This window comes from Staphylococcus schweitzeri (genome assembly GCF_002902405.1).
GTDB classification, from domain to species: Bacteria; Bacillota; Bacilli; order Staphylococcales; family Staphylococcaceae; genus Staphylococcus; species Staphylococcus schweitzeri.
Map to the genome: position 1 here is coordinate 34,632 of NZ_PPQS01000044.1, position 57,671 is coordinate 92,302.

The window sequence follows — 57,671 nt, forward strand, 5'->3', positions numbered from 1 at the left end:
CATAGTTTTTAATTTAATAGGTCTCGTAGTGTAGCGGTTAACACGCCTGCCTGTCACGCAGGAGATCGCGGGTTCGATTCCCGTCGAGACCGCCATTATTATTACCATTACGGTTCAGTAGCTCAGTTGGTAGAGCAATGGATTGAAGCTCCATGTGTCGGCAGTTCGACTCTGTCCTGAACCATTCTTAATTCATGGCGGTTGTGGTGAAGTGGTTAACACATCGGATTGTGGTTCCGACATTCGAGGGTTCGATCCCCTTCAGCCGCCCCATAATCGTTTACATTAGCGGGTGTAGTTTAATGGCAAAACCTCAGCCTTCCAAGCTGATGTTGTGGGTTCGATTCCCATCACCCGCTCCATTATTTTCTATTATTATTCCACAGTAGCTCAGTGGTAGAGCTATCGGCTGTTAACCGATCGGTCGTAGGTTCGAGTCCTACCTGTGGAGCCATGGCTCCTTGGTCAAGCGGTTAAGACACCGCCCTTTCACGGCGGTAACACGGGTTCGAGTCCCGTAGGAGTCATACAAACAGAAGTGAAATATCGCTTCTGTTTTTTTATTACATATTTATTATTGAGGAGAGTTGTCCGAGTTGGCCGAAGGAGCACGCCTGGAAAGTGTGTAGGCGCCACAAGCGTCTCGAGGGTTCGAATCCCTCACTCTCCGTTATAGCGCTTAAAATGGTTTTATCCATTTTAAGCGCTATTTTTAAAACTTGCGTCTATTTCACTGAGTTGGTTAGTATAAAATATGTTTGTTCAATTGTAAATAAGGTTGTTTGGTTTTAAAATCGAAATCAAACCAAATTTTGGTTAGAGTATATTTAAAGGGTAAGATTAGAATTTATTTTTAGTTTATATTGAAATGTTTCTATAGGAAAAAACTTTTAGTGAAGGAGGGATATTATCAAAGAGAGCAAAGTAATTTTTAGCATATTATTAGTATTTTTGAATTTAATTGCAATATTCAGTGTAAACAATGCATATGCAAATGAAGAAGTACCTAAAATTGAGAATTTACGCAAGAAATCTAGTGTTGACCCTATTGCTTTACATAACATTGATAAAGACTATATAAATAATCGCTTTACAATAGAGAAGTCAATTGTATCAACGACAGAAAAATTCTTAGACTTTGATTTATTATTTAAAAGCATTAATTGGTTAGATGGAAAATCTGCTGAATTTAAAGATTTAAAAGTGGAATTTAGCTCATCAGCGATTTCCAAAGAGTTTTTTGGAAAGACGGTAGATATTTATGGTGTGTATTATAAAGCGCATTGTTATGGTGATCATCAAGTGGAAACTGCCTGTACTTATGGTGGGGTAACACCTCATGAAAATAATAAATTAAGCGAGTCTAAAAATATAGGTGTAGCTGTATATAAGGATAATGTAAATGTTAATACATTTATCGTTACTACAGATAAAAAGAAAGTTACTGCACAAGAACTTGATATTAAAGTAAGAACAAAATTAAATAATAATTATAAATTATATGACAGAATGACTAGCGATGTGCAAAAGGGCTATATCAAATTCCATTCGCACTCAGAGCATAAAGAATCATTTTATTATGATTTATTTTATATTAAAGGTAATTTACCAGATCAATATCTGCAAATTTACAATGATAATAAAACAATAGATTCATCAGACTATCATATTGATGTTTATTTATTTACATAACAATCAAAAAGTTGATTCTTATCAATTTACAATTCCATAAATAACTACAGATATTAACATATTTTTACAAAGTAGCTTAGTAAATGACGAAGAACGATTAGTGATTCAAATCTAACTTTATTACTATAAAAAGCTTTCTATTTTAGTATAGATAACAAAAGTGGATTAACAAGGAATAATATATAAGCAGGACAGAGTCATGTTTATTTATAAAAAGATATGAATTTATTTTTTAGTTAAAGGGCAATAAAGATGGAGAAGTTTAAAGATAGGAGAAAAAAATGAAAAGATTAACTATCATTGTTATTTTTTTGTTTTGCTATTCGCAAAATCATATAGCAACCGCTGATGTCGGAGTTTTGAATCTCAGGAACTATTATGGTAGCTATCCAATTGAAAACCATCAAAATATTAATTCTGAAAATGATCATCTTTCACATCAATTAGTTTTTTCTATGGGTAACTCGACAGTAACAGCTGAATTTATGAATGTTGAGGATGTAAAAAAATTCAAAAATCGTCCCGTAGATGTATACGGACTAAGTTATAGTGGTTATTGTCCAAATCAAAGTTATATGTACGGTGGAGTTACATTAGCAGGTGATTATTTAGAGAAATCCAGACGTATTCCTATTAATCTTTGGGTTAATGGCGAACATCAAACTATATCTATTGACAAAGTATCAACTAATAAAAAGTTAGTAACAGCTCAAGAAATTGATACTAAATTAAGAAGATATCTACAAGAAGAATATAATATATATGGCTTTAATGATACAAATAAAGGAAGAAATTATGGTACTAAGTCAAAATTTAGTTCTGGATTTAATACAGGAAAAATATCATTTCATTTGAATGATGGTTCATCATTTTCTTATGACTTATTTGATACTGGAACAGGACAAGCTGAAAGTTTTCTGAAAATATATAATGACAACAAAACTGTCGAAACTGAAAAATTCCATTTAGATGTAGAAATATCTTATAAGGACGAAAGTTGAAGTATTTCAATCATAACTTAGTAAAGGAAATGCCATGAAAAAAATTAAATATAGTTTTATATTAGTTTTTATATTATTTTTTAACATTAAAGACCTTTCGTATGCTCAAGGTGATATTGGTGTAGGTAACTTAAGAAATTTCTATACAAAACGTGATTATATAGATTTAAAAGGAGTCATAGATAAAAACCTACCTATTGCAAATCAACTCGAATTTTCAACCGGTACCAATGATTTGATCTCAGAATCTAATAATTGGGACGAAATAAGTAAATTTAAAGGAAAGAAACTGGATATTTTTGGCATTGATTATAATGGTCCTTGTAAATCTAAATACATGTACGGAGGGGCCACTTTATCAGGACAATACTTAAATTCTGTTAGAAAAATCCCTATAAATCTATGGGTTAATGGCAAGCATAAAACAATTTCTACTGACAAAATAGCAACTAATAAAAAACTAGTAACAGCACAAGAAATTGATGTTAAATTAAGGAGATACCTTCAAGAAGAATACAATATATATGGTCATAATAACACTGGTAAAGGGAATGAATATGGTCATAAATCTAAATTTTATTCAGGTTTTAATAAGGGGAGAGTTTTATTTCATTTAAATGATGAAAAATCATTTTCATATGATTTGTTTTATACAGGAGATGGACTGCCTGTAAGTTTTTTGAAAATTTATGAAGATAATAAAATAATAGAATCTGAAAAATTTCATCTTGATGTCGAAATATCATATGAAGATAGTAACTAATGATAATTATTTTTTAACACTAAAATGCGAAATTATATGAAATTAATATATGAATTAACTATTTAAATTTTAATGCCTCTAAGGGTAATGTGTACGTTTAATATTCCCTGAAATACATCAGATTTATAAAAATTTAAAATATGGAGTTGTTGGAATGAAATTATTTGCTTTTATTTTCATATGTGTTAAGTCTTGCAGCTTACTATTTATGTTAAATGGAAATCCTAGACCAGAACAATTGAATAAAGCAAGTGAATTCACTGGTTTAATGGATAATATTAGGTATTTGTATGACGATAAATACGTATCAGAAATAAACATTAAAGCCCAAGAAAAGTTTTTACAACATGATTTATTATTTAAAATAAATGGCTCTAAAATTGGTGGTTCTAAAATTTTAAAAACAGAATTTAGTAATAAAAGCCTTTCGGATAAATACAAAAATAAAAACGTAGATTTGTTTGGGACAAACTATTATTATCAATGCTATTTTTCAGCGGATAATATGGAATTAAATGATGGTAGATTAATTGAAAAAACGTGTATGTATGGTGGTGTGACAGAACATGATGGAAATCAAATAGATAAAAATAATTTAACTGATAACTCGCATAATATCTTAATTAAAGTTTATGAAAACGAGAGAAATTCATTATCTTTTGACATACCTACTAATAAGAAAAACATAACAGCCCAAGAAGTAGATTATAAAGTTAGAAACTATTTACTTAAGCATAAAAATTTATATGAATTTAGAAGTTCGCCTTATGAGACTGGTTATATAAAGTTTACCGAAGGAAATGGTAATACTTTTTGGTATGATATGATGCCTGAACCTGGTAAAAATTTTTATCCGACTAAATATTTACTATTCTATAATGATAATAAAACAGTTGAGAGTAAATCTATTAATGTAGAAGTTCATTTAACAAAAAGTAATTAAGGGAGAGAATACTATAAAAAATATTAAAAATTTTATGAGATTGTTCTGCATAGCTGCAATTATAATAACTTTATTATGTCTTATAAATAATAATTATGTTAATGCTGATGTAGACAAAAAAGATTTAAAGAAAAAGTCTGATATAGAAAGTAGCAAATTGTTTAGTATTTCTAACTTTTATACTGATATCACGTGGCAATTAGACGTTTCAAATAAAGTTAGTACAGATCAACTACTGAATAACACTATAATATTAAAGAATATTGATATATCCGTACTTAAAACTTCTAGTTTGAAAGTTGAGTTTAACTCATCAGATTTAGCAAATCAATTTAAAGGAAATAATATAGATATTTATGGACTGTATTATGGAAACAAATGTGTAGGCTTAACTGAAGAAAAAACATCATGCTTATACGGAGGAGTTACGATACATGATGGAAATCAATTAGATGAAGAGAAAGTTATAGGCGTTAATGTATTTAAAGATGGTGTCCAACAAGAAGGTTTTGTTATAAAAACCAAAAAGGCTAAAGTAACAGTACAAGAATTAGATACTAAAGTTCGATTTAAATTAGAAAATTTATATAAAATATACAATAAAGATACCGGTAACATACAAAAAGGATACATTTTCTTTCATTCTCATAATCATCAAGATCAATCATTTTATTATGATTTATATAACATAAAAGGTTCAGTAGGAGCAGAGTTTTTTCAATTTTATAGTGATAATAGAACAGTTAGCTCATCTAATTATCATATCGATGTATTTTTATATAAAGATTAAGTGATTGATGATTATCAACTGAATCATGAAATTAAACTATTATATGATGGGACAACGATTTGAATTGTAGAAAAATTTGAAATTTATATATTATCTTGAATACGGATTTAAAATTATTTGTTGTAATTAGGAATAATGATAAATAGAATGTTAATTTATTCTGCTAGTGAATTTTTAGTTTTAAAACTAATGCTATTGACACACTACAACCTGAACTATCTATAAGCGTGAATTTATAATAAGTTTCATTGTCAAATAGACTGAATAAGTTAGAGGAGGTTTTATGAAGAAATTATCTACTGTAATTATTATTTTGATTCTAGATATAGTTTTTCATAATATAAATTATGCGAATGTCCAACCTGATCCTAAAATAGACGAACTAAATAAAGTAAGTGATTATAAAAGTAATAAGGGAACTATGGGAAATGTAATGAATCTTTATATGTCTCCACCTGTTGAAGGAAGAGGAGTTATCAATTCTAGACAGTTTTTATCTCATGATTTAATTTTTCCAATTGAGTATAAGAGTTATAATGAGGTTAAAACGGAATTAGAAAATACAGAATTAGCTAACAATTATAAAGGTAAAAAAGTAGACATTTTTGGTGTTCCATATTTTTATACATGTATAATACCTAAATCTGAACCGGATATAAACCAAAATTTTGGAGGTTGTTGTATGTATGGTGGTCTTACATTTAATAGTTCAGAAAATGAAAGAGATAAATTAATTACTGTACAGGTAACAATCGACAATAGACAATCACTTGGATTTACAATAACTACAAATAAGAATATGGTTACTATTCAAGAACTAGATTATAAAGCAAGACACTGGCTCACTAAAGAAAAAAAGCTATACGAGTTTGATGGTTCTGCATTTGAATCTGGATATATAAAATTTACTGAAAAGGACAATACAAGTTTTTGGTTTGACTTATTTCCTAAAAAAGAACTAGTACCTTTTGTTCCATATAAGTTTTTAAATATTTACGGAGATAATAAAGTAGTTGATTCTAAGAGTATTAAAATGGAAGTATTTCTTAATACTCACTGATAAGTATATTTGATATCACTATACAATCATAAAGTGCGTTTTTCGAACTTTTGTTCTAAGTGTTTTATAGATTCATGTAAGTAGTTAGTTTATTGCCGGTTGAATCATTTAATTTTTCTCAATTATTTATTCTAAATATGTTTTATATTACTTTGATAAAAATCTATTTGAATTGACTGTCAATAGCGGTTTGAAAATGACGTTTTTTAGCGGTTTAATATTGTCGTGCTTTTAAATTTATTTTTACTTTTATAATCTTTTAGTCGACATGATTCTCCAGTGGAAATGATAATTTAATAACGTACATTTTTGATTGTTTAAGAATGTACAATTTTTAATACTTTAGGGATAAATCTATCGAGTTAACCCGTATTCTCCGTTAATTTAACGGAATCACAATGAAATGTTAGTATTCTTAAAAGAGCAAGTGTCAAATACGTGTCAAGAAATTAATTCTTTGACTCGTTGACCTTGCTTTTTTGTTCTAAAATAAAACGTGCAAATAAAAAAGTTTTTTGCTTTTTCATTTGCACGATATGGTTTGAAAATTAAAGAATATGAATAGGGGGGACTACTGTTAACTTATGAGGTTAAAGTTTCAACGATTTTTGATTTATTAGACCATTTTAATATCTCAAGGTTCTCATGTTCTGCTATAGTTTGCGCTCTATCATTTACTATTATTAACATTATTGGTTCTAATTTGTTTCTGGATGGTCTTTTTGGTTTAATATCTCGGTAAATATAAGCTTCATTAGTTATTTTGTTAAAATCTAAGTTGAATTTAAGGTTCTACAAAAAGTGGAAATCAAGGATAATTACTATGAAATTCTATAGGTGTCAAACTTAATATTAAAATCCGCCAATTAATGATGTCGTATCACTAATAATAAAAGCTTTGATTACTTTATTGAGTACTATAAATTTTGCTTCAGTTGCTTCGCATTTAGTTAAAACGTTTCTTTTTAAAACGTTTACCTTTATCATATCTGTGATAAACTTATCATCACTGAAATTTGTCAAAAAATAAGGATAGGAGGACTACCCTGTAGAACTAATGCTCATTGTTTATAATTTCAGAAACTCTATCGTTGTATTCTTTTTGTGATAGACCATGATAGTCTTTTTGCATTGAAAGCTCTTCAATTTGTTTTTGAGCCTGTTCAGACATACCCTCAGTAGAAAAATCAGTGGGAGGCATACTATTTAAATCAACTTTTTGTTTTTCGTTTTGCTGAACTTGGGCGTTTTGCTGAGGAATGCTATTTTGTAATGTTTGTTGTTGCGGTTGTTGAACCGCTTGCTCTTGTGACTGGGGTTGTTCAGCTATTTGATTGTCTGGTTGTTGTGTTGCAACTTCTTTTTTCTTTTCTTTTTTCGATTTATTTTCCTTTTCCTTATCAATTTTCTTTTCTTTAGATTTAACCTCTTTTTTAGATTCTTCCTTATTCTCATCATTTCCGCATGCGATTAACACTAACGTACTAGCTAATAATAAACTTAATAATCTTTTCATTTTCATTTCTCCTGTATTTGTTTTATATTAAAGCACCATATATACGCGATTAATCATAGATATGATAGCTATAAATAGCTTTACCTATCACTTCGAATTCATCAATAGAATCTTAATCGTAAGTATTAATTTTTACAATTCACTTGAATAACCTATGTGTCATTTTGTTTCAGAGCGTTTTACACATTCAACTGTATATTTGCCAGCTTTATCCAGTACGAGTATATGATTATATTAAATCTATAATCACTAGACTTAATATAATCATAAATTACAATGTGAGAGCTGTTAGCAAGAATTTTATTCATATTTTTCTGGTTCTAGACTCATCTCTCTTAATGCTTGGTCTCTACTTTCTTGTGCTCTTTAATCTTCTTCAGATATATCGAAATCTTTATACTCTCTGTGTCTGCTTCTCTCTCTAAATATCTCTCTTTAATAGAGTTGTTTGTATCTGAGGGTAAATGAACATTATAAATCCCAGTAACTATATTCCTATTTTATTTAACTGATTAATTGTTTTTACTTCCATTTAATCATAAGTGAATATATATTTTAAAAATTAAACGAGTTCTAAAATCATAGTTTTATCCATATAATTTCAGCCGATATATTCAATTAATTATAAAATAAACTAAAGAATAGTACAATACATAATTTTATGTATCAAATAGTTAAGATTATTAGTATAAAGTTATCGCTCATTCTCCAATAATTTAATGGAAATAGCATGAAATGTTAATATCCATATAAGAGCAAGTGTCTAATACGCATTAAGAAAAAGATTCATACTTTAATTTTTAATTCTTTCTTATTAAAAAATAAGTGAGATGCTTACACAATCAAAAGTGTACATTCAAATTAATGTTGATTTACAAATTAATAACAAATAATTATTATAAACTTTATTGTGTAATAATATGTAATATGACAATTGAAGTGGCCCTAACTTCAACTTTTAAATAGGAGGTATTTTCTATGGAAAAAGTTCTTGATTTAGACGTGCAAGTTAAAGGAAATAATAATACTAATGATTCAGCGGGTGATGAAAGAGTTACTAGCCATTTTTTATGTAGCTATGGTTGCGGCAATACGGGAAGTTTTAATAGCTTCTGTTGTTAAGATAACAGCAAATAGAGCCTGAAAGGGCTCTATTTTTATCTATTTAAATATATTAGTGGCTAAAAAATGAGCCCTATTTAATAAATACATATCATTTTATTATTAGCTCTTTTGATTACCGGTTGAGTTTTTCAATAAATTCTCACTTTGGTGATTAACAGTTCTTTCTATTAAAAAAGTTAGTATTATAAAATTAGCTTCTGCACTATACATATAACTAATAATAAGTTTTGATTATCATATTGAAACAATTAGAGCATGTCATTTAAAAAGACAATCAAGTCATTGAAATTACATGTTTTTATCCTCATCTTTAAAATAACTTCACTTATTCATCGTTAAATTTTGTATAAATAAAATTGAATTAATATCTATTAATTAATCTCAGTCAATTGACACCATATTTTTAATTAGAATCACTCTTCAGAATGTCCAAGTATTTATATAAATACTTAGATTCATCCATTAAAATATTCCTAAATAAACTCTAGTTTATATAATTTAGATGCAAAATTATTATTGAAAATAAACAATAATAAAAATACGCAAAAATCTATTATTCAAAATAGTATTGCTAAATCAATAAGTGTTTACAAAAAATTCACAAAATATAATTATATAAATTATTGATTTATTGTGTCAAAAAGGATAATATGACAATTGAAGTGGGCCTTAACTTCAACTTTTAATAGGAGGTTTTATCTATGGAAAAAGTTCTTGATTTAGACGTGCAAGTTAAAGCAAATAACAACACTAATGATTCAGCAGGGGACGAACGTATTACTAGTGTCATTGGATGTACTCCTGGTTGTGGTAAGACAGGTAGTTTTAATAGCTTCTGCTGTTAAGATTACAGCAAATAGAGCCTGAAAGGGCTCTATTTGTCTATTCAAATATGTGAGGTGCTACAAATGAACACAATATATGAACCATCAAATATTTGTATGATTAGAACGCCTTTATTATCAGTTGAGTTTTTCAATACATTTTTAAATACTGAACAAGTAAAATATAGCGACTTAAATTTAAATGCTCAGATTAAAGAATCTATACTAACAACTACGTTTAACTTATATCGTACTTTACAAGATATAAATTTTGACGGTGATAACAAGAAGGTTAGAGATGCAAAAGAAAGTTTATTAAAATATTTAATTAGAATGTCAACTCGTCCAACGCCATTTGGATTATTAAGTGGCATTAGTATAGGACGCTTTGTAAGTGAACCAACCCATCTTAAAGTTGGAAATAGAATCCAAAAATATGTGAAAGTCGATGGTGAGTGGTTATATAAACTGATTAGTTATATTGAGAGTAATGATGAATATTATCAAAATTTGAAAGTTATATGGAATAGTAAAGCACATATTATCAATGAGCGAATATATTTAAATGAACAAAGTGCAATTTATTTGAATAACAATAAAGATACCTCTTTTTCAATTAAAAATAGTGAGTTGCTCATGTTCATCAAAACTATTGTGACACAAAATAACATTACTTTCTCAAATTTAGCTGAAAAGATAAATCGGGAATTTGAAATTAATGATATTTCTAAAGTACAAGTATACATTCATAATCTTGTCTCTAAGGAAATTATATATTCAACAATCAGACCACCGTTAACAAATAGCGATAATTTAAATTATATTTTAAATAAACTTTCTTTACATAATGATGATTTTGTAGAAAAAATTAGAGAAATCCAGAATTTGATATTAGCCTATGAAAAAACAGAAATTGGATTTGGAGAGGAAATATATAAAGACATCATTCAGCATATGAAGGCGCTGTTCAAATGTAAAAACTATCTTCAAATTGATACCAAAATAGATATGATTAACAATCATTTACATCAAGATATAGCAACAAAAATATCTGAAGCAACGTACTTATTGTGGCTTTTATCGAGAAATAATATCGGATTAACAGATTTGAAAAATCTTCACAACCGTTTTATTGAAAAATATGGATTTGAACAACTCGTTAATGTTAAAGATTTAATTTCGGATATAACAGGTTTCGGGACAACAATTTTTCAAGAAGAAGAAACCGACGGAAATAATATTGTAATGCTAAAACAAAAATTCTTACATGCCTTGAGAAACAATGATGAAATTGTCATCAACGATAAAGATGTAGAGTCATTGATTAACGATAACACTATCAATAATTATCATGCACCAATGAGCGCTGATGTATACGCTGAACTATACATTGGTGATTACTACTACAATAAGTATAATGAGCTCGTTGTTATTAGTCCTCTAACAGCGTCTTTTAATGCTGGCGCTACATTTGGACGTTTTCATCATTTAATTGATACTAAAAATTTAGAAAAATTAGAACATGAAAAAAGACATTATTATCAAAAGATGATGCGTGATGATAATGTAGAAATGATTTCTGTAAATAATTTACCGAAATACCCGCGAAATCATAATGTATTAACTAATCATGAATCATATGAATATTCATTGAATTTAGGAAGTAGTTATAGTGATTCGAAGTATGAGCTTCACTTAGATGACATTTACGTTGGTGCTACCTTTAATAAATTATATTTATACTCATGCCAACTAAATAAAAGATTACTATTTGAATCAAACAATATGTATAACTATTTTAAAGAGAATAATTTATATCGATTGTTAAGAGGAATTTCAATGGAATCAGTGAAATACATTGAACCTATGAATGATGTGAGTATTGATTCATTCAGTTATTCACCGCGAATCAGATATAAAAATGTAATTCTTAAACCAGCATATTGGAAAATTAATGAAATGGTGTTACCTATACCAAAAAATGATGAATGGGATCAACAGTTTTTAAAGTATAAACAACAATTTAATATACCCACTATGGTTAATTTAGTATATGGAGATAACAAACTTCTACTAAACTTATCATTAGTTAATCACAGATATTTATTGATGAAAGAATATAAGAAGCATAAACGTGTGCGTTTAGTAGAAACATTTTTACCACAATCAAACAATGACCATGTGTATGAAATTGTTACACCTGTTTATAAAAAAACTGCATATTGTGGACCTGAAATTGAAATTCCAAAATATAAAAATACAGATATTGAATATGATAAAGAATGGTTTGCATTACATATATATATTGATAAACCTTCGCAAAATACATTTATCATCGATAATTTGTATCCATTTGTAAAACATCATAAAGACAAGGGAGATATAGATCAATATTTTTTAATGCGCTATATCAAACAAGGTGACATTATAAAGTTGAGGTTATACAGAAATGACGAAAATTATAATGAAATATATAGTATCATGAAAAATTGGTTATCATATGTTCGTCAAACGACAGAAGTTTCAGATTATGAATTTGTATCATACGAGCCAGAATATTTTAGATATGGTGGAAAGAACACGATTAATGAAATAGAATCTTTTTTTGAATATGACACGAATTTAGCTGTCAATATTATTGAAAATGATTTTAAGTTTGAGAGACCATTTATTGTTGCTATTTCAATAATGTATTTATTTGAAATGTTGTCGATTTCGAATGAAGAGCGTATGGAAATTGTAAATAACTATGTACCTACTTCATTTAAAAGTAAAGAAATTAGGCCTTTAAAAAATGAACTCGTAACTATATGTAATCCTGCTAATAATTTCGAAAACATCGCTAAATACGATAGTGAAATTTATCGGATTTTAAAAGATGACGGACAAATTTTGAGTAAGTTAAATGAAGGACTTAAAAAACCGTTAACTACGAAAAGGTCAAGGATAATTGGTAGTTTAATTCATATGCGTTGCAATCGAATATTTGGCATTGATAAGGACCAAGAAACCTTTGTTTTATCTATTGTAAAAGAAATTGATAAAACTCAAAAGTATTGGTGTGGTGATAAAAATGACTGATTTGAATCTAATTTTGAAGAAAAAGTTTCAAGATATTTCAGAAGTAGATGATTTTATTTCAAAAGCCTCCACTGAAACTGATTACTTTGAACCAGTAACGTTATCGCATGGTATTCCAGGTTTAATATTATTTTTAGATGCTTATCAAAAATCTTTCAACATAAATACTGAACATATTGTGCACAAGTATGTCATGAAATTAGCGCCATATTTACAAAATCATCAATATAATAATTCTTTATTTGGTGGGCTTTCAGGTATTGCATTTTCAATGGATATAGCATCACAAAATGGCAGGAATTATCAAAATATTTTAAATAATATTGATGATGTCATTGTGAATGAAATAGAAAATAAATTGGATCAAATATTACAAGAACCATTAAATCCATTAAATTATGACACTATCAGCGGATTAGCTGGGATAGGGCGATATTTATTAAATCGGATAGATGTAAGTGGTACAAATGTTAAAACATTAAAAAGAATATTAACATATTTTAAAGACATTCAATATTCTCAAAATAGCTGGGTAGTTCCACAAGAAAGTCAATTTTTAGAGTCTGATAAAAATTATTTTACACAAGGTAATATCAATCTTGGACTTGCACATGGAGTGCTAGGACCAATGTCGTTATTTGCATTATGTGTGATTAAAGGAATTACTATTGAAAATCATCAGCATATATTAAAAGACATGTACAAATTTATTATGGACAAAAAATTTTGTAGCAATTATAGATGGTTACAGCGATATGATTTAATTTCAGAACGTAATCATTTCAATTTTATTCGGAATGGTTGGTGTTATGGCAATACGGGAGTAATGACAACGATGTTTTTAATTGGGCAAGCACTACAAGATGAAGAAATTATTCAAATGTCTAAAAAAGTGATGTTACAAGTGATAAATGATAAGGAGGAAAATTTAATAAGTCCTACTATTTGTCATGGATTATCTTCACAAATATTAATGTTAACAATTATGAATTTGCATTTTGAGTTAGACGAAGTTTCTGATTATATTACTGAATTAACCAATAAACTGATCTCTCATTATAAGGAAGATCATCTGGTGAATTTTATAGACATTAACGAGAATAAGCAAGGCGAAATTAAAAGTGGGAAAGTTGGTCTTTTAGAAGGAGAAATAGGGGTCTATCTATTATTGATAACACTTCAAAATATAAACATTCTCAATGAAAAAAATTGGACCAATGCGTTTTTAATTAGCTGAATGGAGGCGTATATCATGGGAGAAAATGTATTAATTTGTTTGTGTGGCTCAGTAAATAGCATCAACATTAGCCACTATATTATTGAATTGAAATCAAAATTTGATGAAGTAAATGTAATTGCGTCAACGAATGGCAGAAAGTTTATTAATGGTGAGATTTTAAAACAATTTTGTGATAATTATTATGATGAAATTAAAAACCCATTTTTAAATCATGTGGATATAGTAAATAAACATGACAAAATCTTAATTATTCCTGCAACTTCAAATACGATTAACAAAATTGCAAATGGCATATGTGACAATTTATTACTAACCATTTGTCATACAGCATTTGACAAACTATTTATCTTCCCAAATATGAATTTACGCATGTGGGAAAACCCAATTACTCAAAATAATATTCGATTATTAAAAGATTATGGTGTATCAATATACCCAGCAAATATTTCAGAAAGTTATGAATTAGCGTCTAAAACATTTAAAAAGAATGTTGTCGCACCAGAACCATATAAAGTTCTGGAATTCATTTGAGATAAGAAGATGAAGATTATAAAGCGGGTTATTTCTAGTTTAATAATATTGAGTCTTTTAATATCTATTACAATGAGTACTGCATCAGCATCAGTAGAACAGTATTACAGTGTTGAATATAAGAATACGGCAACATTTAACAAGTTAGTTAAAGAGAAGTCCCTGAATGTTGTATATAATATACCGGAATTACATGTGGCACAGATTAAAATGACAAAAACGAATGCCAATTCATTGGCAAACTATAAAAATGAAGTTCAATATATTAATGCTACATGTTCAACTTGTATTACTAGTGAGAAAACAATAGACAGAGCCTCAAATGAGTCATTATTTTCAAGGCAATGGGATATGAATAAAATAACAAATAATGGTGCATCGTATGATGATTTGCCCAAAAATGCTAAGACTAAAATAGCAATCATAGATACAGGTGTGATGCAAAACCATGATGATTTGAAAAGTAATTTCTCGACTGATTCTAAAAATTTAGTACCTTTAAACGGTTTCAGAGGTACTGAACCAGAAGAGACTGGTGATGCGCACGATATCAGTGATAGGAAAGGACATGGCACGATGGTGTCGGGTCAAACGAGTGCTAATGGTAGATTAATAGGTGTCGCACCAAATAATAAATTTACAATGTACCGTGTTTTTGGTAGTAAAAAGACAGAATTACTATGGATATCAAAAGCGATTGTTCAAGCGGCAAATGATGGAAATCAAGTCATTAATATTAGTGTTGGTAGTTATACTATTTTAGACAAAAATGAACATCAAACTTTTAGGAAAGATGAAAAAGTAGAATACGATGCGTTACAGAAAGCAATCAATTACGCCAAGAAGAAAAAATCTATCGTTGTTGCTGCAGCTGGTAATGATGGAATTGATGTAAATGACAAACAGAAACTAAATTTACAGCGTAAATATCAAGGGAATGGTGAAGTGAAAGATGTTCCTGCATCTATGGAGAATGTTATTACAGTAGGATCAACAGATCAAAATAGTAATCTTTCTGAGTTTTCCAATTTTGGTATGAATTATACTGATATTGTTGCGCCTGGGGGTTCATTTGCTTATTTAAATCAATTTGGTGTGGATAAATGGATGAATGAAGGGTATATGCATAAGGAGAACATTTTAACTACTGCCAATAACGGAAGATATATTTATCAGGCTGGGACTTCATTAGCCACACCTAAAGTTTCGGGTGCGTTAGCTTTAATAATTGATAAATATAATCTTGAAAAACATCCAGATAAAGCGATTGAGTTGTTATATCAGCATGGCACATCGAAGAATAATAAATCATTTAGTAGATATGGACATGGTGAACTTGATGTGTATAAAGCTTTAAATGTAACAAGTCAAAGAGCAAGTTAAAAAGGTAAAGGAGTTTTTGATTATGGCAAAATTAGTTACTGAAAATATTTCAAAGAGATTTAAACATCATGATGTATTGAAGAATATTAATATCACTTTAGAAAGTAACGAAGTTTATGGATTACTTGGCATTAATGGTGCTGGTAAAACGACACTCATGAAAATTATTTGTGGCATACTTCAACAAGATTCTGGAGAGATATTGTTAGACAATCAACCAATGAAACGCAACGATTTACACAAAGTTGGTTCTCTTATTGAAACACCAGCGACGTATAACCATTTAAGTGCACAAGATAATTTGAAAATCGTGTGTTTAAATGAAAGTGTTGATTTCAGTGAAATTAATAATGTTTTAAGTTTAGTCAATTTAAATGTTGATAAAAAGAAAAAAGTTAAGGACTTTTCTTTAGGTATGAAACAAAGACTTGGAATTGCTATGGCATTGATTAAAAAGCCAGAAATTTTAGTTTTAGATGAACCATCTAATGGTCTAGACCCATACGGAATACAAGAACTTAGAGAACTTTTAAAATTATTAACAGAACGAGGTACCAGTATCATTATTTCAAGTCACATTTTATCTGAAATCCAAGTTTTAGCAGATCATATCGGTATTATTCATGAAGGAGAGCTAAAATATCAGCAAAGAAATAACAAAGATGAAAACTTAGAAGATATATTCTTTAATATAACGAAAGGAGATTACAAATGATACATTTAAAGATAGAAGGTATCAAATTTAAAAATTCTTTCAGTATGTATGTGTTATTAATAAGCCCGCTAGTGTTTCTTTGTTTTGCTATTTTCACAGTCTTATTCGCCAAAAGTAATACTGGAATAGCGAATAGTTTATCACCATATATAACATTACTATTTAATATTTGGCCAATTGCATTCATACCGATTGTACTGTGTATGGCTTGTAATTCATTATTTAAAATTGAAATGAGAAATAAATCATTTAATTATTACTTAAGTAATAATTGGTCAATTACAAAAGAAATAAGAGCAAAGATTGTCATTTTATCATTAGCATTTTTAGTACATTGCTTTTTAGTATACATTATTGCTTATATAGGTGACCTTATAATTAATCCACATCCGATTAATGCTATGTTGTTATTGGTTACAATATTGTTGATGTATGTTGTATCTTTACCATTAATACCTCTCAACTTTTTATTAACTCGATATTTTGGGGTGTTTGTATCAATTTTAATAAACTTAGTGTTATCAGTTATATGCGTCATATTTTTAACACTGAAAAGTTTATTTTGGGTGCTACCATGGGCGATAATGCAGAGAGTTCCGCTTGTTACGCTGGGCATATTACCAAATGGCTTAGTTGTAGACCATAATTCAAAATACTTTAATGACCTCAATGCATTATATATTTCGATTATTGTTAGCGTCATTATTTTCGCGATATTAACATTTTTAAATAATAAGAAAAGTTGGCGATTAAAATGATAATTAACGAATTAAAGTCATGTAAGTTGAAATTTTCGAAGCAAGCGCTCACATTTGTACCTATTATTGTAACCATACTATTTATATTATTTATAAATTGGTATCTAAACGTGAATGAATGGAATGGTCGACAAATAAGCTTGTATACAGCAAGTTTTAATGCTATTACATCACTTTTAATTTCAATTAACGTTTATCAAGTCATTAATTTTGAAGAAAATATTGGTCACTTTAATCATATTTTAGGAAAAGCTAATAGGCTTAATTGGTTAAATGCATCAATGATTTTTACTTATACTATTACAGCCATATGTATTCTATTAGCATCAATTAATTTATTGTGGCATTCACATGATATAAAAATAGCACTTATGTTTATTGGCGTATCATTATTTTTCAATGTAATTATATTACTATTACTATTTATTTTTAGTATTTTCATTAAAGATGTAATGGCTATTGTTGCCGGAATTTTAATATTTATTTTTAATGTCTATTTTGGATTAGAAGTGCTCGGAGATCATTCGTGGTTCTATTTACCAATCACTTATGCTACACGTTACGTTTATATGTATATTGAAGGGAGTATACCAGTTACATTGACAATGGTGATCTATATTATTATCACGTTGTTATTAGCATTTTTACTCTTTAAAGGATTTAATAAGTGGAGCGGTAGAACAATTAAAGATTAGGAATTGATTCGTTAAAGATAAATGAAATTAAATTGTGTTGAAAAGAGAGAAAAGAGCATTGATAAGATAAAAATACAAAATGATTTTGTATTTTGGCAGAAGGGGTATTAGGCGCGATTGATTAGGGTAATAAAATCATTTGCAAAGTTTATAACGTTGAATTTAACTGCGATTTATTGGTTAGACATTTTATTGAATTGCATGTTATTATATAAATATAAGACGACATGCGCGAACATGTCGTCTTAGTAAGCCAAACGTTGGCTTCTAAAAATATTTTTTAACCATTCCAACTTGCCAAAGTTAATGTGGAATGGTTTTTTATTTATCCACTATTTGAAATAAAAATGGCGTTTTAATTTATTATGGGCTAGGTGGTTTGTATGAAAGGGTAGTTATTAAGGTTTTATGAATTAAGGTATTTGAGTACAAGGTTTATTCAATTGTAATTTTGTTAATGAAACGCTTTACTAATGGATCAGCATTTTTATCATTTAATGTTTCACCTACTCTGCCAGTAATACTATTTGTTGTAGATGTTGTTGTATTAGTTGCTTGGATAGTTACTTTTTGACCATTCTTTAATAAACCAGCATCCTTTAATTTTTGAGTAAAAGTGTTCCAAGTTTTATTAGCATTAAGTCTTGTATTAAAGTCTTCAGATGGAATGTTAGTTTTCTCAATTTCTATCTGAGTTAATTTGGAATAATTTTTTGACTCATCGGGAAAAGTATCATGATTCGCAGTCGATGCAAATTGTATTAATTGACCTTTTTTATCTAAATAGCTTACTTTGATATTTTCATATCCATTTCCATTAATAATATTCGAAAGAGTTAACGAAGACCTGATTCCTTTCCAAACATCATTTTTTGACAAATTTTCTTCTGCTTTTGCTGTTTTGACAACTTTGTGTGTATCTAATCCTAAATATGAAGAATGTACTCCTGATCCTAAGGTTGTTAACACTAAAGCACTTGCTACTAATACCTTACTCAACATTTTTTTATTCATTTTAATTACTCCTTTTTTTATATTGTAAACGTTTACAAGGTAAATATAATATTGATTTCAAAAAACAACAATTAACTAAAATATAAAAATTTCTTAAACATATATTAAGTTAAAATATAAAAATTTCTTATTATCTGTTTGTCTTTTGAATTTTAAAATTCAATGAAAAATTGTTGTAATCGAATGAATATGATTATTTTAGGAATCGGGTAAATACTAATCGACTGGGTAGCAACATATTTATAATTAATTACAAGAGAGAGAATTAAGTAATTTTTAAATTAGCAACTGTCATATAGATAAAATTACAAAGGTACATTATATTTTATCGAGTATTAAAAAAGACATACATTAGCATGTCAATAAACTTAATAATATCTCAGATCAGATAGCAAAAAATAATAAAAATGAATTTTCGAAAGGTATTACAAGAGCCAGAAAAGATGCAACAAAAAATTATTTATTATCCACATGTAAATATTTCAGTAGACGAAGTGAAATCAATAATTAAAAATTCAGACAAATATTTAAATCATATTTATAATTTAACAACCCTTTAAAGAAGTTTTTAATAAACCTAGGCGACTCATTATTGAGTTGATCAAATATCGTTGAAACCAGAGCAAGTCCATAAAATGTTTGTAATTGCTATTACTTTATCATCCTCTTTTTCAATATAAAGTATATCTTCTTTATCTTCATCCTCTAAATGTAAATATTCTATTTCTTTCATTTCCCAAGATGCTAAATGTCGCTCAAACTTAAGATTGTAATTTTTTTCTAAGTTCTTAATATACACTGGCTTTGTACCATTTTGATCCTTAATTAAACCTAAATTTAATTCTTCTTTTTCATTAGTTATTATCACATGATTATTCAAAGTATTATTTTCATCAAATATATAAATATAGTTCGCGCCACTCGGCATGTTTTTAATTGTATTTTTAACAAGAAATTTTGATGCACTATAGCCATGAATTGTATTTTCTTTGTATGTAACTTGTGGTACATATAACTCTATATAACCATTATAATGTGTTAGATACGCTTTATAATCTCTCAAACTGTTGCCAAATTTTCTTTTTAGGCCTCTAATTTTTCCCATTTTTGATGCTCCTATATAACTTTATAATTTTATTTTTCTTCCCTTAACTGCTGGTTTTATCATTTTCTCTGTCAAAAGGTCCATTACACCTATATGTTTTCCTTTGCAGTGGACATAGATAAACTATTATTTCAACTTAATTTAACAGTTAAATTTATTAAAATGTAGGGTAACACTTCGAGTTATTTAAGTGGAAGAACGATTTATATCAATAATAATCACTCGATTAATAATACAAGATTTTCAATAGCTCGTGAATTGGGCCGTTATTTATTTAAAAATACAGACTTAAGGAGAGATTGTAATGATAATAGTCTAAAGAATTTACATGAAATGATTTATAAAAGCGACGTAAATCAGTTTTCAGTCAACTTACTTATGCCTAAAAAGCAAATAGAGGCATTAGTTTATAGTTTTTATGAAGTCAATAATATCAATTTAAGTTCCGGTTTATCTGAAAAAGAACGAAACAAACTATTAAATCTTATATCAATTAAATTGGAAGTTTCGAAAGTAGCTGCTGGATTAAGGCTGTATAATTTAGGAATACATATTTGATAAATATTATCTGTTTAAGTTGTATAAAAAGCGATTTACAGTTTTCGTAAATCGCTTTTTAAGGTGGAATGTAGAGTTTGTTGCTGTCATTCATTATTTTTTCTTTGTTAAATGAACTTCAATTGCAGTTTTGGAAGATAACAAAGTTTTATTATCTTTATAAATCATTAGATATTTACTCTGCGAAAAATTTGGGGGTGGCATTAGATCATACCAAAATACAGCTTTACCGTTTTCAATAAATTTAATATAGCCTGTTTCAAAACGAGAACTTTCAAATTCATATAATTGTTCATCTTTAATTAACTGATTTCTAACGTTATAATCTAATTCTTGAGCTGTAATATGATCTTTATTTGTTGATAAGGTAAATGAGCGACTATTTCTATTGTCGATATATACAGCAACTACTATCGTATGACCAAACGGTTTAGTTCTATTACCTTCATGCTCTGTGACCCCACCATACATACATACCTTATCGGCACTTGGTGAATTTTCTTTGATGTCTTTATTATCTGAGAAATAACAATTCACAAAGTACTTTACTCCGAATAAATCTACGTCTTTATCTTTATAATAATTTGAAAGATCATTGGTTAATTCGGTTTTAATTCTGTTATATTGTGAAGTTTGATAAAAATAAATCAAGTCAAAAGATAAAAATTGATCATATGATTTTATCTTTTCAATAGATACAGGATCTGATTCATAGAGTGCCTTCATATTATACATTAAGCCTTCATATTGGCTTGTTTTGTTTAGTTGGTTTGGCGTTGGATCAGAATAGTCTACTTGAGACATAATAGTATTTAGAATGAAGTTAAATATAAAGAATAGTTTCATGTACGGCTCCTAAGTTGTATTGTATTTTAATTTATTTTAGAAAGTGAGAGGTCTATATCTAAATGAAAATTTTCTGAATCAATTGTTTTATTATCATTATAAATTTTAAGAAAGTCTCCAGGTTGACCATGACCTGTATAGAAAAGGTCATATGAAAATGGAGCGCCATTGTTTAAATGGAAAATTATATTCCCTTTATCAAATCCAGAGTTAAACTTAGATTCGTTTCCATATTCTCGCCCTTTATTTGTTTTATTATGACCATAAATATTATATTCTTCCTGAAGATATCTTCGTAATTTAACATCAATTTCTTGAGCGGTTACTTGTTTTTTATTTGTGGATACTCTATCAGTAGAAATTGTTTTGTGTTGACCATTTATCCATAGATTTATCGGAATATTTCTAGCATTATCTAAGTAATCATTAGATAAAGTTATTCCGCCATATATATATTCAACGTTTTGTGTGATACCAGTATAGGGAATTCCAAAGATATCAACTTTTTTTGACTTAAGTCTTTTAACATCATGTTCACTTGAAAATTGTGAATAAAGTGTCTTACCTTCAACTTCATATTCTAATTGATGACTTTGAGGATTATTTTTATCACTTTGATTTTTCAAATCTGTATATTCATAGCTCCCATAATAATTTCTTAAATTTTGAACGCCGACATCAGCATAAGCTTCTTCAGAGTTAGTTAATATGTGTAAACTAATCGCTATTAAAAAAATATATAATTTCTTCAAATTAATAATACCTTCCATATTAGATTTAAAATTTTGATATGCCATTATTTAACTTTAGTTTCTTCAGAATTATTTGTCCCATTATCATGTTTTTCTTCTTTATTAACAGCATTTTTATCATTTTTATCGTCGACTTTTTGATCTGGTGTGTCATTTTGAATGACTTTGTTATTATCAATGTCATGATGTTGAATGTCTTCTGACTCACCCTCTGTTTCAGCTTGATTATTCATACCTGGGTTGTATTTAGGGCTGCTCTTTTTAAATGCTTCAAATTCTTCTTTATCTTTTTCTGACATATCATCAAAAATATTAATAATCGTACCATTGTGTCGATTAACAATAGCGCAACGTTTTAAAGGCGTGCCAACTGCATCGCGGACTAGATGTTCAACATAATATTCATGTTCATTACTTCGTTCAAGATTTGTTTTATAATTTAAAGTTTGATATTCATTAACGCCTCTTGCTTTGTAATCGTTTCGAACGATATCTTCGGCTTCTTGTGGTGTCATTTGCTTTTCTGTATTTGACTGTGTAGTGTTATCAGTTTCTTGCGTCTTTTTATTAGTGTCATTTGATTTACTACTATTTTCTTTATGTTGATTAGCACCACAGGCAGTTAATAGTGACAATGATAATGTGATTGCAACGATAGCTTTGAATTTCATTTGTTTAATCTCCTTGATTTCATTATGTATAATTAATTTTTCCGTAAAAGAAGGGTAGCCGAGCTACCCTGAAATTTTATTCTGTTGAAGCGTCGTACATGCTATCTTCATTGTGAATATTTTGGCTAGGTGGTGCGTCACTTGTAGCAGGTTTGCTTTGAGGTGCTAACTCTACAAGAGCGGTTTCCTCTTTAGATTCATTTTTCTCTACACTAGATTTATCGCTTTGAGACACATCTTGTTTATCTTCATCTTTACTAGACTGTTCACTTTCTTCAGAATCATTAATCGTACTAGAAGACGAAGTAGGTGTATCAACGGAAGCTTCATAATTTACATTAGCGCTATTTGAACTCGCAACAGCTACCTCTGTATCTTGCTTATCTTTTTTAGCTTTTGATGTTTTTTTAGCATCGGATAAATCAAATGTAATCTTCTTGACGCTAAATAAACTAGAAATAACTTCTAATTTTTTATCTTTTGCATTGGCTATGCTTTCTGACACATCGAAAACAATTTTACCTTGAGCAGTGCTATCTGGATTTATACGTTGTAAGAAAAATGAATTTTCTATACTACCGTTGTCATTTTGATTAGCAGACATAGAGCCTGTATTATCGGCTTCAAATGTTTTATCACCTGATTTTAGTTTAAACATCGAACTATCAATTGTTAACGCTTCTTTGCCTTTGTTTTTAATCGTCACATCAGCAACGACAAATGTACCTTTTGCATTTGTTGGTGCGATAGATGGACCAACTGATTTCATAGTTTCAACTGAATTAATTGTGACTTCAAGGTCACCATTTTTTACAGTCTCACCAATTTTATGTGTTTTGTTCGTTTCCTTAGAATTATTTCCACCAAGGTTACCAGTGATACCAGCTGTACAAGCTGAAATACCGATTATAATTAAAATAAATAAAACTAGACATCCACCACAACCCCAGAACCATCCTTTTCTAGATTTCTTTTGTCCGTATTGCTGGTGCTGTTGATTTTGCTGGTTTTGATGCTTTTGAAAGGCTTGGAATTGTTCCCATTGCCTTTTTTCTTCTTCGCTTTTAAATTGATTACTCATTCCTAAAAAATCTCCCTCATTATAAACTATGTGATTTGTGTATCAAGCTAAATACAATTTGAATAAATTTTTATCGCTTGTTGCTTAACCTTTACCTGGTTCACATGCACGTTGATCTTTATCTCTATCAAGATGAGGTCGATAGGCTGGATGACCTGCATTTACACCATTAGGATAAACTTTTCTTAGTTCCGTACAATTTGAAAATGACTGTTGTGTATTCGTTTCTGGTTCAGGTGAAGTCTTTGGCTGTGTAGGTTGCTGATTTTGTTTTGACTTATCATTATCTTTAAGGCTCTTTTGTGGGTTGTCATCAATATTATTTGTATTAGTTTCTTCATTTGATGATTTATCTTGAGGTGTAGATTGTGTATTGTCATGTTGTCTCGACTCTGAATTTTCATTTGTAACTGTTGTATCTGTTTCTTGTTTATCTTTGTCAGTATTTTTATCGGATTCCGACTTATTTTCTTTCTTATTTTTGTCTTTACTACTCGTTTCTGTCTTTGACGATTTATTAGATGATGAATCGTCATTGTTACCTATAAGCATTGAACATGATGATATTAAGATAATTAATAAAATTAAAGAAATAAGACAGCCACCACATCCTTTTAACATGCCACGTCTTTCAGAACTTTTATCAGTTTGGTTTTGATTCTTGTTGTTTTCAGTATTCAATAGTTAATCTCCTCTATATTTGTATGTTAATTTCATGAATCTCTGTAAAAAACTTGATGCTAATTAGAGGGAGTTGCTTATGTGTAAAACGCTTTCACTAAATCACATAATATTATTCTATCAAATTAGTAGTGAGAATACTTTAATTATTTTCGAAAATTTAAAATTATTTTTACATTGTGAGTATGCTAATTTGAAAAAGCTAAAATTGTGTCATTTCTAAATTGAAATAAATATGTTAAAAATATTTAATCAAGCTATAAAATGACATTGGTATAATATGGTGTACTTATTTTTAGAGGTGTTGGTTTTGAAGAAAGTTTTAAAACATAAGTGGATGAAAGTTTGTTTAATAATAAATGTTGTAATTATTTTAAGTAGTTGTGGCACGAGTAATAAAATAGAAGGTCAACATTTTGATATACAACAACACAATAAGAATATCGGTAGTGTTTATTTTTCAGCAGATTATGCACAAGTTAAAGGTTTGGAAATGGGAACTGCAAAGTATTTTATTAATAAAGTGGGAAGCAAACGTTACTTATTCATTGAATACATACCCAATGAAATTTTACCTTGCAATCCAGAATTTTGGCAAACGTTAAAATATAAAAAGGACAAGGTAACTTATTATATATACTTGATTGAAAATTTAGATGATGAAGTTTTTCATTTAAGTGCGTTACAGAATATTGATCAGAAATCTATTAATGACGTAGATGATTTGGTCTCAATTGCTAAATCACCACATCAAAATGATAGAATTACATTAAAAATTAAAAAATCATAAATGATATAAGTAGACAAATTATTTTACGATATGTATTTGCCATTATAACAATCATATCAATGAATCAATGCGTCTACTTTTTTATATTTTTAAACATAACCACTGCTAGAATGTCATAAAATCGTTATAATTATAATGTAAATGAATATGGGGGAATAGAGTATGGATTTTTGGTTAAATAAACAAGCACAACAAAATGGCCAACATATTGCGATTACTGATGGTCAAGTTTCCTACACCTATCGAGATTTATATCTTAAGGCGTATCGTTTGGCTACGAAACTGAAAATTTATCAACAGTCGCGTGTTGGACTATACATAGATAATTCCATTCAATCTGCCGTTTTAATTCATGCATGTTGGCTGGCTAATATTGAAATTGCAATGATTAATACAAGATTGACACCGAATGAAATGACGAATCAGATGAGGTCAATAGATGTACAATTGATTTTTTGTACCTTGCCACTGGAATTGCGAGGGTTTCAAATTGTATCGCTGGATGATAATGAATTCGAAGGTACGGATATTACAATGAACGGTTTGCTGGGCAACACAATGGACGTTCAATATGATACATCGAACGAAACTGTGGTGCAACGTGATTCAACCTCTAATTTATTAAATACATTTTTTAATTTAGATGACATTGCATCGATTATGTTTACATCGGGGACAACTGGCCCTCAAAAAGCGGTACCGCAAACGTTTCGTAATCATTATGCCAGTGCAATCGGATGTAAAGATAGCTTGGGATATAATCATGATACTAATTGGCTATCTGTCTTGCCGATTTATCATATTTCGGGTCTCAGTGTAATCTTAAGAGCTGTTATTGAAGGGTTTACTGTGCGCATTGTTGATAAGTTCAATGCTGAACAAATTTTAACGATAATTAAAAATGAACGCATCACACACATTTCGCTTGTACCACAAACTTTAAAATGGCTTATGCATCAAGGTTTACATGAACCTTATGATTTACAAAAAATATTACTTGGCGGTGCTAAATTATCTGCCACAATGATAGAGACGGCATTACAATATAACCTGCCAATTTATAATTCATTTGGTATGACTGAGACATGCTCGCAATTTTTAACAGCAACACCTGAAATGTTGCACGCACGTCCTGACACTGTAGGGATGCCAAGTGCCAATGTTGACGTGAAAATTAAAAATCCTAATAAAGAAGGTCATGGAGAATTAATGATTAAAGGCGCCAATGTGATGAATGGATATTTGTATCCATCTGATTTAACGGATACGTTTGAAAATGGTTATTTTAATACGGGTGACATTGCTGAAATAGATCATGAAGGTTATGTCATGATTTATGACCGACGTAAAGATTTAATCATAAGTGGCGGTGAAAATATTTATCCTTACCAAATTGAAACGGTAGCGAAGCAATTTCCAGGTATCAGTGATGCAGTATGTGTAGGGCATCCTGATGATACTTGGGGACAAGTGCCTAAATTATATTTTATCAGTGAAAATGACATTTCTAAGGCACAATTGATTGCATATTTATCACAACATTTAGCGAAATATAAAGTACCGAAACACTTTGAAAAGGTTGATACTTTACCTTATACATCAACAGGTAAATTACAAAGAAATAAGTTGTATAGAGGATGATTTGATGAAGTTGACAGCTTTGCATTTTTATAACTATAGTGAGCCATTTAAGTCACAAATTGTAACACCGAAAGTCACTTTAACGCATCGTGATTGTTTGTTTATCGAATTGATTGATGACAAAGGATATTCATATTTCGGAGAATGTAACGCTTTTCAAACAGATTGGTATGATCGTGAAACCATTGCAACTGTGAAACATGTGATTGAGCAATGGTTCGAAGATAATAGAAATAAATCATTTGAAACGTATGAAGCAGCACTTGAATTATTAGCACCTTTAGAAAATGCGCCTGCTGCAAGGGCAACTATTGTAATGGCAATATATCAAATGTTTCATACATTATTTTCATTTTCAGTGGCATATGGTGCGACAGCGAGCGGCTTATCAAATAAACAATTAGAGTCATTGAAAGCAACAAAGCCAGCCAGAATTAAATTAAAATGGACGCCTCAAATTATGATTCAAATTAGAGCGTTACAGAAATTGGACTTTCAATTTCAATTGGTTATAGACGCAAATGAGTCATTGTCTCGTAAAGACCTCGCACAGTTAGAGTCATTAACACGTGAACATGTTCTTTATATAGAAGAGCCGTTTAAAGATATCTCAATGCTTGATGAAGTAGTGGATGAAAAAATACCTCCAATCGCACTTGATGAAAAGGCGACATCGTTGCCGGTCATTATTAATTTAATAGAACAATATAATGTGGGTGTTGTCGTACTAAAGCCATTTCGACTTGGTGGCATTGATAAAGTGGAAATCGCTATGAAGACATTGAAAAAGTACGGTGTAAAGGTAGTAATTGGTGGCATGTATGAATATGGTTTAAGCCGTTATTTTACAGCGATGCTTGCTTGTAATGGTGACTATCCTGGAGATGTTACACCAGCAGGTTATTATTTTGAACAAGATGTGGTTGCTCGTTCAGGCATATTAAAAGAGGGACGACTCGAATTTCGCCCCCCTTTAGTAGATATAACGCATTTACAACCATATTAATGGTCATGTTTATGTGAATGTTTGCATGCTGACCTGTCTTTTTTTAATGGAACAGGGTCAAAGCCACCTTTATGAAGCGGATGACATTTTAAAATGCGACGGATGCCTAAATAAAGACCTTTAAAAGCACCGTGGTATTGAATCGCTTCTCTAGTGTACTCTGAACAAGTTGGATAAAAACGACAAGTTGGTGGAGTGAGTGGCGAAATGAAACGTTGATAAAAATGAATCATTGCCAAAAATATCTTTTTCATAATTAATGCCTCCAACAATTAGTGATTAACTAATATATTAACATACAATGTAGGGATGTGATGCGTGTGAAGTTTAGGGATAAGGATAATCGTCAAGTCAATTTAACATTTAAAAAGGACAATGAGATAGCTGATGGCAATCATGTACTAGCTATTCCGAAGTTTGAAAACCAATTACTTTTTACCAAACATAATGTACGAGGTATTGAATTTCCTGGTGGTAAAAGGGAACACGGGGAAAGTAGTGCCGAAGCAGTGACACGTGAATTATATGAAGAAACAGGTGCCAAAGTTAAAAGTATTCATTACATAGCACAATATACTATTGAAACGAACGATCAAACAGATTTTGTAAAAGATGTATATTTTATCGAAGTTGAATCAATAGTTAGTAAGAACAATTATTTAGAAACAGCAGGACCAGTGTTGTTTAACAGTGTCAGAGATATAGAACAAGCACAACAAAGTTTCTTACTTCAAGATAGTACCATTTTAAAATGCGTAGAGAGGGTGCAATCACTTGGATTTTATCAAACGTAAACGAATGCCAATTGAATCTTTTACGCATCAATTCGAAGAAGTTACATATTTGTCAGATGATTTTCAAGTAAAAGCTTTAATGATGTCACCACATCATGATGTTAAACGGATTGTAGTTTATTTACGAGGTGGCAAAGGGCAAATAGGACGTGTGCGCGCAGGTAGATTAATGCAATTTTCAGATGAGCATACTTTAGTAATTGGCCCATACTACCGAGGTAACAATGGTAGTGAAGGTAGAGATGAATTTTATCGTGGCGATTTAAATGATGTGACTGAATTATTAAGCTTGCTACATGATAAATATCCGCAAGCTTTTATTCATATGATTGGTTTTTCGCGAGGTGGTTTACAAGGGTTGTTGACATTTCAAGACTTACCAGTAACAAGTTATATAATCTGGGGCGGTGTCTCAGATATTTATTTAATGTATGAAGAACGTGTCGATTTAAGAGGTATGCTTAGGAGAATGATTGGTCATCCGAAAAAAGATCAAGCAGCATATGAGGTACGCCAAGCTATTCCAAATATAGATAAAAAGAGTCCGCCGATATTAATTGTGCATGGAGGAGAAGATAAACAAGTTGGTATTCAACATGCGAATCATTTAGCAGAGCAACTAGAGTTAAAAGGTGCAAAGTTTGACACGTTCTATCAAATGGCAGAAGGGCATGTGCCAAGACCACCAGCCATGTTTGAAGCATTGGCTTATATTAAAGGTTTTATGAGCAAAGTTGAGTTGAATAGCTAGTACGAGATGTGAATAGCACATGTTAACTATCAATCTTTGAAGATATGATATATGCGTTGAGTTAATAATAGTGCTTTAAGTTAAGAGGGGGAACAAGATTAAATAAGAGATTTGAATTTAGCATGAAAATGACCTTAAATAATTATTGTTGCGTTGAAAAGCAACTATACAAAATGCCTGCAAATTTTTTACTATATAAAATGAGAAGAGCCAACCATTGTTAGACTGTAACAGCGGTTGGCTCTTTATTTAGTATTCAAATTTATTTGTTGAAGCTACCTTTTTCAGCAATATGTTCAACTTTTTCACCAAATTTTTCGAAGTTCTTTTCAAAACGTTGAATTAAATCTTCTGCTTGAGCTTTATATTTCTCTTTGTCGCTCCAAGCATTAATTGGATTTAAAATAGTTTTAGGAACATCTTCAATTTCTACTGGAATGCTAAGACCAAACGTACTATCTTTTGTATATTCAGCATTTTTCAATTTGCCAGAAATTGCTTGGTTTACCATTTGACGTGTGTAATGTAAGCTGATTCTACGTCCTACGCCATATTTTCCACCAGTCCATCCAGTATTAACAAGATAAACATCAACATCATGTAAATCGATAAGTTCACCTAATAAATCAGCGTATACAGTAGGGTGCAACGGGAAGAACGGTGCGCCGAAACATGTCGAGAATGACGGTTCAGGTTCTGTAACACCACGCTCTGTACCAGCCAATTTAGATGTGAAACCACTTAAGAAGTGGTACATAGCTTGATCTTTATTTAACTTTGAAATTGGCGGAATAACACCAAATGCATCCGCAGTTAAGAAAATAATTGTATTTGGATGTGCTGCTTTTGATGGTACGACAATGTTATCTATATGATTAATTGGATAAGCCGCACGCGTATTTTCAGTGTAGCGATTGTCTTCGAAGTCTACTGAACCGTCCTCAGCAACGACAGTATTCTCTAAAATCGCACCATATTTAATTGCGTCAAAGATCTGTGGTTCTTTTTCTTTGGAAAGATTGATTGCTTTTGCATAGCAACCACCTTCTATATTAAAGACTCCGTTTTTATTCCATCCGTGTTCATCATCACCAATTAGTTTACGGTGCGGATCAGCTGATAAGGTTGTTTTACCAGTGCCAGATAGACCGAAGAATAATGCTACATCGCCTTTTTCACCAACATTTGCTGAACAATGCATACTCATAATATCTTGCATCGGTAATATGTAATTCATTACGGAGAAGATACCTTTTTTCATTTCGCCAGCGTATTCAGTACCACCAATTAAAATTACTTTATGTTTAAATGAAATAATGACAAATGTTTCAGATTTAGTACCATCTACTTCTGGATCTGCTTTAAAATGTGGGGCAGAAACGATAGTAAAGTTTGGTTTAATCTTTGTAGCTTCTTCTTTTGATTCAGGTCGGATAAACATATTTTTAGCAAATAAATTATGCCAAGCTAATTCGTTGATGACTGTAAGTTTTAACATTGTATCCTTATCGCTACCTGCGTAACCTTTGAAAACATATAACTCATCTTTTTTATCTAAATAGTCTAATACTTTATGGTATAACTTCAAGAAAGTTTCTTCATCGATAGGTTGATTGATATCTCCCCAGTCAATGTTATCTCTATATGAAGGTTCTGAGACAAAAAATTTGTCTTTAGGCGAGCGACCAGTATATTTACCAGTACTAGCATTAACAGCACCAAGTTCTGTTAATACGCCTTCCTTATTATCTAAAATTTTATTATAAAGTTGTGTCGTCGAAAGCTGAAAATGTGACGTTGGTTTTTTCAATAATTTGTCAATTTTAGTTGTTTCAGTGTATGTGTCTACTGACATCCTAAATCCCTCCAAAGCGATAATTTAAATGTAAGCCTTTACATTTAATTAGTATAACACATTAACATAATTAATCTACAATATTTTACTGCAAATTTATTTATCAAAAATTGACATTAATTCATTATTTAGGTACTATTAATTTTAACGGATTCTCTTATCCTGAGTGGTGGAGGGACATGGACCCAATGAAACCCAGCAACCTCTTTTTTATAAAAGAAAGGTGCCAAACCGTTTGCAGACAAATAGGTCTGAACGATAAGAGCGAATGGACGTATTAGGCCTTCTCTCTATACTCATAGTTAGAAGGTCTTTTTTATTTAGCTCACAGAGAGAGAATTTTCGTAATATAAATTTAAAGGAGCAAACTATGTTAACTAACAAACGATTATTTACTTCAGAGTCTGTTACAGAAGGACACCCAGATAAAATCGCTGACCAAGTGTCAGATGCAATATTAGATGCTATTTTAAAAGACGACCCAAATGCACGTGTAGCTTGTGAAACTACAGTTACAACAGGTATGGCATTAATCGCCGGCGAAATTTCTACAACAACATATGTTGATATTCCAAAAGTTGTTAGAGAAACAATTAAAGAAATTGGTTACACTAGAGCAAAATATGGCTATGATTATGAAACAATGGCAATTTTAACTGCGATTGATGAACAATCACCTGACATTGCACAAGGTGTGGATAAAGCATTAGAATATCGCGATAAAGATAGCGAAGAAGAAATTGAAGCTACTGGTGCAGGTGACCAAGGATTAATGTTTGGTTACGCAACAAACGAAACAGAAACATATATGCCTTTAGCTATCTATCTATCACATCAATTGGCTAAACGTTTATCAGATGTGCGTAAAGATGGTACATTAAGCTATTTACGTCCAGACGGTAAAGTTCAAGTCACTGTTGAATATGATGAAAATGATAACCCAGTACGTATTGATACAATTGTCGTTTCAACACAGCATGCTGAAAATATGACATTAGAGCAAATTCAAGAAGACATTAAAGCCCATGTCATTTATCCTACAGTTCCTGAAAACTTGATTAATGAACAAACTAAATTCTACATCAACCCAACAGGACGTTTTGTAATTGGTGGACCTCAAGGTGATGCTGGATTAACAGGACGTAAAATTATAGTTGATACTTATGGAGGGTATGCACGTCACGGTGGTGGTTGCTTTAGTGGTAAGGATCCAACAAAAGTAGACCGCTCAGCTGCATATGCTGCACGTTATGTTGCTAAAAATATAGTTGCAGCGGGCTTAGCAGATCAATGTGAAGTTCAATTAGCATACGCCATTGGTGTTGCAGAACCAGTTTCAATTGCAATTGATACATTTGGAACTGGAAAGGTTTCTGAAAGTCAACTCGTTGAAGCAGTAAGAAAGCACTTTGACTTAAGACCGGCTGGCATAATTAAAATGCTTGATTTGAAGCAACCAATATACAAACAAACTGCTGCTTATGGTCATTTTGGACGAACAGATGTATTATTCCCATGGGAAAAATTAGACAAAGTTGAAGAATTAAAAGACGCAGTTAAGTAATGATTCGAACTAAATAAGGCTAATTAAAAGATTTTCGGTATATAAATGATATTATGTATCGAAAATCTTTAGCTTTTCTATTATAATTAAAGTTATTCATATATTATAAAGGAGCGTTGTTGTGATGGATTTATCTTCACCAGTAGTCATTGGACTCATTACTGCAGTAGTTATTGCATTAATCTTTTTTGTTCTTTTCTTAATTGCATTAGGCAGTAAGAAAAAAGTTAAGCGACAAACAGAAGAAAAGTATGAACAACAAGAACAAAACATTAAAAAGTCTCATGAAGAAGCTTTAGAGAAAGAGCGTATTCAGAATAAGAAGACAATTACGAAACAACAAGAAGATTACAACCATATGGTTAGTACAAAAGACCGTGAGATTGATGCATTAAAATTGTTCTCGAAAAATCATAGTGAATATGTAACGGACATGAGACTAATTGGCATTCGTGAAAGATTAGTTAAAGAAAAACGAATTCGACCAGAAGATATGCACATTATGGCAAATATCTTTTTACCAAAGGATGGCTTTAATAATATTGAACGCATAAGTCATTTAGTATTGACTAGAACTGGACTTTATATTATTGATTCTCAATTGTTAAAAGGTCATGTATATAATGGTATCAGTGGCGGTCAATTTAAAGATTTACCACCAATGGAACAAGTATTTGATACGTTAGATTTAGATAAATCAAGACCACAAACCATTGTTATGGATCAAAATGATGATAAACGTTCACTATCATTTGTAAATTATTCAGATCAAATTGAGTCAATTAAACAATTAGCCGAAGATTTACAAAAAGAATTGGGTGCCAAATATACGCCAACTTCAATTTTATACTTTAATCCTAAAGATGAAGGTGACGTAACGATTTCAAATTATAATCAAAATAGCGCTGTAAAAGTACTTGTTGGTGCCGAGCAATTAGATGAATTCTTTAACAAATTTGTATTCCATGGTCGTATTCAATACAATGTTGAAGACCTACAACAAATGATGGACAAAATCGAATCATTCAATTAAATAGAAGGCTGGAGTAATGACTTAATGGTTGTTACCTCAGCTTTTTTATTTTGTTATACATTAAAAGGAGTTGTGCTTTATGTACAACAAAGTATTATATTTAGTCATAAAGTAAAAAGATTTTTTACATTTTGACTTATATTTAGGAATTATAAATAGAATTTTAGTGGTTGATAGACAAAAGTGTTTTTAAATGAATGAATAAAGATAGATTTGTTATGATAACAAGGTATAATACATTAAAAAGTGAGGCGTTATTAATGGAGGTTAAACAATTTTATAATGGGAATGAAATGCCACAAATTGGTTTAGGAACTTTTCGTGTTGAAAATGATGAAAATTGCATGAAAAGTGTTAAACATGCAATTGAGCAAGGATACCGTAGCATTGATACTGCAAAAGTGTATGGGAATGAAGAGCAAGTTGGGGCAGGTATTCGTGCAGGATTGGAAGCAACTGGATTAAGTAGAGAGGACTTATTTATTACTTCAAAATTATATTTTGAAGATTTTGGTAGAGACAATGTTGCCAATGCTTACCACGCTAGTTTATCACGCCTTGGTTTAACATATTTAGATTTATACTTGGTACATTGGCCTGGTACAAACGAAGCAATTATGATTGATACATGGAAGGGCATGGAGGACCTATATAAAAATAATGAAGTGAGAAATATTGGCGTTAGCAATTTTGAGCCTGATCATTTGGAGGCATTGTTGGCGCAAGTGTCAATTAAACCAGTTATTAATCAAGTTGAATTTCACCCTTATTTAACACAACATAAATTGAAATTGTACTTGGAAGCGCAACATATTGTGATGGAATCTTGGTCACCATTGATGAATGCACAAATATTAGATGATGAAACAATTAAAGAAATTGCTAAAGAAATAGGTAAATCTGCGGCACAAGTAGTTATTAAATGGAACATACAGCATGGTGTAGTATCGATACCTAAATCTGTCACACCTGAAAGAATTACTGAAAACATAAATATTTTCGATTTCAATTTAACAGATGAGCAAATGATACGAATTGATGCTTTGAATCAGGATAGAAGAATTGGACCTGACCCAAAAACATTTGAAGGTTAATTAAATCATGAGTGACGAATAAAAATAATGCTTTTGGAACTCTAAGTATTTCAAAGACGATATTAATTAAAGGTAGGCGTCAATTAACTAAGAAAAGTTGAACGAGTCAGGAGACTTAAACATAGCTTCTCCTTTTGATTTATCATAGTTATGGTTATCCCGGTTTTATGGTGAAGATAAATCTTTAGAAGGATCAATTTGCGTATTAGATTGTTCAGAATTAATTGATAATGATTTGAACATAAAGGTTTAATCGATATATTAAATACCAATATAAAATTACTTAAAGGTTCAACACTATATTTTGATTGATGCAAAATTAAAAAATGCTTTATCCAGTTTGGGATGTGTGATTGTCACTTTACTGAATAAAGCATTATTTTTTTAAATATGAAAACCGATATAACAGGCAATAAATCCGATAATAAATTGTAAAAGTGAATAATTGATAAAATGTGTTAACCTAAGCTTAGGGTGCAACATTAATGTAAGCTCTTTTGCTAACGTTGAAAATGTTGTAAGTCCACCTAAAAATCCTGAAACAAAAAGAGCAGATAACCACGTGTTTGAAATTGCCATTCCCATTATTAGTCCGATGAGAAAGCTACCAATGAGGTTTACAATAAGCGTTGGGATTGGCAATGGTGATGCAAATTTAGCATTACAATAATCTGTTAATGCACCTCTAACAACTGCACCAAAGCCGCCACCAATCATAACTAATAATGTAGATATCATGATATGGCACCTCCAGCTTTCATACCACAATGACATAATAAGATGCCTAGAACATAACTTGTTACGGCATATAATAGCAATGTTACAAATTGCTGATGATCAAACATATGTACTAATTCGATTTGAAATGTTGAAAAAGTCGTTAACGCACCTAAAAATCCTGTTGTAATTGCTTTTTTTAATGTTGGACGATTTTTAAAAAAAGAAATGGAAAAAGTAGTTAAAAATCCCATAACAAATGCGCCTAATAAATTCGTAACAAAAGTACCAGCAGGAAATGAACCAGATACATTAAGAAATGAAATTAGGTAACGTAAAAGTGCGCCTAAAGCACCACCTATAAAAATATATACATATTGCAATTGATTCACCTCGAATGATAAAGTTTTGTCTTTAATCAAAAATGAGGTTTTGACAAAGTTGCGATTATAAAAAATCACGCTATTGCCAAACCTCAATATAGTTATATCATGATGTCTATAATTATACAGTAATGATGTATAAATTTTATGAAGCATTGGTATTTTGTTATAAGCCAATGGTATTTACTTTGATGTTAAATTAAATTTAAATTCATATAAATGTTTTTGTGATGTGACTTAAATTAAGCCAAATGTATGAACGATTGAAAAAATATGAACTAAAATTACAATTAAAATAATCCATGGTAAACTTTTACTGGCAACTCTAATCCAATCAGCATCAGGTTTTAATGCTTTTATTGATCGATCTGCAAAAATAATCGCCAAAATAAGAATGATTGAATTCACAACACTGCAGAAGAATATTAATTTTATGAATGAATTAAAAAATCCACTTAGAAAAACATTATTTGTATTAAAGAAAAAGCTTAAAATAATCATTAAGCTAGAAAAGTAAAAGTGTTTTTTTGAACGAGACATGCTTGACCTCCTGGATGGTTATCATTTACATATCGTATCATAAACAAACACAAAACAATAGTTTAAATACTATCTTGACACAATGTTGCAAAAGTAATTTATTTATTTTCTAGGCAAAAAATTAGCTATATATTATAAAAGCGTGATATAAATGTTTTATATAACAAAGAAATAAAAATCATTTTATACAAATGGTAGTAAGAAAAAGACATGCAGATGTTGTTAAAATTTTAATAATAACCAAGGAGGCTATATTATATGGCTAAACTAAATGTTGAAGTATTTGCAGATGGTGCAGATATTGAAGAAATGAAAGCAGCTTATAAAAATAAGCAAGTGGATGGTTTTACTACTAATCCAAGTTTAATGGCAAAAGCAGGTGTTACAGATTATAAAGCATTTGCTGAAGAAGCTGTGAAAGAAATTCCAGATGCATCTATTTCATTCGAAGTATTTGCTGATGATTTAGAAACAATGGAAAAAGAAGCAGCTATTTTAAAACAATATGGTGACAATGTTTTTGTTAAAATTCCAATTGTTAATACAAAAGGTGAGTCAACAATTCCATTAATTAAAAAACTTTCAGCTGACAATGTAAGATTAAATGTAACTGCGGTATACACTATCGAACAAGTTAAAGAAATTACAGAAGCTGTAACTGAAGGTGTACCAACGTATGTTTCAGTATTTGCAGGACGAATTGCAGATACAGGTGTTGATCCATTACCATTAATGAAAGAGGCAGTGAAAATTACACACAGCAAAGCAGGCGTTAAATTATTATGGGCAAGTTGCCGTGAATTATTTAATGTTATTCAAGCTGATGAAATTGGTGCAGACATTATTACATGCCCAGCAGATGTTGTTAAAAAAGTTAATACAAACTTAGGTCGCGATATTAATGAATTACCAGTAGACACTGTTAAAGGCTTTGCAAAAGATATTCAAAGTTCAGGACTTTCAATTTTATAATATAAAACACATAAAAATCCCCATAGGCATTGTGCTTATGGGGGTTTTCAATTGATGCGAATTTATAGTTTTATTTAAATAGTTAAATAATATACTAAGAGAAGGGCGGACTGAAATGATATTTTTACAAAATTTATTTCGATGTCCCACCCCAACTTGCACATTATCGTAAGCTGACTTTTCGTCAGCTTCTGTGTTGGGGCCCCACCCCAACCTGCATTTTTTGTAGAATTTCTTTTCGAAATTCTCTATGTTGGGGCCCCTGACTAGAATTGAAAAAAGCTTGTAACAAGCACATTTTCGTTCAGTCAACTACTGCTAATATAACATTTTAGAGGATAGGACATTGATTTATGTCCTAAACTTCTTTTTGGAATTTATATAATTACAGACGGTAAAATGGACAATAACATATGGAAAGTCATCTATTAATACTTTGCTATAAGATTGCTTTTATGATGCGAATTTCAAAATAAATAAATATTTATCATTTTATAAAGCTGAATGATTTTAAGATTAAATAGCTAAGAAGTTATTTATAAAATGTATTAAAATTGGTACTTCTAATCGTTTTGTTTTCAAGTAACTATAGCCAAAAATTAAACCCGAATAAAAATAAGGTAAATATCCTATCCAAGATTCGGATTCATGCAATGATGCAAAAACTAGACTGGACACAATTAACCCTATAAACAAATGTTTTCTAAAAATGACTCTTATTATAATGCCTCGAAAAATAATTTCCTCTACAATTGCAGGGATAATGGCAATTGTGAATATAGAAATATATAATGGAGTATTTTGTAATTCATGATCTAATTCTTGTTCATTGGTTGGTACGTCATGAAAATGTAAGTACAGATTATCTAATCCATATATTAAAAGTGTGCCACAGATAATATAAATAATTTGAGACAAAGTTAATTTTTCTAAAGAGAGTAAATTTATTTTGAATATTTTCATCATAATAATACCTATCAATACAATAAAGACACTATAAAATAACTTAGAATCACTGACAACAAACCCTATTAGTAGGATGAGGATAATGAACAAGCTTTTGATTAGATTCAGGAAATAATTTCCTTTAACAACCGATAAATCATCGTAAAAGAATTGATTGAATTTTTTAAACATAACTTATTTCTCCTAAATTATAAAATTTCATTAGATTTATGTGTTTCCTTAAAACTATATTTATTATATGAAAAATACAAATGCATTTAAAGGCACTTTAAATCTTCAAACGTAATAGTATATGTCTTATTCGATTTTGTACCTTCTTACTAACATAAAAGAATTTATATAGCGAATTTTGTAGATTTGACGCTCACATTTCTGTAAAATATATAAAATACAATGTAATTTGACTTTGTATTTTAATATTAGGTCAAAAAATCAAAGGAGAGAAATCCTTAACTATGAGTAAAAAATTGTTTGATAAAAAAGTAAAAAAGCAATTGTGGTTTTTAAATAAAAAAGAAAAACATGATTTAGATCAACATTTGGCATCAATCTCAGAATCTGACAATGTAAATGTAAACAAGCCAATTACATATGCTAATGCTTATTTACGTCAATACATTTTTGAAGATAAAGATGCGAAAAGCTATAGTATGTTTTTAATATTAGTTATGATGATTTTTGCGTATGTTGCATTACTGGGCATTTTCTTATTTGGATTAATAACTAGCCTATCAGGAATGCAATTCTTCGTTAATCCAAAGGTGGATTTATCGACAACAGTTGTTATATTTACTATCATTGGGGCGATTTTATTAATGTTTGTCAGCATTTATTTTATTAAAATCGCAACATCATACTTCACTAAGAAATTGCTAGAACTTAAATTTAATTCTAAATAATATGTTCAATAAAATGTTTTAGCGCTAGACTTTCATGACATTTTTTCGATATAAGGGAAAATGGCTCGTCAACTTCTAAAGTAATGCCTTTCTTAAAGTGTATTAAAGTTGAATCATTTTTAGCGGTCATACCGATAATATAGTGTGCATTGATATAAATTTGTATCGGTGCACGCTTTTGTTTTATAGGGAAAAGTATCACTTTTTGGTCAAGGTAAATAGGAATTAATTTATTAATATTTAGTAGGTTTTTAGCGGTTTCAATTTGTAATTCTGGTGTTTTTAAATGAAGTTTTGCATAATATGCGACTAATTTGTTTATTGAAATAGGAAGATGATAATTATAGTTTAGGAAAACACAATCTGTTTTAATGTGATTCGATGATGCAGTTTTGATATAAAGTAAATGTTTAGTAGAAATAACTTGCAAATAGATTACTCCTTTAAAGCTGATTAAAAATTTGATAGCATTTACGCTTAACAGATACCTTGATTAATTTAATTGTTGACTTTGATAATGACATGAATTTAGCAATTTCGTATTGCTTATATCCGTCAAGATATAGATTCAGCCATTGTCTTTCTCTACAATTCAAAACCTTACATATGTCTTGTAAATATAATTCGAAGTCACTACAATATACAGGTTGTTCTAATAATATTGATGAATTGTGTTCTAATAAAATCACATCATTTAAACGATTTTGTTGGCGAAATAAGTCAATAAGATAAAAATTTAAGCGTAAGAATAAAAATGAAGATAAAGAATGGTTGACTGAGGGTTTATATATTTGACTCAATTCCCACATTTTTATTAAAAGTAGTTGATAAAACTCATCATAATTATACTTAATGTTATATTTTTTTAAAAGATGGTGAATGATTTTGTGGTGCTCTTTAAATACATCATTAAATTCCAAATTATATATCTCCATGCTACACGTATAGCGAAATATTTCCGGATAAAATGATAATAGAGTATTTTTGAAAATTATTCATTTGCGTAATCGCTAATTTAAGTGTTAAATAGAAGACATAAGTAATTAAATTAATGTGATTTGATATATCATTACTTTGCTATATAGTAAATTGAACAAAATTTGTAATCGGGAGGTAACAATGGATTACGCACATTTAAATTTAGAACATTTTTTCGCACGAAACGATGATTTAGATGTTATAAGAGATCGTGCTGATTTCGTGATGATAAATAATTTTAATAATGAAATGATGTATCGTGATGGTCAAATAGAGGGTACAATTGATTTAAACCAGTATTATTATAAAAATAGATCAAATGCTGCCAGCTTTATCATGATGGATTATAAAAAAGAAACTAAATAATAATAGATAGCTAAAAGCAAGTTATAGAATTGCTTAACGTATTATTAGTATCCTTACTAAAATTTTAAAAAGTTTTATAAAAAAATTACGTCAGTGATGTATAAAAATGAGGTTGCTTATGTTTATGAATCGTTTAAAACGTTTCATTTACATTACTGTTTATTTATGAATATGTAACAAAGCATAGATAAAATTGTTAAACGGTTTTAATAATGTTAAACTTTATTATCGTAGTCAAACTGAATGTATAACAACAATGACCTAAGAGGTGTGGATATGAATAAACACAAGAAAGGTTCTATTTTTGGAATAATAGGACTTGTTGTCATATTTGCTGTTGTCTCATTTTTATTTTTCTCAATGATATCAGACCAGATATTTTTCAAACATGTTAAATCAGACATTAAGATTGAAAAGTTAAATGTTACATTAAACGATGCAGCAAAGAAACAAATAAACAATTATACGAGTCAACAGGTATCAAATAAAAAGAATGATGCATGGAGAGATGCATCTGCAACTGAAATTAAAAGTGCAATGAATAGTGGTAGCTTTATTGATGATAAAAAGCAAAAATATCAATTCCTAGATTTATCTAAGTATCAAGGGATTGATAAAAATAGAATTAAACGTATGCTAGTAGACAGACCAACGTTATTGAAACATACGGATGATTTCTTAAAAGCCGCTAAAGATAAGCACGTTAATGAAGTTTATTTAATTTCACATGCATTATTAGAAACTGGCGCTGTTAAAAGTGAATTAGCTAATGGAGTGGAAATAGACGGAAAAAAATATTACAATTTCTACGGCGTAGGGGCACTTGATAAAGATCCAATCAAAACAGGTGCTGAATATGCTAAAAAGCATGGTTGGGATACACCTGAAAAGGCTATTTCAGGCGGTGCTGATTTCATTCATAAACACTTCTTATCAAGCACAGATCAAAATACATTATATAGTATGAGATGGAATCCTAAAAATCCAGGGGAACATCAATATGCTACTGATATTAAGTGGGCAGAAAGTAATGCAACAATTATCGCTGACTTTTATAAGAACATGAAGACAGAAGGTAAATACTTTAAATACTTTGTGTATAAAGATGATAGCAAACATTTAAACAAACAATAATTTAATAAGGGATAAGTCATAATCTGACTTGCTCCATTACAAAAATACGCTTTCTATCTCAATGAAGTAGAAAGCGTATTTTTGTTCTTGAAAATAAAGTTTTTGAGCCATTTCCTTGATATTTGCTATTATTGAACCTTTATTTTGATTTAAAATTTCCGGTTGCAATTTAAATCTTGTCTCTCACTAGTTGAAATTTTGACCAAGACTTATCTACAGGGTCATTAAATCCCCAGTTTTCCTTTTTAAAAAAGAATTAACGATAGGTACAACCCTAATAAAGTTATAAATAGTACTGGAATTGTAGTCATAATTCCTGTTTTAAAATAAGATCCCCACGAAATTTTAACGTCTTTTTGTGCTAAAACGTGTAGCCACAATAATGTAGCTAAAGAGCCAATTGGTGTGATTTTAGGGCCTAAATCTGAACCGATGACATTTGCATAGATTAAGCCTGCTTTTAATATATCATTGACATTTGATTGGTTTATAGCAATGGCATCTATTAAAACTGTAGGCATATTATTCATAAGAGCTGATAAAAAGGCTGATAAAAATCCCATACCCATAATAGTGTTAAATAGTCCATAATTTGAAATATTGGACAAAATTTGAGCTAATATTAAAGTGATTCCAGCATTTCTCAAGCCAAAAATAACAATAAACATGCCAATTGAAAATAAAACAATATTCCACGGTGCATTTTTAATTACATGTATGATACTTACTGCGTTTGATTTTCGAGCTAATAGTAAAAAGGTACACGCAATAATAACAGTAAATATTGATACTGGAATTTTGATGAATTCACTTATTAAGTATCCGAAAAGCAATACGACTAATACGACCCACGAAATCTTAAAAAGCTTCATATCTTTAATTGCTTCTCTAGGATTTTTTATATTTCTTGTATCAAATTTATTAGGTATAGCTTTTCTAAAATATAACCATAATACGAGAATACTTGCTAAAAGCGAGAATATATTAGGAATAATCATTCGAATAAAGTATTGAACAAAGCTGATATTAAAATAATCAGCAGAAATGATATTTACTAAGTTACTGACGATTAATGGTAAAGATGTAGTATCAGCAATAAAACCACTTGCAATAATAAATGGGAATATTGCACGTTTGTTAAACCCAATATTTTTTACCATTGCTAATACAATCGGAGTTAAAATTAAGGCTGCACCATCATTTGCGAAAAATGCAGCAACAGCGGCACCCAATAATATGATATAAATGAACATTTTCAAACCATTACCTTTAGAAGCATGAAGCATGTGGATAGCTGACCATTCAAATAATCCTACTTTATCTAATATTAATGAAATAAGAATAACAGAGACAAAAGTCAATGTAGCATTCCAAACAATACCTGTTACTTCGAAAACATTGGAAAAACTTACAACACGAGTAGCGATAGCAATGATGGCACCGATTAAAGCAGTAATTCCTATATCTAAACCTTTAGGTTGCCATAATACAAATATTAAAGTTACCAGAAAAATGAGTATCGCTGAAGTTGTCATCATTAGTATCCACCTGTCTTAAGGTTATGACAAATATATCGTTGATTTGAGATGTGAACCATAGCCAAATTATTAATTACAGACTCAAAAAGATCATTATTAAGTTGGTACATGTGTTTATTTCCTATTTTTTGTGTTGTAACTGAGTGGTTTTTAACTAATGCTTTTATATGATGACTTAGTGTAGGTTGAGAGAAATGAAAATGCTCTAGTAAATCACAAGCGCATAATTCACCACAAGAGAGGAAATCCAATATTTCTAATCTACTCGGAGTAGATAAAATTTTTAAAAATCTAGCTAGTTCTTTATATGACATAACAAATCCTCCTAGGCTTTAAATAGGTTATCATCTATATAGATATGTGTCTATGTATTGCCGTTTATTATTTTTAGACAATAGCATAAAAGAACAATACGAGCTATAACGTTGAGAATCGGCTCGCTCAATAAAGATATTTCATAATGTATTATCGTTATTATTTACAAAAAGGTAACTAGCCAAGTTAAGATATCAAGGCCAATTACCATTTTTTGAATTTATTTTATATTCTAGGGTATTAATTAAGAAGCTTTATTTTTACGACTAAAAATCATAAATAGTATGACTAGCGAGATTAAAATTTTTGCTATGAATTTCATTTTGATCACCTCGTTTTTAATATTTTAACACAAACATTATTGTTGTTATTGAATGAAAGCTTCTAGTTTTTATTTGATAACATTAGAGTAAGTTTCACTAACTAATTTTAAACTAATAAGTCAAATTGATATGATTATTTATAATACTAGTATTGCAATATTTTGAATTACTAAAGGGTGGATGATTTATGCGTGTAGCAATTATAGGAATGGGAACTGCTGGAGTAAGTGTTTTAAGAGAATTAGTTAAGCATCCTAAGTTTAAACAATTAGATTTAGATTTATACGATGACAAAGTTAATATGGGACAAGGCGTACCATTTCAAAATGATAGTTCAGAACTTTTGATCAATATGCCTTCTAAAAAGATGAGTTTAAATTTAGATGACGAATCAGAATTTTGGAAGTGGTACCAACAACAAACCGATTTTAAGTTTGATGAACCTGCATATTTACCGAGATTTGTATTCGGACATTATATGAAATCTTATTTATCTATGTTCATGAAAAAATATCCAAACATATCAACTAATTATAATAAAGTTCAAGAGATTTATACAAATTCTAATATCGATGAGACAAATTTAACTTATTACATTGGTACATCAGATTCAGAACAATCATGGCAAGCGTATGATTATGTATTTTTAACATGTGGTACATTTGCCTATCATGATCCATATAATTTAAAGGGTAAAAAAGGCTACATCGCTACGCCTTATCCAACCTATAATACTTTAGATGAAGTAAATGAATTTGACGATATTGCGATTATTGGCACAGGTCTTGCAAGCTTAGATGTTGTTCGTTATGTTGCTGCTCATCATCCGAAATTACCAATTACAATGACGAGTCGTTCTGCTCATTTACCAAGTGTAAGGGGGACAATGATAGACGTAACATTCAAGTACTTAACTAAAGACAAATTAAATAAAATTAAAAAACATCATTACGGTAATGCACCGCTTGATACTTTAGTTTCTTTATTTTTAAAAGAATGTGCTGAATATGAAATTGATTTTAAAAAATTAGTGCATAGACGCACAGGAAATCATATAGCAGATTTAAAGTATGATTTAGCGCATCCAACAGAAATGGGGATTTTCCAAAGTATTATTGAACAATTGAAAGAGAATTTAAATTGGATATGGAATAGTTTGAGTATTGAAGATCAACACCAATTTAATCAAAAATACTCAAAGGTGATTCAATTAAATTCAAATCCAATGCCTCCAAGAACTGCTGAACTAATTATTGAATTATTAGAAAATAAGTCTTTAATATTGAAAAAAGATTTAGAAGATGTGAAACATGATGACAATTTGTATTATTTTTCGTATAAAAACCAAGAATCAGCAGACATATTTAATGTTGTGATTAATGCCACTGGTGCAAAAAATCATTTATCTGAATTAGATGAAGATGATCAATTAATTAAAAATCTTGAAAATGGACAAATTGTACAAGCACATCTAATGGGAGGCATACAAATCATACCGGAAACCAATCAAGTTATAAGTCCAAGGTTTGGAACTTTATCAAATATGATTGCCATAGGTCAAATGACAAACGGTGTTAATAAATTACGAAATGGTGTGAAAATGATAGTAGAACAAGTTGCACATACGGTGTCTCAATTATACGATACTTTAGAATTAAACGAACAACAGCAGCGACGTGATAATCAATAAGTTGTAATTAAAAGATAATAAAGAAAACGATATAGAGATGAATTGATTGCTTAATTTAATGTGTGTTAAAAAGAACTATGCCATTACTTCTCAGATTAAATTAAAATTGTCATTAATTGTATTTTCTGAAAACATATAGTATCATTTTAGACGTAGTAGACATACTACAAACTCAAATAATCTATAACAATTTCATATATAATTCTTTCGGGGCAGGGTGCAATTCCCAACCGGCAGTAAATTAAGCCTGCGACCCACTAATATTTTGCATATTAGTGGCTGATCTAGTGAGATTCTAGAGCCGACAGTGAAAGTCTGGATGGGAGAAAGAATATCAGTTATCGACACAGATAATGTAGCGTATTTGAAAATTAATTACAAATAGGCTTATTTAATGATACATTTTTACTCCTTGCATCTGATTTTTTGATGTGAGGATTTTTGTTTATAGAGGTGATAATTTGAGTCAATTTATGGATTACGCGATTCAACTTGCGAACATGGTACAAGGGCAAACAGGTGTTAATCCTCCTGTTGGTGCAGTTGTAGTTAAAGAAGGTAGAATTGTAGGTATCGGTGCACACTTGAAAAAAGGTGACAAACATGCAGAAGTTCAAGCTTTAGACATGGCAAAGCAAGATGCTATTGGTGCAAGTATTTATATCACATTAGAACCATGCAGTCATTTTGGTTCTACTCCACCATGTATTAATAAAATCATTGAGTGCAAAATTTCCAAAGTAATTTATGCTACAAAAGATGATTCGTTAGATACACATGGTGACGATACATTACGTGCTAACGGTATAGAAGTAGAATGTGTTAATGATGAACGTGCGACACGTTTGTATAGAGATTTTTTCAAAGCAAAAGCAAAGCAAGTACCACAAGTAACTATAAAAGTTTCAGCAAGTTTAGATGGTAAACAAGCTAATGACTATGGACAAAGTCAATGGATTACAAATAAAGAGGTCAAACAAGATGTCTATAAATTAAGACATAGCCATGACGCAGTGTTAACAGGTCGTGGCACAATCGAATTAGATAATCCACAGTATACGACACGTATTCAAGATGGAAAAAATCCAATAAAAATTATTTTGTCAAAGTCCGGAAATATTAATTTTAACAAACAAATTTATCAAGATGAATCAACGCCAATTTGGATATATACTGAAAATCCAAATTTAACAACGAATAAAACACATATTGAAATTATTTACTTGAAGTCATGTGGTTTAACAACAATACTTCATAATTTATATAAAAAAGGTGTTGGTACCTTGCTAGTCGAGGCAGGTCCAACGATTACTTCAAAATTTCTCCAATCTAATTTTATAGATGAACTTATTCTCTATATTGCCCCGAAATTAATTGGTGGATCTGGAAATTATCAATTTTATCAAACGGATAAAGTGATGGAAATTCCAGACACAAATCAATTTGAAATTGTTCATTCCGAGTTATTAAATCAAAATGTCAAATTAACTTTACGAAAGAAGTGATGATGCATGTTTACTGGCATCGTTGAAGAAATAGGTGTCGTTAAAAGTGTACAAATTCGTCAATCTGTTAGAACGATTGAAATTGAAGCACATAAAATTATTGAAGATATGCATATTGGTGATTCGATTAGTGTGAATGGTGCATGTTTAACGGTTATTGATTTTAATCCAACATCTTTTACTGTACAAGTTATTAAAGGTACTGAAAATAAAACCTATTTATCAGATGTGAAACGACAGTCTGAAGTGAATCTAGAACGTGCAATGAGTGGTAACGGTAGGTTTGGTGGTCACTTTGTATTAGGTCATGTCGATGAACTTGGAACAATTTCTAAAATAAACGAAACCACAAATGCCAAAATTATTTCTATCCAATGTCCTAACAATATTATTGAACAATTGGTTAAACAAGGTTCAATAACCGTAGATGGTGTGAGTTTAACAATTTTTGATAAGCACCAACATGCATTTGATATTCACCTTATTCCCGAAACAAGACGTTCTACCATTTTAGCGTCAAAGAAAATAGGTGATCATGTACATTTGGAAACAGATGTATTGTTTAAATATGTTGAAAATATTTTAAATAAAAATAACGATCATTTATCTGCGGATAAATTAAGAGCATTTGGATTTTAGGAGGGGTATTATGCAATTCGATAATATAGAGAGTGCTTTAGTAGCTTTGAAAAATGGTGAAACAATTATCGTGGTTGATGATGCAAATCGTGAAAATGAAGGCGACTTAGTTGCAGTCACTGAATGGATGGACGATCACACTATTAATTTTATGGCGAAAGAAGGAAGAGGCCTCATATGTGCACCTATGTCTAAAGATATTGCAGAACGATTAGAATTAGTACAAATGGTGGAAGATAATTCGGATGTCTATGGAACTCAATTTACTGTGAGTGTCGACCATATTGATACTACAACTGGTATTAGTGCATTTGAACGTACATTAACTGCTAAAAAACTAATAGATCCAAGTAGTATTGCCAATGATTTTAATCGTCCTGGTCATTTGTTTCCCCTAGTAGCTAAAGATAAAGGTGTATTAGAAAGAAATGGGCATACTGAAGCGGCTGTCGACTTAGCAAGGCTTACTGGTGCCAAACCAGCTGGAGTTATTTGTGAAATAATGAATGATGACGGCACAATGGCCAAAGGTCAGGATTTACAACAATTTAAAGAAAAACATCAACTGAAAATGATAACAATTGAGGACCTAGTTGAATATCGTAAAAAATTAGAACCAGAAATTGAATTTAAAGCAAAAGTGAAAATGCCTACAGACTTTGGAACTTTTGATATGTATGGCTTTAAAGCTACCTTTACAGATGAGGAAATCGTGGTACTTTCTAAAGGTCCAATTCGACAACATGAAAATGTTCGATTGCATTCAGCTTGTCTTACTGGTGATATTTTCCATAGTCAACGATGTGATTGTGGTGCGCAACTTGAAGCATCTATGAAATATATTAATGACAATGGTGGTATGATTATTTATTTACCGCAAGAAGGTCGAGGTATAGGTTTATTAAATAAATTACGTGCATATGAATTAATAGAACAAGGATATGATACTGTAACTGCGAATTTAGCTTTAGGTTTTGATGAAGATTTACGAGATTATCATATTGCAGCACAAATTTTAAAATATTTTAAAATTAAACAAATCAGTTTATTAAGTAATAACCCAAGTAAATTTGAAGGTTTAAAGCAATATGGTATTAATATCGCAGAAAGAATCGAAGTCATTGTGCCTGAAACGGTACATAACCATGATTATATGGAAACAAAAAAAATAAAAATGGGTCATTTGATATAGGAGGATAATAACATGAATTTTGAAGGAAAATTAATAGGTAAAGATTTGAAAATAGCAGTTGTAGTAAGTAGATTTAATGATTTTATTACTGGTAGATTATTGGAAGGTGCAAAAGATACACTTATCCGTCACGATGTTCAGGAAAATAATATAGATGTAGCATATGTACCTGGTGCGTTTGAAATTCCATTAGTAGCTAAAAAGCTAGCAACTTCAGGGAATTATGATGCTGTAATTACTTTAGGATGTGTGATACGTGGTGCGACATCACATTATGATTATGTATGTAATGAAGTTGCGAAAGGTGTATCTAAAGTTAATGATCAAACAAATGTACCAGTAATTTTTGGTATATTAACGACAGAAAGTATTGAGCAAGCAGTTGAAAGAGCTGGTACTAAAGCAGGTAATAAAGGTGCAGAAGCAGCTGTAAGTGCAATTGAAATGGCAAATTTATTAAAAACAATTAATTAGAAATTTGTATCATATGATTTAAGGTCTAATTGATTGAAATACTAGATAAAACGACGATAACGTGTTTAGGACAGTTTATCTATTTATACAATAGTTAACTGTCCTAAACATTTGTTTATATTTATTTACGACATAATTTTTTGACTAAGGATGCACCCAACATAATAGAAGCACCAATACTTGCTATAATTCCAACTCTCTTTATTGTAGCTGGCTTTACAAATTCTTTAACGGCTAACGATAAGTTTTGTGGGCGTTCTGCTAATCTTCTCATGAAATATGCAAACCAATCATCTCCATAAGGTACATAAATCGTAAAGTTATATCCTTCATTCGCAATTTGTTCTGCTAATTCTGATCTAAAACCATAAAGCATTTGGAATTCCATACGATCTTTTTCGATATTATGCTTTTTCATAAATTGTTTCACATGATTAATAATTTGATGGTCATGTGTCGCAATAGATGTAAAATTGCGAGCATTTAACAAACGTTGTTCAATAATTTTAATATAGTTTGCATCTACATCTTCTTTAGATTGAAACGCGATTGCCTCATTTTCTTTATAAGCCCCTTTAACTAAACGCAAGCGTAAATCTTGGTATTTATCAACAAGTTCTGGACTATCAAATAGATAAGCTTGGATAACTGTGCCAACATTTCTAAATTCACCTTTTAATCGGTCAAGAACTTGAATTATTTGTTGTAAACTAGCATATTTTTCAGTGTCAATATTAATATGCATGTTATTGTAACTATTTGCTTTAAGTAAAATTTCTCTTAAATTTTGATATGCTAATTCTAAATCAAATTCAGCACCTAATTGACTTAACTTGACAGACACATGGGCATTTACACCGTGTTGGTGAAGCGCGTCCATAATCGTTAAAATTTGTTCTTTAGCATGATTGCTTTCTTCTTCTGTTCCAACAAATTCCCCTAAATTGTCAACAGTAACAGCAATGTTTTTATCATTTAAGTGTTCAATTGTATTGATTAATTGTGGAATTGTATTTCCGGCAACGACTTTATTTGCACCCATACGAGGTCCAACTTTTTTAGCTGCGTTGTTTAAAAAACTATTATTAGATAATCCGATAAAAAAATTCTTTAATAGTGCCATTGCTACTCCTCCAAACCCTTGTGTTTACAATAAGTTTAGCATGAAAAAAATATTTGAGAAAGCGTTTTCATCAAAAACAATTAAAAATAATTATGTATAATTACACCATTGTTTGTGTTGATTTCATTTATATTAAATAATATGGACAACAATAATACTATAAATAGAAATCTACATGCAGAATTTGCTATAATAATGTTATTGAAGATTATCAAAAAGGGGCAGTATAAGAATGTGGAAGTGGGAAGCTGAAAATGATGCAAAAGGCGTCGTTGTTATTGCTCATAATATATTAGAACATACAGGAAGATATGCATATGTTATTACGATGTTAAGACGAAATGGTTATCATGTGATAATGGGAGATTTGCCAGGTCAAGGACAAACATCTAGAGCGAATAAAGGTCAAATTGAAAATTTTCAAACATATCATGAAAGTTTGCTAGATTGGTTGAAAATCGCTAATGAATATAAAATTCCAACTTATGTTTTAGGCGTAGGACTTGGTTGTTTAATATTATTAAATTTACTTGAAAAAGTTGAATTACCTATTGAGGGCATGCTGTTGATATCACCTATGTTAGAACTTCAAAAAAATGGTAAAAATCGTAAAGATAAACTCATTTCAAATATAGGTAAAATTTCAAAAGATACACGTTTTAATGTTGGTGTAGAAGCAAAAGATTTAACACGTAATTTAGAAATTGTAGAAGAAACAGAAAATGATGGATTAATGCTAAAAAAAGCGACATATCATTGGTACAATACGATAAATGAAACAATGAAAAATACGATGTCTCATATTCATGACATTCAACCATTGCCAACATTGCTTATGTATGGAACTAAAGATTTAATAGTTGATACAAGAGCAATTGATGAGTTTAAAGTTAAATATCAAACACCGGAATTATATTTCAAAGCTTGGCAAGGTTTTTATCATGAAGTACATAATGAGCCAGAACGTGATGAAGTAATGCGTTATATTTTGACGTTTTTAAATAATAGTGTCAATACTATGGGATTCATTGTTGAAGAAGAAGAAATCGAAGAAATTTAATAATTAGATTTAGTAAAGATGAGTCAAAATGAGCTCATCTTTTTTTATAATTTTTGAACAAACTATGACATGATTAATAGACACAGAACTTTTAATTATTAAAGAAGTTAACGTTATTTATTATGTTAAAACTTTTGATTTATCAAAATCAAATCGTGATAAATAAAGGATTTGGTATTATCCAGTTGAACCTAATTGGTTAAAATACAAGGTAACTAATTAATTTAGTTTAATCATTTTACATGAGAGTTATATGTAATAAAAATTTAATGTGTATCTTTTTTGAAGAAATATATGTAGAATTGTTGCAATTTAATGGTAATATTGATATATTTTCTTTGTATATAAATTATAAAATTAATATGTAATAGAGTGATTAGTTTTATGTACTATTATCTTATTTCTAAATATTAACTCTATCGATTATTGGTTTTTATACTTATTTAATTTTATTCAACTTTGACAATTGAATAGTAAACAAGTTTATTTACACTTGTAGTATTAAGCATAGGTTAGCACACATAAGTTTTGGGAATTATTGGGATGTAAGTTATAACTTGTGTGTTGCTAAATATGTGATTATTAATTGGGAGATGTTTAGCATGAAAAAAGTAAATAACGATACTGTATTTGGGATTTTGCAATTAGAAACATTGTTGGGTGACATTAACTCAATTTTTAGTGAAATTGAGATTGAATACAAAATGTCTAGAGAAGAAATTTTAATTTTACTAACGTTATGGCAAAAGGGATCTATGACACTTAAAGAAATGGATCGATTTGTTGAGGTAAAACCTTATAAACGTACAAGAACTTATAATAATTTAGTTGAATTGGAATGGATTTACAAAGAAAGACCTGTTGATGATGAAAGAACAGTAATTATTCATTTCAATGAAAATTTAAATCAAGAGAAAGTTGCATTATTGAATTTTATCAGTGATGCAATTGCGAGTAGAGCAACTACAATGCAAAATAGTTTAGATGCCATTACTGCAGTATAAATCTAAAATACATAAAAAAGAGGTTTTCAAAATCGAAAACCTCTTTTTTATGTTTCGTTACCTAATTGCTTACAATGTAAAAATTATTAGATAACTTAAAGTCTTGTTAAGAAAGCTTTTCTATAGCACAAATAAATGGTGCGTGGTTTCGCTGATTTAGAAATTTATATTGCAAAACTTGTGCTTGTTTTTGGTCTAAGTTGCTTAAGTATTCAAGTATTTCATTTTTCTCAATTTGTCCTTCGATATGACCATGATAAATAACTAAAATGATGATGCCTTCAATTGACAGCATCGTCAATAAAGAATTAATAGCTTGAATAGTTGTATCAGGTTTTGTAACGATAGATTTATCGCCTTTTGGCAAATAGCCTAAGTTAAAAATAGCTGCATCAATATATCCTTTATGATTCTCTTGTATATATCTCGTGACATTTTCGTGACCGTCTTTAATTAAAGTGACATTGGTAAAATCTTTAATTTTTTCTCTTGTATTTTCTAAAGCTAAATCTTGAATATCAAACCCATAAACGTGACCTAGTGGTACCTGTTCTGCTAAAAATAAAGTATCATTGCCATTACCACATGTAGCATCAACAACAATACTTTTTGATGATGTATGCTGTTTAATGAGTGTTTTTGAAAAGGGGAGAATGCGTTCTAATTTCATTGGTTCACCTTAGACTTATAACGCAATCCTTGATGAGAATTTCTGCGTACTAATTCAGCATCAATACCATTTAAAACTTCCCATTTATTGACACTCCACATAGGACCTACCATAATGTCGATTGGACCATCTCCAGTAATCCTGTGAACAATCATTTCAGGTGGTATCACTTCTAATTGATCTACAACAAGGTTTGTATATTCTTCTTGAGTCATAAAAGTTAATAAACCTTTGTCATATTGTTTTACCATTGGAGTTCCTTTTAATAAATGTAATAAGTGAATTTTAATGCCTTGCACATCCATCTGTGCTACTTCTTTAGCAGTTGCCATCATCATTTCGTAGTCTTCACCTGGTAATCCATTAATAATATGGGTGCAAATGTTGATGTTATGTTTACGTAATTTTGCAACGCCATCATAATATGTTTGCATATCATGAGCACGATTAATTAAATCTGATGTAGATTGATGAATAGTTTGTAATCCTAATTCAACCCATAAATATGTTCTCTTATTTAAGTCAGCCAAATATTCTACTACATCATCAGGTAAACAATCTGGACGTGTACCAATCGATAAACCTACAACACCGGGTTCTTTAAGTACAGGTTCAAATTTTTCTTTTAACACTTCTACAGGTGCATGTGTATTTGTGAAAGCCTGAAAATAAGCGATATACTTTCCTTCATGCCACTTTTCATGCATTTTTTCTTTAATTTCTTTAAATTGTACTGCAATTGAATCTGCTCTATTGCCTGCAAAGTCTCCACTGCCAGCAGCAGAACAGAATGTACACCCACCATGTGCAACAGTACCGTCACGATTTGGACAGTCAAAACCGCCATCCAATGCAACTTTAAATATTTTTTGTCCGAATTTATTTTTCAAATGGTAATTCCATGTGTGATAGCGTTTGTTTTCAAATGCATATTGGAAATGATTGCCCATAAGTCATTTTCCTTTCTAAAAAAATAGTACTAAGTACAGATTTTAACATATTTTAATGTTATAGTGTTTATAATAGTTTGACAAAAAAGAGAGAGGAACTATGAAATATGAATATACCTAAATCGGTCTGGTGGCTAGTAATTGGCATGGCATTAAATATTACTGGTTCCAGTTTTTTGTGGCCTTTAAATACTATTTATATGAAACAAGAACTTGGAAAAAGTTTAACAGTTGCTGGTTTAGTCTTAATGATCAATTCATTTGGCATGGTTATTGGTAACTTATTAGGTGGTTCACTTTTCGATAAATTAGGTGGATACAAAACGATATTAATAGGTACTTTAACATGTCTTTGTAGTACAACACTACTGAATTTCTTTCATGGGTGGCCGTGGTATGCTGTATGGCTAGTAATGCTTGGATTTGGTGGAGGAATGATTATTCCAGCTATTTATGCGATGGCAGGTGCAGTTTGGCCTAATGGCGGTAGACAAACATTTAATGCCATTTATTTAGCACAAAATATTGGTGTAGCTGTCGGTGCTGCAATGGGTGGATTCGTTGCAGAATTTAGCTTTAACTATATTTTTCTCGCTAATCTTATTATGTATATTGTATTTGCGCTAGTAGCCATTACGCAATTTAATATCGAAATTAAAGCAAAAGTTAAATATCCAACTCATTTGGATATTACGGGTAAAAAGAATAAAGCAAGATTTATATCATTAGTATTGATTTGTGCTATGTTTGCAATATGTTGGGTAGCTTATATTCAATGGGAATCCACTATCGCATCTTTTACACAATCCATCAATATATCTATGGCACAATATAGTGTTCTATGGACAATAAACGGAATAATGATTTTAGTTGCACAGCCACTAATCAAGCCAATACTATATTTATTAAAAGGTGATTTAAAGAAACAAATGTTTGTTGGTATTGTGATTTTTATGCTGTCATTTTTTGTTACTAGTTTTGCTGAAAACTTTACAATATTTGTTGTCGGTATGATCATTTTAACTTTTGGAGAAATGTTTGTATGGCCAGCTGTTCCAACTATTGCAAATCAATTAGCACCAGAAGGTAAACAAGGACAGTATCAAGGTTTTGTAAACTCAGCAGCTACAGTAGGAAAAGCCTTTGGGCCATTTCTTGGTGGTGTGTTAGTTGATGCATTCAATATGCGTATGATGTTTATAGGCATGATGGTATTACTAGTCTTTGCTCTGATTTTGTTAATGATTTTTAAGGAAAGTAATGAGCAAACTAAAAAAATAGATGCATAATATATAAATAGAATTAAGGTTATAGACTTGAAATAAATGTCGTTATAACATAATATTAATTTGTATAATTTAATTTCATTTGGAGCTTTTCTACAGAAAGCTAGTGGTGCTGAGAGCTAGTGTTAAGGACTAAATGTAATTCGTAATAATTTTAAATTGAATGAATGACATCTCTTACTATTAAAATGAGTGCACAATTTTTGTGAAATAGGGTGGTAACGCGGCAAATGTCGTCCCTATATAGACTAAATAGTTAGAGGTGTCTTTTTTTATTGAATAGGAGGAAATGTGTTGAATTACAACCACAATCAAATTGAAAAGAAATGGCAAGACTATTGGGACGAAAATAAAACATTTAAAACAAATGATAACTTAGGTCAAAAGAAATTTTATGCTTTAGACATGTTTCCATATCCATCAGGTGCTGGTTTACATGTTGGACATCCTGAAGGATACACAGCCACGGATATTATTTCAAGATATAAAAGGATGCAAGGATATAATGTATTACATCCAATGGGGTGGGATGCATTCGGATTACCAGCAGAGCAATATGCATTAGATACTGGGAATGATCCTCGTGAGTTTACAAAGAAAAATATTCAAACATTTAAGCGTCAAATTAAAGAATTAGGATTTAGTTATGATTGGGATCGCGAAGTTAATACTACAGATCCAGAATATTATAAATGGACACAATGGATTTTTATTCAGCTATACAACAAAGGTTTAGCTTACGTTGATGAGGTTGCAGTTAACTGGTGTCCTGCATTAGGAACTGTCTTATCTAACGAAGAAGTTATTGATGGTGTATCTGAACGTGGGGGGCACCCAGTTTATCGTAAACCAATGAAACAATGGGTGCTTAAAATTACAGAGTATGCTGATCAATTATTAGCAGACTTAGACGATTTGGATTGGCCAGAATCATTAAAAGATATGCAACGTAACTGGATTGGCCGTTCTGAAGGCGCCAAAGTATCATTTGATGTGAAAGATATTGATGATAAAGTAGAAGTATTTACGACTAGACCAGATACAATCTATGGTGCTTCTTTCTTAGTTTTAAGTCCTGAACATGCGTTAGTTGATTCAATTACAACTGATGAATATAAAGAAAAAGTAAAATCTTATCAAACAGAAGCTTCTAAAAAGTCAGATTTAGAACGCACAGATTTAGCAAAAGATAAATCAGGTGTGTTTACGGGTGCTTATGCTATTAATCCATTATCTGGTGAAAAAGTGCAAATATGGATTGCTGATTATGTATTATCAACATATGGTACTGGAGCAATTATGGCAGTACCAGCGCATGATGACAGAGATTATGAATTTGCTAAAAAGTTCGATTTACCGATTATTGAAGTCATTGAAGGTGGAAATGTTGAAAAAACAGCTTACACTGGTGAAGGTAAGCATATTAATTCAGGTGAACTTGATGGATTAGAAAATGAAGCAGCAATTACAAAAGCTATTCAATTGCTAGAACAAAAAGGCGCTGGCGAAAAGAAAGTTAATTATAAATTAAGAGACTGGTTATTTAGTCGTCAACGTTATTGGGGCGAACCAATTCCAATAATTCATTGGGAAG

The 57,671-nt window shown here is 30.2% G+C and carries 59 protein-coding genes, 7 tRNA genes, 2 pseudogenes and 2 riboswitches (1 of these 70 only partly in view); of the genes and pseudogenes, 45 read left to right on the forward strand and 23 right to left on the reverse strand.

What is annotated here, in order from left to right; translation table 11 throughout:
* Window positions 1–19: 19 nt before the first annotated feature.
* The 13 genes from CD116_RS10525 to seg all read left to right on the forward strand — a co-directional run bounded on the left by CD116_RS10525 (window position 20) and on the right by seg (window position 6,249).
* Window positions 20–95: transfer RNA gene (locus CD116_RS10525), tRNA-Asp, on the forward strand.
* 16 nt (window positions 96–111) lie between these two features.
* A tRNA-Phe gene (locus tag CD116_RS10530) sits at window positions 112–184 on the forward strand.
* Between the two features lie 13 nt (window positions 185–197).
* A tRNA-His gene (locus CD116_RS10535) sits at window positions 198–273 on the forward strand.
* Between the two features lie 15 nt (window positions 274–288).
* Window positions 289–362 (forward strand) — tRNA-Gly (locus tag CD116_RS10540).
* A 17-nt stretch (window positions 363–379) separates the two neighbouring features.
* Window positions 380–454: transfer RNA gene (locus CD116_RS10545), tRNA-Asn, on the forward strand.
* A 1-nt stretch (window position 455) separates the two neighbouring features.
* Window positions 456–527 (forward strand) — tRNA-Glu (locus CD116_RS10550).
* Between the two features lie 54 nt (window positions 528–581).
* Window positions 582–670: transfer RNA gene (locus CD116_RS10555), tRNA-Ser, on the forward strand.
* Window positions 671–909: 239 nt separating this feature from the next.
* Complete coding sequence (locus tag CD116_RS10560) at window positions 910–1,692, forward strand: exotoxin beta-grasp domain-containing protein (RefSeq protein WP_142381048.1); 783 nt, start codon at window positions 910–912, stop codon at window positions 1,690–1,692.
* 281 nt (window positions 1,693–1,973) lie between these two features.
* On the forward strand, window positions 1,974–2,693 hold the full coding sequence (sem, locus tag CD116_RS10565; protein WP_047550396.1) for a staphylococcal enterotoxin type M: 720 nt from the start codon (window positions 1,974–1,976) through the stop codon (window positions 2,691–2,693).
* 34 nt (window positions 2,694–2,727) lie between these two features.
* Complete coding sequence (gene sei / locus CD116_RS10570) at window positions 2,728–3,456, forward strand: staphylococcal enterotoxin type I (RefSeq protein WP_047550393.1); 729 nt, start codon at window positions 2,728–2,730, stop codon at window positions 3,454–3,456.
* A 154-nt stretch (window positions 3,457–3,610) separates the two neighbouring features.
* Window positions 3,611–4,399 (forward strand): staphylococcal enterotoxin type U, encoded by a 789-nt coding sequence (gene seu / locus CD116_RS10575; RefSeq protein WP_047550390.1) that lies wholly within the window; start codon window positions 3,611–3,613, stop codon window positions 4,397–4,399.
* 34 nt (window positions 4,400–4,433) lie between these two features.
* Window positions 4,434–5,189, forward strand: a complete 756-nt coding sequence (gene sen / locus CD116_RS10580; RefSeq protein ID WP_047550387.1) for a staphylococcal enterotoxin type N — start codon at window positions 4,434–4,436, stop codon at window positions 5,187–5,189.
* A gap of 283 nt (window positions 5,190–5,472) precedes the next feature.
* Window positions 5,473–6,249, forward strand: a complete 777-nt coding sequence (gene seg, locus CD116_RS10585; RefSeq protein ID WP_047550384.1) for a staphylococcal enterotoxin type G — start codon at window positions 5,473–5,475, stop codon at window positions 6,247–6,249.
* 582 nt (window positions 6,250–6,831) lie between these two features.
* Here seg and CD116_RS13765 read toward each other — a convergent pair.
* The 3 genes and pseudogenes from CD116_RS13765 to CD116_RS10595 all read right to left on the reverse strand — a co-directional run.
* Window positions 6,832–7,041, reverse strand: a pseudogene (locus tag CD116_RS13765) (DUF1828 domain-containing protein); the annotation flags it as partial.
* Between the two features lie 60 nt (window positions 7,042–7,101).
* On the reverse strand, window positions 7,102–7,236 hold the full coding sequence (locus tag CD116_RS14070; protein WP_269319562.1) for a hypothetical protein: 135 nt from the start codon (window positions 7,234–7,236) through the stop codon (window positions 7,102–7,104).
* A 67-nt stretch (window positions 7,237–7,303) separates the two neighbouring features.
* Window positions 7,304–7,765, reverse strand: a complete 462-nt coding sequence (locus CD116_RS10595; protein WP_047448454.1) for a hypothetical protein — start codon at window positions 7,763–7,765, stop codon at window positions 7,304–7,306.
* Between the two features lie 978 nt (window positions 7,766–8,743).
* On the opposite strand from CD116_RS10595, the gene CD116_RS10605 reads away from it, so the two are divergent.
* The 9 genes from CD116_RS10605 to CD116_RS13980 all read left to right on the forward strand — a co-directional run bounded on the left by CD116_RS10605 (window position 8,744) and on the right by CD116_RS13980 (window position 18,117).
* Window positions 8,744–8,887, forward strand: coding sequence for a gallidermin/nisin family lantibiotic (locus tag CD116_RS10605; RefSeq protein WP_047448451.1), 144 nt, complete (start codon window positions 8,744–8,746; stop codon window positions 8,885–8,887).
* 704 nt (window positions 8,888–9,591) lie between these two features.
* On the forward strand, window positions 9,592–9,735 hold the full coding sequence (locus CD116_RS10610; protein ID WP_047426098.1) for a gallidermin/nisin family lantibiotic: 144 nt from the start codon (window positions 9,592–9,594) through the stop codon (window positions 9,733–9,735).
* Window positions 9,736–9,798: 63 nt separating this feature from the next.
* Window positions 9,799–12,795, forward strand: coding sequence for a lantibiotic dehydratase (locus CD116_RS10615; protein ID WP_047550381.1), 2,997 nt, complete (start codon window positions 9,799–9,801; stop codon window positions 12,793–12,795).
* On the forward strand, window positions 12,788–14,032 hold the full coding sequence (locus CD116_RS10620) for a lanthionine synthetase C family protein (RefSeq protein WP_047550378.1): 1,245 nt from the start codon (window positions 12,788–12,790) through the stop codon (window positions 14,030–14,032). Before CD116_RS10615 ends, CD116_RS10620 begins: the two co-directional genes overlap by 8 nt.
* A gap of 15 nt (window positions 14,033–14,047) precedes the next feature.
* Window positions 14,048–14,566, forward strand: a complete 519-nt coding sequence (locus CD116_RS10625; protein WP_047550375.1) for a flavoprotein — start codon at window positions 14,048–14,050, stop codon at window positions 14,564–14,566.
* Window positions 14,567–14,575: 9 nt separating this feature from the next.
* On the forward strand, window positions 14,576–15,949 hold the full coding sequence (locus tag CD116_RS10630; RefSeq protein WP_047550372.1) for a S8 family peptidase: 1,374 nt from the start codon (window positions 14,576–14,578) through the stop codon (window positions 15,947–15,949).
* Between the two features lie 22 nt (window positions 15,950–15,971).
* Window positions 15,972–16,664, forward strand: a complete 693-nt coding sequence (locus CD116_RS10635) for a lantibiotic protection ABC transporter ATP-binding subunit (RefSeq protein WP_047531429.1) — start codon at window positions 15,972–15,974, stop codon at window positions 16,662–16,664.
* Window positions 16,661–17,422: a lantibiotic immunity ABC transporter MutE/EpiE family permease subunit gene (locus CD116_RS10640; RefSeq protein ID WP_047550367.1), complete on the forward strand. Its 762-nt coding sequence runs from the start codon at window positions 16,661–16,663 to the stop codon at window positions 17,420–17,422. The genes CD116_RS10635 and CD116_RS10640 overlap by 4 nt, the downstream gene beginning before the upstream one ends.
* Entirely contained in the window at window positions 17,419–18,117 is a 699-nt protein-coding gene (locus tag CD116_RS13980; protein WP_051981580.1) for a BsaG family lantibiotic immunity ABC transporter permease subunit, read from the forward strand. The genes CD116_RS10640 and CD116_RS13980 overlap by 4 nt, the downstream gene beginning before the upstream one ends.
* Window positions 18,118–18,552: 435 nt before the next feature.
* On the opposite strand, the gene CD116_RS10650 is transcribed toward CD116_RS13980, so the two are convergent.
* Together CD116_RS10650 and CD116_RS10655 are read right to left on the reverse strand one after the other, a co-directional pair.
* Window positions 18,553–19,131 (reverse strand): DUF4888 domain-containing protein, encoded by a 579-nt coding sequence (locus CD116_RS10650; RefSeq protein ID WP_047550364.1) that lies wholly within the window; start codon window positions 19,129–19,131, stop codon window positions 18,553–18,555.
* Window positions 19,132–19,732: 601 nt separating this feature from the next.
* Complete coding sequence (locus CD116_RS10655; protein ID WP_047550362.1) at window positions 19,733–20,236, reverse strand: hypothetical protein; 504 nt, start codon at window positions 20,234–20,236, stop codon at window positions 19,733–19,735.
* A 99-nt stretch (window positions 20,237–20,335) separates the two neighbouring features.
* Here CD116_RS10655 and CD116_RS10660 point away from each other — a divergent pair.
* Window positions 20,336–20,794: pseudogene (locus CD116_RS10660) on the forward strand (ImmA/IrrE family metallo-endopeptidase); the annotation flags it as partial.
* A gap of 93 nt (window positions 20,795–20,887) precedes the next feature.
* Here the strand turns inward: CD116_RS10660 and sel27 are convergent.
* The 5 genes from sel27 to CD116_RS10685 form a co-directional block, all read right to left on the reverse strand.
* Window positions 20,888–21,640 (reverse strand): staphylococcal enterotoxin type 27, encoded by a 753-nt coding sequence (sel27, locus tag CD116_RS10665; RefSeq protein ID WP_047550359.1) that lies wholly within the window; start codon window positions 21,638–21,640, stop codon window positions 20,888–20,890.
* 26 nt (window positions 21,641–21,666) lie between these two features.
* Window positions 21,667–22,392, reverse strand: coding sequence for a staphylococcal enterotoxin type 28 (gene sel28, locus CD116_RS10670; RefSeq protein ID WP_047550434.1), 726 nt, complete (start codon window positions 22,390–22,392; stop codon window positions 21,667–21,669).
* A 44-nt stretch (window positions 22,393–22,436) separates the two neighbouring features.
* Window positions 22,437–23,063, reverse strand: coding sequence for a hypothetical protein (locus CD116_RS10675; protein ID WP_047550355.1), 627 nt, complete (start codon window positions 23,061–23,063; stop codon window positions 22,437–22,439).
* A 76-nt stretch (window positions 23,064–23,139) separates the two neighbouring features.
* A complete protein-coding gene (locus CD116_RS10680; RefSeq protein WP_047550352.1) occupies window positions 23,140–24,144 on the reverse strand; it encodes a DUF4352 domain-containing protein in 1,005 nt (334 codons plus the stop codon).
* A gap of 84 nt (window positions 24,145–24,228) precedes the next feature.
* Window positions 24,229–24,825 carry an excalibur calcium-binding domain-containing protein gene (locus CD116_RS10685; protein WP_047550349.1) on the reverse strand — a complete coding sequence of 199 codons (597 nt, stop codon included), beginning with the start codon at window positions 24,823–24,825 and terminating at the stop codon, window positions 24,229–24,231.
* Window positions 24,826–25,135: 310 nt separating this feature from the next.
* Between CD116_RS10685 and CD116_RS10690 the strand changes: the two genes are divergently transcribed.
* The 3 genes from CD116_RS10690 to menC all read left to right on the forward strand — a co-directional run bounded on the left by CD116_RS10690 (window position 25,136) and on the right by menC (window position 28,262).
* Entirely contained in the window at window positions 25,136–25,615 is a 480-nt protein-coding gene (locus CD116_RS10690; protein WP_047550346.1) for a DUF4909 domain-containing protein, read from the forward strand.
* Window positions 25,616–25,777: 162 nt separating this feature from the next.
* Complete coding sequence (gene menE / locus CD116_RS10695) at window positions 25,778–27,256, forward strand: o-succinylbenzoate--CoA ligase (protein WP_047550344.1); 1,479 nt, start codon at window positions 25,778–25,780, stop codon at window positions 27,254–27,256.
* A gap of 4 nt (window positions 27,257–27,260) precedes the next feature.
* Complete coding sequence (gene menC, locus CD116_RS10700; RefSeq protein WP_047550341.1) at window positions 27,261–28,262, forward strand: o-succinylbenzoate synthase; 1,002 nt, start codon at window positions 27,261–27,263, stop codon at window positions 28,260–28,262.
* Here menC and yidD read toward each other — a convergent pair.
* Entirely contained in the window at window positions 28,259–28,516 is a 258-nt protein-coding gene (yidD, locus tag CD116_RS10705) for a membrane protein insertion efficiency factor YidD (protein ID WP_047550339.1), read from the reverse strand. The two genes, menC and yidD, sit on opposite strands and share 4 nt — an antisense overlap.
* A 66-nt stretch (window positions 28,517–28,582) precedes the next feature.
* Here yidD and ytkD point away from each other — a divergent pair, with 66 nt between their 5' ends.
* Together ytkD and CD116_RS10715 are read left to right on the forward strand one after the other, a co-directional pair.
* Window positions 28,583–29,056 (forward strand): RNA deprotection pyrophosphohydrolase, encoded by a 474-nt coding sequence (ytkD, locus tag CD116_RS10710; RefSeq protein ID WP_078101747.1) that lies wholly within the window; start codon window positions 28,583–28,585, stop codon window positions 29,054–29,056.
* A gap of 4 nt (window positions 29,057–29,060) precedes the next feature.
* Window positions 29,061–29,807: an alpha/beta hydrolase family protein gene (locus CD116_RS10715; protein WP_078101751.1), complete on the forward strand. Its 747-nt coding sequence runs from the start codon at window positions 29,061–29,063 to the stop codon at window positions 29,805–29,807.
* Between the two features lie 262 nt (window positions 29,808–30,069).
* On the opposite strand, the gene pckA is transcribed toward CD116_RS10715, so the two are convergent.
* On the reverse strand, window positions 30,070–31,662 hold the full coding sequence (gene pckA, locus CD116_RS10720) for a phosphoenolpyruvate carboxykinase (ATP) (protein WP_047530727.1): 1,593 nt from the start codon (window positions 31,660–31,662) through the stop codon (window positions 30,070–30,072).
* A 154-nt stretch (window positions 31,663–31,816) separates the two neighbouring features.
* Window positions 31,817–31,927: riboswitch (SAM riboswitch) on the forward strand.
* Between the two features lie 105 nt (window positions 31,928–32,032).
* Between pckA and metK the strand changes: the two genes are divergently transcribed.
* From metK to CD116_RS10735, 3 genes are all read left to right on the forward strand, one after another.
* Window positions 32,033–33,226, forward strand: coding sequence for a methionine adenosyltransferase (gene metK, locus CD116_RS10725; RefSeq protein WP_047550330.1), 1,194 nt, complete (start codon window positions 32,033–32,035; stop codon window positions 33,224–33,226).
* 124 nt (window positions 33,227–33,350) lie between these two features.
* Complete coding sequence (locus CD116_RS10730) at window positions 33,351–34,259, forward strand: nuclease-related domain-containing protein (RefSeq protein WP_047448369.1); 909 nt, start codon at window positions 33,351–33,353, stop codon at window positions 34,257–34,259.
* A gap of 260 nt (window positions 34,260–34,519) precedes the next feature.
* A complete protein-coding gene (locus tag CD116_RS10735) occupies window positions 34,520–35,353 on the forward strand; it encodes an aldo/keto reductase (protein WP_047426130.1) in 834 nt (277 codons plus the stop codon).
* A gap of 384 nt (window positions 35,354–35,737) precedes the next feature.
* Here the strand turns inward: CD116_RS10735 and CD116_RS10740 are convergent, their stop codons facing one another.
* From CD116_RS10740 to CD116_RS10750, 3 genes are all read right to left on the reverse strand, one after another.
* Window positions 35,738–36,091 carry a fluoride efflux transporter FluC gene (locus tag CD116_RS10740; protein ID WP_047550325.1) on the reverse strand — a complete coding sequence of 118 codons (354 nt, stop codon included), beginning with the start codon at window positions 36,089–36,091 and terminating at the stop codon, window positions 35,738–35,740.
* Window positions 36,088–36,453 carry a fluoride efflux transporter CrcB gene (crcB, locus tag CD116_RS10745; RefSeq protein WP_047550431.1) on the reverse strand — a complete coding sequence of 122 codons (366 nt, stop codon included), beginning with the start codon at window positions 36,451–36,453 and terminating at the stop codon, window positions 36,088–36,090. The genes CD116_RS10740 and crcB overlap by 4 nt, the downstream gene beginning before the upstream one ends.
* A 237-nt stretch (window positions 36,454–36,690) precedes the next feature.
* Entirely contained in the window at window positions 36,691–36,993 is a 303-nt protein-coding gene (locus CD116_RS10750; RefSeq protein WP_047550322.1) for a hypothetical protein, read from the reverse strand.
* A 258-nt stretch (window positions 36,994–37,251) separates the two neighbouring features.
* On the opposite strand from CD116_RS10750, the gene CD116_RS10755 reads away from it, so the two are divergent.
* On the forward strand, window positions 37,252–37,965 hold the full coding sequence (locus tag CD116_RS10755; protein ID WP_047530713.1) for a transaldolase: 714 nt from the start codon (window positions 37,252–37,254) through the stop codon (window positions 37,963–37,965).
* Window positions 37,966–38,481: 516 nt separating this feature from the next.
* Here CD116_RS10755 and CD116_RS10760 read toward each other — a convergent pair.
* Window positions 38,482–39,102, reverse strand: a complete 621-nt coding sequence (locus CD116_RS10760) for a CPBP family intramembrane glutamic endopeptidase (RefSeq protein ID WP_047550319.1) — start codon at window positions 39,100–39,102, stop codon at window positions 38,482–38,484.
* Between the two features lie 284 nt (window positions 39,103–39,386).
* Between CD116_RS10760 and CD116_RS10765 the strand changes: the two genes are divergently transcribed.
* Window positions 39,387–39,830, forward strand: a complete 444-nt coding sequence (locus CD116_RS10765; protein WP_047550316.1) for a hypothetical protein — start codon at window positions 39,387–39,389, stop codon at window positions 39,828–39,830.
* Here CD116_RS10765 and CD116_RS10770 read toward each other — a convergent pair.
* Complete coding sequence (locus CD116_RS10770) at window positions 39,823–40,260, reverse strand: competence protein ComK (protein WP_047426137.1); 438 nt, start codon at window positions 40,258–40,260, stop codon at window positions 39,823–39,825. The two genes, CD116_RS10765 and CD116_RS10770, sit on opposite strands and share 8 nt — an antisense overlap.
* Before the next feature lie 13 nt (window positions 40,261–40,273).
* Window positions 40,274–40,750 carry a sigma-70 family RNA polymerase sigma factor gene (locus CD116_RS10775; RefSeq protein WP_047530707.1) on the reverse strand — a complete coding sequence of 159 codons (477 nt, stop codon included), beginning with the start codon at window positions 40,748–40,750 and terminating at the stop codon, window positions 40,274–40,276.
* A gap of 199 nt (window positions 40,751–40,949) precedes the next feature.
* On the opposite strand from CD116_RS10775, the gene CD116_RS10780 reads away from it, so the two are divergent.
* Both CD116_RS10780 and sagB read left to right on the forward strand, forming a co-directional pair.
* On the forward strand, window positions 40,950–41,174 hold the full coding sequence (locus CD116_RS10780) for a hypothetical protein (protein ID WP_000384170.1): 225 nt from the start codon (window positions 40,950–40,952) through the stop codon (window positions 41,172–41,174).
* A gap of 276 nt (window positions 41,175–41,450) precedes the next feature.
* The gene (sagB, locus tag CD116_RS10785; protein ID WP_047426139.1) at window positions 41,451–42,308 is read left to right on the forward strand and encodes a peptidoglycan release complex glucosaminidase SagB; all 858 of its coding nucleotides are present in this window, start codon (window positions 41,451–41,453) and stop codon (window positions 42,306–42,308) included.
* A gap of 245 nt (window positions 42,309–42,553) precedes the next feature.
* On the opposite strand, the gene arsB is transcribed toward sagB, so the two are convergent.
* Both arsB and CD116_RS10800 read right to left on the reverse strand, forming a co-directional pair.
* Window positions 42,554–43,846, reverse strand: a complete 1,293-nt coding sequence (gene arsB, locus CD116_RS10795; RefSeq protein ID WP_047550313.1) for an arsenite efflux transporter membrane subunit ArsB — start codon at window positions 43,844–43,846, stop codon at window positions 42,554–42,556.
* Entirely contained in the window at window positions 43,846–44,160 is a 315-nt protein-coding gene (locus CD116_RS10800) for an ArsR/SmtB family transcription factor (RefSeq protein WP_047550311.1), read from the reverse strand. The genes arsB and CD116_RS10800 overlap by 1 nt, the downstream gene beginning before the upstream one ends.
* 511 nt (window positions 44,161–44,671) lie before the next feature.
* Here CD116_RS10800 and CD116_RS10805 point away from each other — a divergent pair.
* The 5 genes from CD116_RS10805 (at window position 44,672) to ribH (ending at window position 49,984) form a co-directional block, all read left to right on the forward strand.
* On the forward strand, window positions 44,672–46,174 hold the full coding sequence (locus tag CD116_RS10805; RefSeq protein ID WP_047550308.1) for an FAD/NAD(P)-binding protein: 1,503 nt from the start codon (window positions 44,672–44,674) through the stop codon (window positions 46,172–46,174).
* A 199-nt stretch (window positions 46,175–46,373) separates the two neighbouring features.
* A riboswitch (FMN riboswitch) is annotated at window positions 46,374–46,509 on the forward strand.
* Window positions 46,510–46,635: 126 nt separating this feature from the next.
* Entirely contained in the window at window positions 46,636–47,679 is a 1,044-nt protein-coding gene (ribD, locus tag CD116_RS10810; protein WP_047530693.1) for a bifunctional diaminohydroxyphosphoribosylaminopyrimidine deaminase/5-amino-6-(5-phosphoribosylamino)uracil reductase RibD, read from the forward strand.
* Window positions 47,680–47,685: 6 nt separating this feature from the next.
* Window positions 47,686–48,318, forward strand: a complete 633-nt coding sequence (locus CD116_RS10815) for a riboflavin synthase (RefSeq protein ID WP_047550304.1) — start codon at window positions 47,686–47,688, stop codon at window positions 48,316–48,318.
* A gap of 10 nt (window positions 48,319–48,328) precedes the next feature.
* Complete coding sequence (locus CD116_RS10820; protein WP_047550301.1) at window positions 48,329–49,510, forward strand: bifunctional 3,4-dihydroxy-2-butanone-4-phosphate synthase/GTP cyclohydrolase II; 1,182 nt, start codon at window positions 48,329–48,331, stop codon at window positions 49,508–49,510.
* 12 nt (window positions 49,511–49,522) lie between these two features.
* On the forward strand, window positions 49,523–49,984 hold the full coding sequence (ribH, locus tag CD116_RS10825; protein WP_047426146.1) for a 6,7-dimethyl-8-ribityllumazine synthase: 462 nt from the start codon (window positions 49,523–49,525) through the stop codon (window positions 49,982–49,984).
* A 121-nt stretch (window positions 49,985–50,105) separates the two neighbouring features.
* Here the strand turns inward: ribH and CD116_RS10830 are convergent, their stop codons facing one another.
* Window positions 50,106–51,107, reverse strand: coding sequence for a proline dehydrogenase family protein (locus tag CD116_RS10830; protein ID WP_047550297.1), 1,002 nt, complete (start codon window positions 51,105–51,107; stop codon window positions 50,106–50,108).
* A gap of 141 nt (window positions 51,108–51,248) precedes the next feature.
* Between CD116_RS10830 and CD116_RS13990 the strand changes: the two genes are divergently transcribed.
* The 3 genes from CD116_RS13990 (at window position 51,249) to CD116_RS10840 (ending at window position 53,171) form a co-directional block, all read left to right on the forward strand.
* Window positions 51,249–51,359: a hypothetical protein gene (locus tag CD116_RS13990; protein WP_078101746.1), complete on the forward strand. Its 111-nt coding sequence runs from the start codon at window positions 51,249–51,251 to the stop codon at window positions 51,357–51,359.
* The gene (locus CD116_RS10835; protein WP_047550291.1) at window positions 51,340–52,167 is read left to right on the forward strand and encodes an alpha/beta fold hydrolase; all 828 of its coding nucleotides are present in this window, start codon (window positions 51,340–51,342) and stop codon (window positions 52,165–52,167) included. The genes CD116_RS13990 and CD116_RS10835 overlap by 20 nt, the downstream gene beginning before the upstream one ends.
* Before the next feature lie 602 nt (window positions 52,168–52,769).
* Window positions 52,770–53,171: a transcriptional regulator, SarA/Rot family gene (locus CD116_RS10840; RefSeq protein ID WP_047426150.1), complete on the forward strand. Its 402-nt coding sequence runs from the start codon at window positions 52,770–52,772 to the stop codon at window positions 53,169–53,171.
* A gap of 106 nt (window positions 53,172–53,277) precedes the next feature.
* Here CD116_RS10840 and mnmM read toward each other — a convergent pair whose 3' ends face one another.
* Window positions 53,278–53,841 (reverse strand): tRNA 5-(aminomethyl)-2-thiouridylate-methyltransferase MnmM, encoded by a 564-nt coding sequence (mnmM, locus tag CD116_RS10845; protein WP_047550290.1) that lies wholly within the window; start codon window positions 53,839–53,841, stop codon window positions 53,278–53,280.
* A complete protein-coding gene (mnmL, locus tag CD116_RS10850) occupies window positions 53,838–54,791 on the reverse strand; it encodes a tRNA modification radical SAM protein MnmL/YtqA (RefSeq protein ID WP_047448327.1) in 954 nt (317 codons plus the stop codon). Before mnmL ends, mnmM begins: the two co-directional genes overlap by 4 nt.
* Before the next feature lie 107 nt (window positions 54,792–54,898).
* Between mnmL and CD116_RS10855 the strand changes: the two genes are divergently transcribed.
* Together CD116_RS10855 and leuS are read left to right on the forward strand one after the other, a co-directional pair.
* Window positions 54,899–56,080: an MDR family MFS transporter gene (locus tag CD116_RS10855; RefSeq protein WP_047530675.1), complete on the forward strand. Its 1,182-nt coding sequence runs from the start codon at window positions 54,899–54,901 to the stop codon at window positions 56,078–56,080.
* A gap of 288 nt (window positions 56,081–56,368) precedes the next feature.
* On the forward strand, window positions 56,369–57,671 hold the 5' portion of the coding sequence (leuS, locus tag CD116_RS10860; RefSeq protein WP_103325258.1) for a leucine--tRNA ligase. Its footprint extends 1,115 nt past the window's final position; only the first 1,303 of its 2,418 coding nucleotides appear in the window; its start codon is at window positions 56,369–56,371; its stop codon lies beyond the right edge, outside the window.

Excerpts from the sequence above, each read along its gene's own strand:
- CD116_RS10650 (WP_047550364.1), bottom strand. The coding sequence starts at position 19,131 with ATGAATAAAAAAATGTTGAGTAAGGTATTAGTAGCAAGTGCTTTAGTG.
- CD116_RS10635 (WP_047531429.1), top strand. The coding sequence starts at position 15,972 with ATGGCAAAATTAGTTACTGAAAATATTTCAAAGAGATTTAAACATCAT.
- menC (WP_047550341.1), top strand. The coding sequence starts at position 27,261 with ATGAAGTTGACAGCTTTGCATTTTTATAACTATAGTGAGCCATTTAAG.
- sem (WP_047550396.1), top strand. The coding sequence starts at position 1,974 with ATGAAAAGATTAACTATCATTGTTATTTTTTTGTTTTGCTATTCGCAA.
- arsB (WP_047550313.1), bottom strand. The coding sequence starts at position 43,846 with ATGATGACAACTTCAGCGATACTCATTTTTCTGGTAACTTTAATATTT.
- CD116_RS10820 (WP_047550301.1), top strand. The coding sequence starts at position 48,329 with ATGCAATTCGATAATATAGAGAGTGCTTTAGTAGCTTTGAAAAATGGT.
- CD116_RS10680 (WP_047550352.1), bottom strand. The coding sequence starts at position 24,144 with ATGAGTAATCAATTTAAAAGCGAAGAAGAAAAAAGGCAATGGGAACAA.
- CD116_RS10805 (WP_047550308.1), top strand. The coding sequence starts at position 44,672 with ATGCGTGTAGCAATTATAGGAATGGGAACTGCTGGAGTAAGTGTTTTA.
- CD116_RS10815 (WP_047550304.1), top strand. The coding sequence starts at position 47,686 with ATGTTTACTGGCATCGTTGAAGAAATAGGTGTCGTTAAAAGTGTACAA.
- CD116_RS10765 (WP_047550316.1), top strand. The coding sequence starts at position 39,387 with ATGAGTAAAAAATTGTTTGATAAAAAAGTAAAAAAGCAATTGTGGTTT.
- CD116_RS10675 (WP_047550355.1), bottom strand. The coding sequence starts at position 23,063 with ATGAAATTCAAAGCTATCGTTGCAATCACATTATCATTGTCACTATTA.
- CD116_RS10655 (WP_047550362.1), bottom strand. The coding sequence starts at position 20,236 with ATGGGAAAAATTAGAGGCCTAAAAAGAAAATTTGGCAACAGTTTGAGA.
- CD116_RS10715 (WP_078101751.1), top strand. The coding sequence starts at position 29,061 with ATGCCAATTGAATCTTTTACGCATCAATTCGAAGAAGTTACATATTTG.
- CD116_RS10730 (WP_047448369.1), top strand. The coding sequence starts at position 33,351 with ATGGATTTATCTTCACCAGTAGTCATTGGACTCATTACTGCAGTAGTT.
- sel27 (WP_047550359.1), bottom strand. The coding sequence starts at position 21,640 with ATGAAACTATTCTTTATATTTAACTTCATTCTAAATACTATTATGTCT.
- yidD (WP_047550339.1), bottom strand. The coding sequence starts at position 28,516 with ATGAAAAAGATATTTTTGGCAATGATTCATTTTTATCAACGTTTCATT.
- sei (WP_047550393.1), top strand. The coding sequence starts at position 2,728 with ATGAAAAAAATTAAATATAGTTTTATATTAGTTTTTATATTATTTTTT.
- CD116_RS10640 (WP_047550367.1), top strand. The coding sequence starts at position 16,661 with ATGATACATTTAAAGATAGAAGGTATCAAATTTAAAAATTCTTTCAGT.
- CD116_RS10750 (WP_047550322.1), bottom strand. The coding sequence starts at position 36,993 with ATGTCTCGTTCAAAAAAACACTTTTACTTTTCTAGCTTAATGATTATT.
- CD116_RS10595 (WP_047448454.1), bottom strand. The coding sequence starts at position 7,765 with ATGAAAAGATTATTAAGTTTATTATTAGCTAGTACGTTAGTGTTAATC.
- seg (WP_047550384.1), top strand. The coding sequence starts at position 5,473 with ATGAAGAAATTATCTACTGTAATTATTATTTTGATTCTAGATATAGTT.
- CD116_RS10755 (WP_047530713.1), top strand. The coding sequence starts at position 37,252 with ATGGCTAAACTAAATGTTGAAGTATTTGCAGATGGTGCAGATATTGAA.
- pckA (WP_047530727.1), bottom strand. The coding sequence starts at position 31,662 with ATGTCAGTAGACACATACACTGAAACAACTAAAATTGACAAATTATTG.
- CD116_RS10605 (WP_047448451.1), top strand. The coding sequence starts at position 8,744 with ATGGAAAAAGTTCTTGATTTAGACGTGCAAGTTAAAGGAAATAATAAT.
- CD116_RS10610 (WP_047426098.1), top strand. The coding sequence starts at position 9,592 with ATGGAAAAAGTTCTTGATTTAGACGTGCAAGTTAAAGCAAATAACAAC.
- CD116_RS10780 (WP_000384170.1), top strand. The coding sequence starts at position 40,950 with ATGGATTACGCACATTTAAATTTAGAACATTTTTTCGCACGAAACGAT.
- sen (WP_047550387.1), top strand. The coding sequence starts at position 4,434 with ATGAGATTGTTCTGCATAGCTGCAATTATAATAACTTTATTATGTCTT.
- CD116_RS10630 (WP_047550372.1), top strand. The coding sequence starts at position 14,576 with ATGAAGATTATAAAGCGGGTTATTTCTAGTTTAATAATATTGAGTCTT.
- CD116_RS10840 (WP_047426150.1), top strand. The coding sequence starts at position 52,770 with ATGAAAAAAGTAAATAACGATACTGTATTTGGGATTTTGCAATTAGAA.
- sagB (WP_047426139.1), top strand. The coding sequence starts at position 41,451 with ATGAATAAACACAAGAAAGGTTCTATTTTTGGAATAATAGGACTTGTT.
- CD116_RS10835 (WP_047550291.1), top strand. The coding sequence starts at position 51,340 with ATGTGGAAGTGGGAAGCTGAAAATGATGCAAAAGGCGTCGTTGTTATT.
- CD116_RS10855 (WP_047530675.1), top strand. The coding sequence starts at position 54,899 with ATGAATATACCTAAATCGGTCTGGTGGCTAGTAATTGGCATGGCATTA.
- CD116_RS10615 (WP_047550381.1), top strand. The coding sequence starts at position 9,799 with ATGAACACAATATATGAACCATCAAATATTTGTATGATTAGAACGCCT.
- CD116_RS10625 (WP_047550375.1), top strand. The coding sequence starts at position 14,048 with ATGGGAGAAAATGTATTAATTTGTTTGTGTGGCTCAGTAAATAGCATC.
- CD116_RS10735 (WP_047426130.1), top strand. The coding sequence starts at position 34,520 with ATGGAGGTTAAACAATTTTATAATGGGAATGAAATGCCACAAATTGGT.
- mnmM (WP_047550290.1), bottom strand. The coding sequence starts at position 53,841 with ATGAAATTAGAACGCATTCTCCCCTTTTCAAAAACACTCATTAAACAG.
- CD116_RS10620 (WP_047550378.1), top strand. The coding sequence starts at position 12,788 with ATGACTGATTTGAATCTAATTTTGAAGAAAAAGTTTCAAGATATTTCA.
- CD116_RS10800 (WP_047550311.1), bottom strand. The coding sequence starts at position 44,160 with ATGTCATATAAAGAACTAGCTAGATTTTTAAAAATTTTATCTACTCCG.
- CD116_RS13990 (WP_078101746.1), top strand. The coding sequence starts at position 51,249 with ATGGACAACAATAATACTATAAATAGAAATCTACATGCAGAATTTGCT.
- mnmL (WP_047448327.1), bottom strand. The coding sequence starts at position 54,791 with ATGGGCAATCATTTCCAATATGCATTTGAAAACAAACGCTATCACACA.
- CD116_RS10830 (WP_047550297.1), bottom strand. The coding sequence starts at position 51,107 with ATGGCACTATTAAAGAATTTTTTTATCGGATTATCTAATAATAGTTTT.
- CD116_RS14070 (WP_269319562.1), bottom strand. The coding sequence starts at position 7,236 with ATGATAAAGGTAAACGTTTTAAAAAGAAACGTTTTAACTAAATGCGAA.
- seu (WP_047550390.1), top strand. The coding sequence starts at position 3,611 with ATGAAATTATTTGCTTTTATTTTCATATGTGTTAAGTCTTGCAGCTTA.
- CD116_RS13980 (WP_051981580.1), top strand. The coding sequence starts at position 17,419 with ATGATAATTAACGAATTAAAGTCATGTAAGTTGAAATTTTCGAAGCAA.
- CD116_RS10740 (WP_047550325.1), bottom strand. The coding sequence starts at position 36,091 with ATGATATCTACATTATTAGTTATGATTGGTGGCGGCTTTGGTGCAGTT.
- menE (WP_047550344.1), top strand. The coding sequence starts at position 25,778 with ATGGATTTTTGGTTAAATAAACAAGCACAACAAAATGGCCAACATATT.
- ribH (WP_047426146.1), top strand. The coding sequence starts at position 49,523 with ATGAATTTTGAAGGAAAATTAATAGGTAAAGATTTGAAAATAGCAGTT.
- CD116_RS10760 (WP_047550319.1), bottom strand. The coding sequence starts at position 39,102 with ATGTTTAAAAAATTCAATCAATTCTTTTACGATGATTTATCGGTTGTT.
- metK (WP_047550330.1), top strand. The coding sequence starts at position 32,033 with ATGTTAACTAACAAACGATTATTTACTTCAGAGTCTGTTACAGAAGGA.